The organism is Streptomyces sp. NPDC088910, assembly GCF_044749865.1.
GTDB lineage: Bacteria > Actinomycetota > Actinomycetes > Streptomycetales > Streptomycetaceae > Actinacidiphila.
In genome coordinates, this window is sequence record NZ_JBIVIV010000010.1 from 283,491 (window position 1) to 338,556 (window position 55,066).

General features: G+C 72.5%; 55 protein-coding genes, 1 pseudogene and 1 riboswitch (2 of these 57 only partly in view). Of the genes and pseudogenes, 37 read left to right on the forward strand and 19 right to left on the reverse strand.

Annotation, left to right across the window (positions count from 1 at the left end; all coding sequences use genetic code 11):
- Both ACIP4Z_RS23745 and ACIP4Z_RS23750 read right to left on the reverse strand, forming a co-directional pair.
- Positions 1 to 467 carry the beginning of a MurT ligase domain-containing protein gene (locus ACIP4Z_RS23745; RefSeq protein ID WP_355341129.1) on the reverse strand. It extends 772 nt beyond the left edge of the window, so the window shows 467 of its 1,239 coding nt (coding positions 1-467); its start codon is at positions 465 to 467; its stop codon lies off the left edge, out of view.
- A gap of 253 nt (positions 468 to 720) precedes the next feature.
- Positions 721 to 1,365, reverse strand: coding sequence for a TetR family transcriptional regulator (locus ACIP4Z_RS23750; protein WP_188282467.1), 645 nt, complete (start codon positions 1,363 to 1,365; stop codon positions 721 to 723).
- Positions 1,366 to 1,514: 149 nt separating this feature from the next.
- Here ACIP4Z_RS23750 and ACIP4Z_RS23755 point away from each other — a divergent pair, with 149 nt between their 5' ends.
- Complete coding sequence (locus ACIP4Z_RS23755) at positions 1,515 to 2,747, forward strand: acyl-CoA dehydrogenase family protein (RefSeq protein WP_355341126.1); 1,233 nt, start codon at positions 1,515 to 1,517, stop codon at positions 2,745 to 2,747.
- Positions 2,748 to 2,889: 142 nt separating this feature from the next.
- Positions 2,890 to 3,714 (forward strand): hypothetical protein, encoded by an 825-nt coding sequence (locus ACIP4Z_RS23760; RefSeq protein WP_401311183.1) that lies wholly within the window; start codon positions 2,890 to 2,892, stop codon positions 3,712 to 3,714.
- Positions 3,715 to 3,743: 29 nt separating this feature from the next.
- Here ACIP4Z_RS23760 and ACIP4Z_RS23765 read toward each other — a convergent pair whose 3' ends face one another.
- On the reverse strand, positions 3,744 to 3,911 hold the full coding sequence (locus ACIP4Z_RS23765; protein ID WP_355341375.1) for a hypothetical protein: 168 nt from the start codon (positions 3,909 to 3,911) through the stop codon (positions 3,744 to 3,746).
- A 183-nt stretch (positions 3,912 to 4,094) separates the two neighbouring features.
- On the opposite strand from ACIP4Z_RS23765, the gene ACIP4Z_RS23770 reads away from it, so the two are divergent.
- Together ACIP4Z_RS23770 and ACIP4Z_RS23775 are read left to right on the forward strand one after the other, a co-directional pair.
- Entirely contained in the window at positions 4,095 to 4,223 is a 129-nt protein-coding gene (locus ACIP4Z_RS23770) for a hypothetical protein (RefSeq protein ID WP_262928374.1), read from the forward strand.
- 94 nt (positions 4,224 to 4,317) lie between these two features.
- Positions 4,318 to 4,968, forward strand: a complete 651-nt coding sequence (locus ACIP4Z_RS23775) for a winged helix-turn-helix domain-containing protein (RefSeq protein WP_355341119.1) — start codon at positions 4,318 to 4,320, stop codon at positions 4,966 to 4,968.
- Here the strand turns inward: ACIP4Z_RS23775 and ACIP4Z_RS23780 are convergent.
- Positions 4,952 to 5,416: a universal stress protein gene (locus ACIP4Z_RS23780; RefSeq protein ID WP_355341116.1), complete on the reverse strand. Its 465-nt coding sequence runs from the start codon at positions 5,414 to 5,416 to the stop codon at positions 4,952 to 4,954. The two genes, ACIP4Z_RS23775 and ACIP4Z_RS23780, sit on opposite strands and share 17 nt — an antisense overlap.
- Before the next feature lie 228 nt (positions 5,417 to 5,644).
- Between ACIP4Z_RS23780 and ACIP4Z_RS23785 the strand changes: the two genes are divergently transcribed.
- A complete protein-coding gene (locus ACIP4Z_RS23785) occupies positions 5,645 to 6,187 on the forward strand; it encodes an SRPBCC family protein (RefSeq protein ID WP_401311188.1) in 543 nt (180 codons plus the stop codon).
- 220 nt (positions 6,188 to 6,407) lie between these two features.
- The gene (locus ACIP4Z_RS23790) at positions 6,408 to 6,968 is read left to right on the forward strand and encodes a GNAT family N-acetyltransferase (protein ID WP_401311191.1); all 561 of its coding nucleotides are present in this window, start codon (positions 6,408 to 6,410) and stop codon (positions 6,966 to 6,968) included.
- Positions 6,969 to 7,012: 44 nt separating this feature from the next.
- On the opposite strand, the gene ACIP4Z_RS23795 is transcribed toward ACIP4Z_RS23790, so the two are convergent.
- Positions 7,013 to 7,315, reverse strand: a complete 303-nt coding sequence (locus ACIP4Z_RS23795; protein ID WP_355341107.1) for a hypothetical protein — start codon at positions 7,313 to 7,315, stop codon at positions 7,013 to 7,015.
- 100 nt (positions 7,316 to 7,415) lie between these two features.
- Here ACIP4Z_RS23795 and ACIP4Z_RS23800 point away from each other — a divergent pair, with 100 nt between their 5' ends.
- The 4 genes from ACIP4Z_RS23800 to ACIP4Z_RS23815 all read left to right on the forward strand — a co-directional run bounded on the left by ACIP4Z_RS23800 (position 7,416) and on the right by ACIP4Z_RS23815 (position 11,058).
- Positions 7,416 to 8,138, forward strand: a complete 723-nt coding sequence (locus ACIP4Z_RS23800; RefSeq protein WP_401311299.1) for a L,D-transpeptidase — start codon at positions 7,416 to 7,418, stop codon at positions 8,136 to 8,138.
- Positions 8,139 to 8,222: 84 nt separating this feature from the next.
- Entirely contained in the window at positions 8,223 to 9,371 is a 1,149-nt protein-coding gene (locus ACIP4Z_RS23805) for a hypothetical protein (protein WP_355341104.1), read from the forward strand.
- 392 nt (positions 9,372 to 9,763) lie between these two features.
- A complete protein-coding gene (locus ACIP4Z_RS23810; protein WP_355341101.1) occupies positions 9,764 to 10,402 on the forward strand; it encodes a flavin reductase family protein in 639 nt (212 codons plus the stop codon).
- A gap of 155 nt (positions 10,403 to 10,557) precedes the next feature.
- Positions 10,558 to 11,058 (forward strand): cupin domain-containing protein, encoded by a 501-nt coding sequence (locus ACIP4Z_RS23815; RefSeq protein ID WP_355341098.1) that lies wholly within the window; start codon positions 10,558 to 10,560, stop codon positions 11,056 to 11,058.
- A gap of 122 nt (positions 11,059 to 11,180) precedes the next feature.
- Here the strand turns inward: ACIP4Z_RS23815 and sigJ are convergent, their stop codons facing one another.
- Entirely contained in the window at positions 11,181 to 12,260 is a 1,080-nt protein-coding gene (gene sigJ / locus ACIP4Z_RS23820) for an RNA polymerase sigma factor SigJ (RefSeq protein WP_401311195.1), read from the reverse strand.
- Positions 12,261 to 12,591: 331 nt separating this feature from the next.
- On the opposite strand from sigJ, the gene ACIP4Z_RS23825 reads away from it, so the two are divergent.
- From ACIP4Z_RS23825 to tpg, 13 genes are all read left to right on the forward strand, one after another.
- On the forward strand, positions 12,592 to 13,224 hold the full coding sequence (locus tag ACIP4Z_RS23825) for a hemerythrin domain-containing protein (RefSeq protein WP_355341092.1): 633 nt from the start codon (positions 12,592 to 12,594) through the stop codon (positions 13,222 to 13,224).
- Positions 13,225 to 13,445: 221 nt separating this feature from the next.
- Positions 13,446 to 14,606: a beta-ketoacyl synthase N-terminal-like domain-containing protein gene (locus ACIP4Z_RS23830; RefSeq protein ID WP_401311199.1), complete on the forward strand. Its 1,161-nt coding sequence runs from the start codon at positions 13,446 to 13,448 to the stop codon at positions 14,604 to 14,606.
- A gap of 131 nt (positions 14,607 to 14,737) precedes the next feature.
- A complete protein-coding gene (locus tag ACIP4Z_RS23835) occupies positions 14,738 to 16,369 on the forward strand; it encodes a tryptophan 7-halogenase (RefSeq protein ID WP_391118013.1) in 1,632 nt (543 codons plus the stop codon).
- Between the two features lie 246 nt (positions 16,370 to 16,615).
- The gene (locus ACIP4Z_RS23840; RefSeq protein WP_401311302.1) at positions 16,616 to 18,118 is read left to right on the forward strand and encodes an FAD-dependent monooxygenase; all 1,503 of its coding nucleotides are present in this window, start codon (positions 16,616 to 16,618) and stop codon (positions 18,116 to 18,118) included.
- A 107-nt stretch (positions 18,119 to 18,225) separates the two neighbouring features.
- Positions 18,226 to 19,569: an MFS transporter gene (locus tag ACIP4Z_RS23845; RefSeq protein WP_401311202.1), complete on the forward strand. Its 1,344-nt coding sequence runs from the start codon at positions 18,226 to 18,228 to the stop codon at positions 19,567 to 19,569.
- A gap of 257 nt (positions 19,570 to 19,826) precedes the next feature.
- Complete coding sequence (locus tag ACIP4Z_RS23850; RefSeq protein ID WP_355341083.1) at positions 19,827 to 20,252, forward strand: acyl carrier protein; 426 nt, start codon at positions 19,827 to 19,829, stop codon at positions 20,250 to 20,252.
- An 8-nt stretch (positions 20,253 to 20,260) separates the two neighbouring features.
- Complete coding sequence (locus ACIP4Z_RS23855; RefSeq protein ID WP_391161958.1) at positions 20,261 to 21,106, forward strand: 4'-phosphopantetheinyl transferase superfamily protein; 846 nt, start codon at positions 20,261 to 20,263, stop codon at positions 21,104 to 21,106.
- A 35-nt stretch (positions 21,107 to 21,141) separates the two neighbouring features.
- The gene (locus ACIP4Z_RS23860; RefSeq protein WP_355341348.1) at positions 21,142 to 22,713 is read left to right on the forward strand and encodes an acyl-CoA carboxylase subunit beta; all 1,572 of its coding nucleotides are present in this window, start codon (positions 21,142 to 21,144) and stop codon (positions 22,711 to 22,713) included.
- Positions 22,714 to 22,811: 98 nt separating this feature from the next.
- Positions 22,812 to 23,186, forward strand: coding sequence for an acyl-CoA carboxylase epsilon subunit (locus ACIP4Z_RS23865; protein WP_391045086.1), 375 nt, complete (start codon positions 22,812 to 22,814; stop codon positions 23,184 to 23,186).
- Between the two features lie 256 nt (positions 23,187 to 23,442).
- Positions 23,443 to 24,084 (forward strand): DUF6629 family protein, encoded by a 642-nt coding sequence (locus ACIP4Z_RS23870; protein WP_401311207.1) that lies wholly within the window; start codon positions 23,443 to 23,445, stop codon positions 24,082 to 24,084.
- 27 nt (positions 24,085 to 24,111) lie between these two features.
- Positions 24,112 to 25,020 (forward strand): preprotein translocase subunit SecD, encoded by a 909-nt coding sequence (gene secD / locus ACIP4Z_RS23875; RefSeq protein WP_401311210.1) that lies wholly within the window; start codon positions 24,112 to 24,114, stop codon positions 25,018 to 25,020.
- A gap of 93 nt (positions 25,021 to 25,113) precedes the next feature.
- Complete coding sequence (tap, locus tag ACIP4Z_RS23880; RefSeq protein WP_401311213.1) at positions 25,114 to 27,279, forward strand: telomere-associated protein Tap; 2,166 nt, start codon at positions 25,114 to 25,116, stop codon at positions 27,277 to 27,279.
- Positions 27,280 to 27,288: 9 nt separating this feature from the next.
- Positions 27,289 to 27,846, forward strand: coding sequence for a telomere-protecting terminal protein Tpg (gene tpg / locus ACIP4Z_RS23885; RefSeq protein ID WP_355341067.1), 558 nt, complete (start codon positions 27,289 to 27,291; stop codon positions 27,844 to 27,846).
- A 241-nt stretch (positions 27,847 to 28,087) separates the two neighbouring features.
- On the opposite strand, the gene ACIP4Z_RS23890 is transcribed toward tpg, so the two are convergent.
- Together ACIP4Z_RS23890 and glsA are read right to left on the reverse strand one after the other, a co-directional pair.
- The gene (locus ACIP4Z_RS23890; RefSeq protein WP_401311217.1) at positions 28,088 to 29,182 is read right to left on the reverse strand and encodes a chemotaxis protein; all 1,095 of its coding nucleotides are present in this window, start codon (positions 29,180 to 29,182) and stop codon (positions 28,088 to 28,090) included.
- A gap of 61 nt (positions 29,183 to 29,243) precedes the next feature.
- Complete coding sequence (gene glsA / locus ACIP4Z_RS23895) at positions 29,244 to 30,626, reverse strand: glutaminase A (RefSeq protein WP_355341061.1); 1,383 nt, start codon at positions 30,624 to 30,626, stop codon at positions 29,244 to 29,246.
- Positions 30,627 to 30,844: 218 nt separating this feature from the next.
- Here glsA and ACIP4Z_RS23900 point away from each other — a divergent pair, with 218 nt between their 5' ends.
- The 6 genes from ACIP4Z_RS23900 (at position 30,845) to ACIP4Z_RS23925 (ending at position 36,330) form a co-directional block, all read left to right on the forward strand.
- Positions 30,845 to 31,510 carry a hypothetical protein gene (locus ACIP4Z_RS23900; protein WP_391045067.1) on the forward strand — a complete coding sequence of 222 codons (666 nt, stop codon included), beginning with the start codon at positions 30,845 to 30,847 and terminating at the stop codon, positions 31,508 to 31,510.
- A gap of 115 nt (positions 31,511 to 31,625) precedes the next feature.
- Positions 31,626 to 32,633: a DUF4129 domain-containing protein gene (locus ACIP4Z_RS23905; protein ID WP_401311221.1), complete on the forward strand. Its 1,008-nt coding sequence runs from the start codon at positions 31,626 to 31,628 to the stop codon at positions 32,631 to 32,633.
- Positions 32,630 to 33,148 carry a hypothetical protein gene (locus ACIP4Z_RS23910; protein WP_401311224.1) on the forward strand — a complete coding sequence of 173 codons (519 nt, stop codon included), beginning with the start codon at positions 32,630 to 32,632 and terminating at the stop codon, positions 33,146 to 33,148. Before ACIP4Z_RS23905 ends, ACIP4Z_RS23910 begins: the two co-directional genes overlap by 4 nt.
- Before the next feature lie 127 nt (positions 33,149 to 33,275).
- A complete protein-coding gene (locus ACIP4Z_RS23915; RefSeq protein ID WP_391045062.1) occupies positions 33,276 to 34,298 on the forward strand; it encodes an AAA family ATPase in 1,023 nt (340 codons plus the stop codon).
- Positions 34,295 to 35,644 carry a DUF58 domain-containing protein gene (locus tag ACIP4Z_RS23920; RefSeq protein WP_401311227.1) on the forward strand — a complete coding sequence of 450 codons (1,350 nt, stop codon included), beginning with the start codon at positions 34,295 to 34,297 and terminating at the stop codon, positions 35,642 to 35,644. The genes ACIP4Z_RS23915 and ACIP4Z_RS23920 overlap by 4 nt, the downstream gene beginning before the upstream one ends.
- A gap of 131 nt (positions 35,645 to 35,775) precedes the next feature.
- Positions 35,776 to 36,330 (forward strand): hypothetical protein, encoded by a 555-nt coding sequence (locus ACIP4Z_RS23925; protein ID WP_401311230.1) that lies wholly within the window; start codon positions 35,776 to 35,778, stop codon positions 36,328 to 36,330.
- Positions 36,331 to 36,382: 52 nt separating this feature from the next.
- On the opposite strand, the gene ACIP4Z_RS23930 is transcribed toward ACIP4Z_RS23925, so the two are convergent.
- A complete protein-coding gene (locus tag ACIP4Z_RS23930) occupies positions 36,383 to 36,760 on the reverse strand; it encodes a DUF1801 domain-containing protein (protein WP_355341037.1) in 378 nt (125 codons plus the stop codon).
- A gap of 326 nt (positions 36,761 to 37,086) precedes the next feature.
- Between ACIP4Z_RS23930 and ACIP4Z_RS23935 the strand changes: the two genes are divergently transcribed.
- Positions 37,087 to 39,633, forward strand: a complete 2,547-nt coding sequence (locus tag ACIP4Z_RS23935) for a glycoside hydrolase family 2 protein (RefSeq protein WP_401311233.1) — start codon at positions 37,087 to 37,089, stop codon at positions 39,631 to 39,633.
- Positions 39,554 to 39,958: pseudogene (locus tag ACIP4Z_RS23940) on the forward strand (substrate-binding domain-containing protein); the annotation flags it as partial. The gene ACIP4Z_RS23935 and the pseudogene ACIP4Z_RS23940, both read left to right, overlap by 80 nt.
- Before the next feature lie 37 nt (positions 39,959 to 39,995).
- Here ACIP4Z_RS23940 and ACIP4Z_RS23945 read toward each other — a convergent pair.
- Genes ACIP4Z_RS23945 through ACIP4Z_RS23955 form a run of 3 tightly spaced genes read right to left on the reverse strand, consistent with a single transcriptional unit; the run spans position 39,996 to position 43,092 of the window.
- On the reverse strand, positions 39,996 to 40,892 hold the full coding sequence (locus ACIP4Z_RS23945) for a carbohydrate ABC transporter permease (RefSeq protein ID WP_355341031.1): 897 nt from the start codon (positions 40,890 to 40,892) through the stop codon (positions 39,996 to 39,998).
- Positions 40,889 to 41,794, reverse strand: coding sequence for a carbohydrate ABC transporter permease (locus ACIP4Z_RS23950; RefSeq protein WP_401311236.1), 906 nt, complete (start codon positions 41,792 to 41,794; stop codon positions 40,889 to 40,891). The genes ACIP4Z_RS23945 and ACIP4Z_RS23950 overlap by 4 nt, the downstream gene beginning before the upstream one ends.
- Positions 41,761 to 43,092 (reverse strand): ABC transporter substrate-binding protein, encoded by a 1,332-nt coding sequence (locus ACIP4Z_RS23955; RefSeq protein WP_401311239.1) that lies wholly within the window; start codon positions 43,090 to 43,092, stop codon positions 41,761 to 41,763. Before ACIP4Z_RS23955 ends, ACIP4Z_RS23950 begins: the two co-directional genes overlap by 34 nt.
- 353 nt (positions 43,093 to 43,445) lie before the next feature.
- Between ACIP4Z_RS23955 and ACIP4Z_RS23960 the strand changes: the two genes are divergently transcribed.
- Positions 43,446 to 44,255 (forward strand): putative protein N(5)-glutamine methyltransferase, encoded by an 810-nt coding sequence (locus ACIP4Z_RS23960; protein ID WP_401311242.1) that lies wholly within the window; start codon positions 43,446 to 43,448, stop codon positions 44,253 to 44,255.
- A 31-nt stretch (positions 44,256 to 44,286) separates the two neighbouring features.
- On the opposite strand, the gene ACIP4Z_RS23965 is transcribed toward ACIP4Z_RS23960, so the two are convergent.
- The 4 genes from ACIP4Z_RS23965 to ACIP4Z_RS23980 form a co-directional block, all read right to left on the reverse strand.
- Entirely contained in the window at positions 44,287 to 45,429 is a 1,143-nt protein-coding gene (locus ACIP4Z_RS23965) for a HoxN/HupN/NixA family nickel/cobalt transporter (RefSeq protein ID WP_401311245.1), read from the reverse strand.
- A gap of 103 nt (positions 45,430 to 45,532) precedes the next feature.
- Positions 45,533 to 46,351, reverse strand: coding sequence for a (2Fe-2S)-binding protein (locus tag ACIP4Z_RS23970; protein ID WP_401311248.1), 819 nt, complete (start codon positions 46,349 to 46,351; stop codon positions 45,533 to 45,535).
- Between the two features lie 4 nt (positions 46,352 to 46,355).
- On the reverse strand, positions 46,356 to 47,219 hold the full coding sequence (locus ACIP4Z_RS23975; RefSeq protein ID WP_391161940.1) for a CbtA family protein: 864 nt from the start codon (positions 47,217 to 47,219) through the stop codon (positions 46,356 to 46,358).
- A 42-nt stretch (positions 47,220 to 47,261) separates the two neighbouring features.
- The gene (locus ACIP4Z_RS23980; protein ID WP_188281174.1) at positions 47,262 to 47,411 is read right to left on the reverse strand and encodes a CbtB-domain containing protein; all 150 of its coding nucleotides are present in this window, start codon (positions 47,409 to 47,411) and stop codon (positions 47,262 to 47,264) included.
- A 102-nt stretch (positions 47,412 to 47,513) separates the two neighbouring features.
- Positions 47,514 to 47,662, reverse strand: a riboswitch (cobalamin riboswitch).
- A gap of 55 nt (positions 47,663 to 47,717) precedes the next feature.
- Between ACIP4Z_RS23980 and cobF the strand changes: the two genes are divergently transcribed.
- Positions 47,718 to 48,491, forward strand: coding sequence for a precorrin-6A synthase (deacetylating) (gene cobF, locus ACIP4Z_RS23985; RefSeq protein ID WP_401311252.1), 774 nt, complete (start codon positions 47,718 to 47,720; stop codon positions 48,489 to 48,491).
- Entirely contained in the window at positions 48,488 to 49,315 is an 828-nt protein-coding gene (locus ACIP4Z_RS23990; RefSeq protein ID WP_401311255.1) for a cobalt-precorrin-6A reductase, read from the forward strand. Before cobF ends, ACIP4Z_RS23990 begins: the two co-directional genes overlap by 4 nt.
- Here ACIP4Z_RS23990 and ACIP4Z_RS23995 read toward each other — a convergent pair.
- Complete coding sequence (locus tag ACIP4Z_RS23995) at positions 49,224 to 49,643, reverse strand: MerR family transcriptional regulator (protein WP_401311258.1); 420 nt, start codon at positions 49,641 to 49,643, stop codon at positions 49,224 to 49,226. The two genes, ACIP4Z_RS23990 and ACIP4Z_RS23995, sit on opposite strands and share 92 nt — an antisense overlap.
- A 165-nt stretch (positions 49,644 to 49,808) precedes the next feature.
- Here ACIP4Z_RS23995 and ACIP4Z_RS24000 point away from each other — a divergent pair, with 165 nt between their 5' ends.
- A complete protein-coding gene (locus ACIP4Z_RS24000; RefSeq protein WP_355341004.1) occupies positions 49,809 to 50,882 on the forward strand; it encodes an alkene reductase in 1,074 nt (357 codons plus the stop codon).
- Positions 50,883 to 50,894: 12 nt separating this feature from the next.
- On the opposite strand, the gene ACIP4Z_RS24005 is transcribed toward ACIP4Z_RS24000, so the two are convergent.
- Positions 50,895 to 51,788 carry an NAD(P)H-binding protein gene (locus ACIP4Z_RS24005; protein ID WP_401311261.1) on the reverse strand — a complete coding sequence of 298 codons (894 nt, stop codon included), beginning with the start codon at positions 51,786 to 51,788 and terminating at the stop codon, positions 50,895 to 50,897.
- Between the two features lie 81 nt (positions 51,789 to 51,869).
- Here ACIP4Z_RS24005 and ACIP4Z_RS24010 point away from each other — a divergent pair, with 81 nt between their 5' ends.
- Positions 51,870 to 52,523: a TetR/AcrR family transcriptional regulator gene (locus ACIP4Z_RS24010; protein ID WP_401311264.1), complete on the forward strand. Its 654-nt coding sequence runs from the start codon at positions 51,870 to 51,872 to the stop codon at positions 52,521 to 52,523.
- Positions 52,524 to 52,555: 32 nt separating this feature from the next.
- Here the strand turns inward: ACIP4Z_RS24010 and ACIP4Z_RS24015 are convergent, their stop codons facing one another.
- Positions 52,556 to 52,966 (reverse strand): Fur family transcriptional regulator, encoded by a 411-nt coding sequence (locus tag ACIP4Z_RS24015; protein WP_188281148.1) that lies wholly within the window; start codon positions 52,964 to 52,966, stop codon positions 52,556 to 52,558.
- Positions 52,967 to 53,357: 391 nt separating this feature from the next.
- Between ACIP4Z_RS24015 and katG the strand changes: the two genes are divergently transcribed.
- On the forward strand, positions 53,358 to 55,066 hold the 5' portion of the coding sequence (gene katG / locus ACIP4Z_RS24020; protein ID WP_401311267.1) for a catalase/peroxidase HPI. Its footprint extends 520 nt past the window's final position; 1,709 of the gene's 2,229 nt are visible here — the first part of the coding sequence; it begins with the start codon at positions 53,358 to 53,360; its stop codon lies off the right edge, out of view.

Genomic DNA, 55,066 nt, shown 5'->3' on the forward strand with positions numbered 1-55,066 from the left:
CGCCACTTCTCGGCCAGCATGCGGGTCTCGGCCGCGCGGTCGAGCTGGTCGCGGGAGAGGTTGAGCAGCGCGATGGCCTTGGGGGCGACGTCGCGGGCGACGCCCGCCAGGTACTTCTCGTCGACCTCGATCACGCCGAAGCGCGCCTCGGAGCCGCCCGCCAGCGCGGAGGTGATCCCCGCGGGCATGTTCGCGCCGAGCGCGTTGGAGACGACGGGGCCGCCCGCGCGCAGCGCCTCGGCCAGCAGCCGGGTGGTGGTGGTCTTGCCGTTGGTCGCCGACACCAGGATCACGTCGAGGTGCCGGGCGAGCCTGGCCAGCAGGTCGGGGTCGAATCTCAGCGCCACCTTGCCGCCGATCACCGAGCCGCTGCCACGGCCTGCCGCACGCGACACGCCCGCCGCCACCTTGCCCGCCGTCACGGCCAGTTTCGCCCGCGGCGACAGCGGCTCCGAGTTGCCTGCCATCGTCTCTCTTCCTCCTCGACTGCGACCGGCCCCGCTGCCCCGTGGCGGCTGGTTGTACGCCTCCGAGCGCCACTTGGGCGGCCGACAAGGTTCGGTCCCGGCTCAGCCTATCGACTCCGGGCCCCCGGACCGCACCGCGCCGCCCCGGTCGGACCGTGCGCCGAACTCCACGCGCACCGGGGGCATCCGCGCCACCGGCGCTGTCTGTGGGGACGGGTGCGGCCCGCTCGCGGTTCCTGATCCGCCGACCGCGTCACAGCCCCGGGCTGCCCGCCCGGTCGCCGGCCGCCGCGAGGCGGCCCCACAGCAGGTCGGCCAGGTGCCTGACCAGCAGGTCGCGGGAGAACGGCCGCTCGCCGAGCCACCAGTCGCCCGCCGCGTACATCATGCCGACGATGCCGTGTCCCCAGGCGCGGGCGAGCTGCTCCGAGTCGGGGCCGAGGTCGAGGCGTTCGGCGATCACCTCGGCCAGGTCCTCGCCCATGCGGCGCAGCAGCGGTACGGAGTGCCGTCCGGCGTCCAGTCCCTTGTCGCCGTCGGCGGGCGCCTCGGCCGGGTGCATCAGGAAGCGGTAGACCTGCGGGTGGGCCTCGATGGCGGACAGATACGCGTGCAAGGTGGCCTCGACGCGGTCCCTGCGGTCGCCGGGGGAGTCCAGCGCGGCCCGCAGGGTGGCCAGCAGCGCGTCGGTGTGCCGCTTGGCCAGCGCCCGGTACAGGCCGCTCTTGTCGCCGAAGTGCCGGTAGAGGATCGGCTTGGTGATGCCCGCCTCGGCGGCGATGGCGTTCATGGACGCCTCGGGCCCGTCCCGCAGGACGACGCGGTCGGCCGCTTCGAGCAGCTCCGCCCGGCGCCGTTCCGTGGCCGTCCGCTGGTCCTGCCGCTGGCCGGTGTCCACCCGCGCCTCCCCAATTGTTCGATTGCTGGTGGTCAGCGCAACGTAACACCCCGCCAGCCGCCCCCCGCGCGCGGCGGAATGAGTTGACATGGCCTACCGGTCGGTAACAGACTGCTGTTACCGCTAGTAACTGGCACGTGGAGGGGAAGATGGGCGACTTCACGCTCGAACTCAATGACGACCAGCAGTCCGTGCGCGACTGGATCCACGGCTTCGCCGCCGACGTGATGCGCCCGGCCGCCGCCGAATGGGACGAGCGCGAGGAGACCCCGTGGCCCATCATCCAGGAGGCCGCCAAGATCGGACTGTACTCGCTGGACTTCTACGCCCAGCAGTTCTTCGACCCCACGGGCCTGGGCATCCCGCTCACCATGGAAGAGCTGTTCTGGGGTGACGCGGGCATCGCCCTGTCCATCGTCGGCACCGGACTCGCCGCCGTCGGCGTCCTCGCCAACGGCACCGAGGAGCAGATCGGCACCTGGGTCCCGCAGATGTACGGCGACGCCGACGACGTCAAGCTCGCCGCCTTCTGCTCCTCCGAGCCCGACGCGGGCTCCGACGTCTCCGCGATGCGCACCCGCGCCGTCTACGACGAGGCCACCGGCGAGTGGGTGCTCAACGGCACCAAGACCTGGGCCACCAACGGCGGTATAGCCAACGTCCACGTCGTCGTCGCCGTGGTCGACCCGGAGCTGGGCACCAAGGGCCACGCCTCCTTCATCGTGCCCCCCGGCACCCCTGGCCTGTCCCAGGGGCAGAAGTTCAAGAAGCACGGCATCCGCGCCTCGCACACCGCCGAGGTCGTCCTGGAGGACGTACGGATTCCCGGCGACTGCCTGCTCGGCGGCAAGGACAAGCTCGACGAGCGGCTGGCACGGGCCCGCGAACGGGCCAAGTCGGCCCATGGCGGCGAGCGGGTGAAGAACGCGGCGATGGCCACCTTCGAGGCATCCCGCCCGGCGGTCGGCGCCATGGCCGTCGGCACGGCGCGCGCCGCGTACGAATACGCCCTCGAATACGCCACCGGCCGCGAGCAGTTCGGCCGCCCGATCATCGACAACCAGGGCGTCGCCTTCCAGCTCGCCGACATGCGCACCCAGATCGACGCCGCCCGCCTCCTGGTCTGGCGCGCCTCCTGGATGGCGACGGCGGGCAAGCCCTTCACCTCCGCCGAGGGCTCGATGTCCAAGCTCTTCGCCAGCGAGACCGCCAAGAAGGTCACCGCCCAGGCCATCCAGATCCTCGGCGGCAACGGCTACACCCGCGAGTACCCGGTGGAGCGCATGCACCGCGACAGCGCGATCTACACGATCTTCGAGGGCACCAGCGAGATCCAGCGTCTGGTCATCGCCCGCACGCTGTCCGGGATGCCGCTGCGCTGAGGCGGCGCGACGGCACAGGGCTCAGGGGCGGACGCCGGGGGTGTCCGCCCCTGACGCATGTCCCGGCGGCCACCCCCTCGTTGGGCAGGGTGTACATCATCCGATACGCGCCGATTTCCGGCGCAAGCCCCGGGGAGGGCCGATGGCCGACCCGCAGTGGAAACGACTCATCGAACACGTCATGGCGGTCCCGGAACGCGTCTACGAGCACTGGAGCGGCGCCGACGGCTGGGACAACGACACCGAATTCGGCAAGGAGTACGGAGAGAACCGCGTCTCCTGGTGCGTGATCTTCGACTGGGACATGTACCACGACGTCGGTCTCGACCAGGCCGTCCCGAAGACCGACAACGTGACCGCGTTCAGCACATGGGCCCGAAGCAAGGGCGCCTGGTCCGCGTACCCGAGCATCGGCGCCTGGGTGAATCTGGACGGCGGCGGGCACACCGAGATCGTCACCGGCTTCGACGAGCGCTACGTCCACACCAAGGGCGGCAACAGCGTGAAGGCCGGGGCCACCGACCGGGGCCAGGGCAACGGCGTGTGGTCGCACCGTGAACTGCGTCACGCCCAGCGCGTCACCGGCTACTTCGCGCCGCGCTTCCCCGACGGGATCTGCCCGCCGACCGCGGACCCCGCCGACCCGCGCGGCGGCACGGCGGTCGCCTCCTACCGAGTGCGCCCGACCGCCACCACGCACCCGGCGCCCGCGTTCCCCGGCCGTGAGTACTTCGTCCTCGGCGCGGTCAGCGACCACACCCTGCTGCTCCAGACCTGGCTGCAACGCGGCAACTGGGGCCCGCCGTACAAGGTCGGCCCGTCCCGCACCATGACCGCGCTCGACCTGACCAAGGTCAAGGCCCTCCAACGGCACTACGTCGCCGCGCTCGGCCCGGCGGACGGCGCCGTCGGGCCGCTGACCTGGCTGTACGCCTACGAGGTCGCGTACGGCCTGCGCGCGAGATGACCGCCGCCGCCCGGCGCGGCCCCGCGTGACTAGTCCCCGTCGTTGCGGTAACCGCGCAGCAGGAACCAGGCGAGGAACACCACACCGACCACCGAGACGACGATGATGCTGCGCATCACCGGACCGGGGCCGGGCGAATTCGACATCGCGAACGTCGTGACGTCGTGGAACGCGCCGAGATCCATGTGGGTATGCATGGGGGTACTCCTTATGGTCCGGCTGCCCAGGGTAGACCCGCGCCCCGAGCCGTCCGCGCTCCGGGTCGGCCCGCGCGCCGACCCGGAGCGCGCGCCCAGGTCAGTGGCCGGAATGCGGGCAAAGCGGCACCAGTGTGTCCGGGCGGTCACCGCACGCGCACGTCGTCTGGTTCAATAGGACACATGGCCAGCACTACTGACTCCGGGACAGGTCGCGACGACCTCGAACCCTTCTGGCCGTCCCGGCAGGAGCACCACTTCGACCGCTGGTGTTGCCGCGCGACCCCCGCGCGGACCCGCGTCCTGAGCTGACCCCGCCGCACCGGCCTCCGAGCCGCTGCCCGCAGCCACCGGTCCCCGCGCAATACGGCGTCCTGACGACCCCATCGCGCGAAAGAGCCGAATCATGTCGAACCTGCCGAACGTCCACTCCCTTTCCACGCTGCCCGCCCGACCGGGCGGCGCGCCCTCCTCCGGCGGCGCTCCGGCCGTCAACCGGCAGCGACTGCGCGCCGTACGCCCCGACGAGGTGCCGCCCGCACCGGACTTCCTGCCGCCCGGCGCCACCTGGCTGCCCGCGCCGGGGCATGTGCTGCCCACCATCCCCGGCGGCGCCCCGATGGTCGGTTACCTGGTGCTCGTCCCGGCCGAGCAGGTCCCGACCGCCGTCCCCGCCCCGGCCCCCGAGTTCCGCACCGGCCGGGCGGAGACCTCCGACCCGCTGTCCCAGGTGCCGATCAGCATCGACGACGAGCGCCGCACCGCCGCGGTCGACGGTCGCCAACTTGACCTGACCTACCTGGAGTTCGAACTGCTCGCGCACCTCGTCGCGCACCCGCACCGGGTGCACTCGCGCGACCAGCTCGTGACCACGGTCTGGGGATACGGGCATGTCGGCGACGGCCGCACGGTCGACGTCCACGTCGCCCGGCTGCGCCGCAAGCTCGGCGCGGAGCACCGCGCCAGCATCGTGACGGTGCGCCGGGTCGGCTACAAGTACGCCCCCGCCGCGCCGGTATCGACCGCGGGCGCGACCGCGGCTACGGCACGACCGTGACCGGCCACCGTCCGGCTTTCACGAGCCGGACGGCGACCGAGCCGACGAACCGGTGCCCGGCGCGCTCCGAGGCGCCCACCACGACCGCGTCCGCGGTGAGCTGTTCCGCGGCCGTGGTCAGGCCGTTGTAGGGGTCGCCGCGGAAGGTGTGGAACTCCCATCGCACCGTGAACGTCCCCTGCAACCGCTCGACGGAGTCGCGGATCTCCGCCATGAGCTGCTCGGCGATCCCGGTGTCGACCTCCGACACCGGGACCCCGAGGGCGGCGCCGGTCGGCATGTACGGCTGCACGTAGACCAGGGCGAGCAGCGCGTGCTGCCGCCGCGCGAGCCCCGCCGCGTACGCGGCGGCCCGCCACGACGTGTCGGAGCCGTCCAGTCCGGCGAGGATGACCTTCGGTCCGTCCGTGCCGCGCTCGAAGTGCGCCGGCAGCTTCTGCTCTTCCACGCGCGCCAGGCTATCGGCCTCCGGCCTGCGGTTTCATCCCCCGGCACGCAGCGTTCTCACTCCAATGGGCGCATTGCCACGACATGTGCACCTTTGCGGGGCACGCTGTGCGAGAGGAGTGAAACAGGCGGCGGTACCGCGCCGGAGCCGCGCACCCCACGGGTCGGTCGGCGTACCCGCGACGGCTCGCCGCCCACGCCGCTACCGGGGAGGTTTGTGATGCCGAGCGTGTCCACGAACGTGTTCGTGTCGAGGCCGACCACGGAGGTCTTCGACTTCCTCGCCGACGCCCGCAATCTCGCCCTGTGGAGCTCGGGGGTGGCCTTCGTCGACTCGGCGCCCGTCCCGCCGGGTGTGAACGCGGAGTACCGCTACCGCTACCCCGGACGGCGCAGACCGCACCGGCTGGTCTGCGCCGCCTTCGAACCGGGCCGCCGGATAGTCTTCCGCGGCCAGCGCATGTGGTGCCCGCTGGGCACCCAGGTGCCCGTGTACGGCTTCGAGCTCGCCCCGCACGCCGACGGCACGCTGGTGCGGCTGTCGGTCACCAGCTCGCTGCGCGCGGCTCTCGTCCTGCTCGCCCCGGTCGTGGCCATGGCCTGGCGCCGTGACCTGCCCGCGGACGCCAGGAAATTCTGCGATCTGCTCGGCGGCTCCCGCGCTCCGGCCGCCCCGCTGCACGCTCCCGTGTCCGCCCCCGCGGTCGCCTCGGCCCCCGAGGACCCGGCGCGGTCCACGTCCGCGCCGAGTGGCTTTGACTTCGCTCATTGAGTGTTAAACTAATAATGTGAAGACGTTCGCACACGTTCTTCACCCTTTACTGCCCCGGCCTGGTCCCCCCGTCCCGGCCGGGGCTCCTCCATGTCCGGACCCGCTCCGGACCCGCTCCGGGCCCGCCCCGAACCCGCTCCGGGCTCGTTCCTGCCTGTGCCCGGCCCGCGCCGGCCCGCCTCGGGGGCCGACTGTCAGACCCTCGTCGTACGGTGCGGACATGAACGACGCACATGAGCCGCGAATTCGCATCGAGCCCTGGTCGGCGGACGACCTGTGGCTGCTCCGCAGGACGAACACACCCGAGATGACCGAGTACCTCGGCGGACCGGAGACCGAGGAGCAACTGCTCTCCCGGCACCAGCGCTACCAGGACATCGAGAAGACCGGCGGCAGGATGTACCGCGTGGTGCTCGTCCCGGACGGCGAGGTCGCCGGTTCCATCGGCTTCTGGGAACAGACGTGGCGGGGCGGGAAGGTCTACGAGACCGGCTGGGCGATCCTCCCGGAGTTCCAGGGCCGGGGCCTGGCGGCGGACGCCGCCCGCGCGGTGACCGAGGCGGCCAGAGCCGCCGGTGCCCACCGCCACCTGCACGCCTTCCCCAAGGTCAGCCACCCGGCGTCGAACGCCGTCTGCCGCAAGGCCGGATTCACGTTGCTGGGCGAGGCCGACTTCGAGTACCCCAAGGGCAACCCGATCACGTGCCACGACTGGGTGATCGACCTGACGCCGGACGCCCCTGAGGCTGACCCGGCCGGAACTCCCACGGCGACCGGCTGACGGTCGCAGGGCGTTCGCGGGGCGCCGCGGGACGCCGCGGGCCGTCAGGAACCGGCGGCCCGCAGTTGGGGCACGATCTGCTGCCGTACGTAACCGCGCACGTCCTGGCCGCGCAGGCCACCACGAATCACCGTCACCGAGTGCGCGGCGGCGGCCTTCCGCAGCCGACGCGCGGCCAGCGGGCCCACACCGCCGCCGATCACCAGCGCCGTCACACCGCCCGCGCCGATCAGGGAGACGGCGTCGCGCGCGCCGGTGACGCCACGCGCGTCGAAACCCTCCTCGCGAAGGACCGTGGTCGCGGAGCTGACAATGCTCTCCATACGGCCGATTACCACAACGGTCATGCTTAGCTGCTGCCCATCCACACCCCGCACACACCCGGCTGGCGCTCATCCGCCACCACCGCACCGAGGAGACCCCGTGCGCCCACTGACCCCGACCACCCTGGTCACCGCCGCAGCCCTCGCCACCACGCTCGCGGTCGGCGGCACCGGCGCCGGTCCCGCTCCCGGCTCGGGTACGGCGCAGCCCCGGCCCGTGGCGAACCTCCCGCAGATCATGAAGGACACCGGCGGCGGCACCCAGCTCATCACCGCGAGCGCCCCCACCCTCGGCTCCACCAGCGGCACCCTCACCTGGTGGGAGAAACAGAGCGGCGGCTGGAAGGTTGTCGGGACCGCGCCCGCCCGCTTCGGCGCCCACGGCCTGGCCGACGGCGCGACCCGCACCCAGAACACCAGCACCACGCCCACCGGCCTCTACGGCCTGCCGCTCGCCTTCGGCAACGCCGCCGCGCCCGCGGGCACCGCCCTGCCGTACCGCGCGGTCACCCCGACCGCCTGGTGGTGCGAGGACACCCAGTCGACCTCCTACAACCGCTGGGTCGACCCGCTGCCGAAGGACTGCCGGGGCACCGAGTCCGAGCGCCTGGCCGACTATCCCGGGCAGTACGCGCACGCCGTCCTGATCGACTTCAACTACGCCAAGCCGGTCAAGGGCCGCGGCGCCGGCATCTTCCTGCACGTCAACGGCAGTGGCGCGACGGCCGGTTGCGTCTCGGTACCCGCCGACGCGATGAGCCGGATCCTCGCGTGGCTGCGGCCCGCGGCGCAGCCGCACATCGCCATCGGCACCGTGGACGGCGGCACGGCATTGACCGGTTACTGAACCCCCTGGCGCGCTGTTGGGTGACGCTACCGCCCCGTACCGTAGGGCACAGGCGCAACACCAGTGACGCGAAGGGGAATTGCCGTGTCGTTCGCAGAGGACCGGTCGCAGGCCGTGGAAGACGTCGTCCACGCGTGGACGCACGGCACCGACTGCCTGTTACGCGAGGCCGACGGCGGCTCGGGGGAGACGGTCGGGACGGAGACCGGGCCCAGGATGCTCTCGCACGCGGAAGCCGTGCAGATCGTCCACGCCCAGCTCGTCCTGATCGCCCTCGGAGCCGACCTCGGCCGCCTCCAGACGACCGCGAGGACCTGCTACCGCACCGCGGTCGACACGCGGCTCGAACGGCCGGAGGACGCCCGCGCCTATGCCAGGGCCGCCGATCTGTGCGAGCGCGCCGCCCGGCTGGTGGTCGACGCGGGAGCCGCGGGCGACGACCGGGCCAGGCGCCGCCTGCTCGCCGTCGCCGAGCACGACACCGCCGTGGCGACCGGAGCCGTGGACCCCGAGGTCGCCGACCGCGCCCGCCGCGTCCTGGAGTCCGCGCTCAGCGAGGCCGAGAACAGGGCCGCCCGCGATACCGCGCCCCAGCAGCGCGGCCCGCGCTATCCCGGCCCGACCTACGACGAGACCACCGGACGGCACCGCGTCGGCGTCGGCGCGACCGGCGAGCCCGCCTACTGGCAGCTCAACACCCCCGGCTCCGGCATGGAGAGCGGCCTGATCTGCGGCGCGCCCGGCAGCGGCAAGAGCAGCTTCCTGCTGATGGTGCTCTACGAGGCCGCGCGCCGCGAGGAGTTCACGCTGTGGCTGGCCGACCCCGGCGGGCGGCACGACACCCCGGCGCCGATCGCCGAGGCCGCCGCCCGTACCGCCGCCACCCGCGAGCAGACCGTGGACCTGCTGCGCGACGCGGTGGCGGTGATCGCCGACCGCGCCCGCCACCACGGCCCGGTCCCCGACCCCACCGACACCTGGCAGGGCATCGTGCTCGCCGTCGAGGACTGCCGACTCGTCTTCGCCGACGACCTGGAGGCCACCCGGCTCGCCGAGCGTGTCGTCGCCGTCGGCGGCCGGTTCGGCGTGGCGCTGGTCGTGACCGCGCCCGACGCCGACCTCGCGTCCTTCGGCGGGAGCCTCGCGTTGCGCGCCGGGCTCGCCAGGACCAACTGCTTCCCGCTCGGTCCCGGCGGACGGCAGATGCTCACCGCGCTCGGCCGCGCGGTCTGACGGCCAACCGCCTCCGGCCGGACGTCGGTCGGCGGGCCGCCCTCGGCCGGCTCTCGCCCGCCGACCGCCGGATCTGACACTCCTCTGACACGCGCCTGGCCCTTTCCGGAAGGTCGGGCGGTGCATCTGTGGTTCCTGACCGAGACCTGAAGCCGGGGATCTTGTGACGGACCGGCGGACCGAAGAACCTGGTAGTCAGGATCCGGTGCGGTGTCGGCGAAAGCCCCCGGCGCGGTCCTTTCTCTCGGAATCTCTACGAATCTTCACGAATCTCGCGGATTCTCCCTGATTCTCTTTGGTTCTCTCCGAACGACCATGACGACCGTCCCCTGACGTCCGGGTGCGGCCCCTGAATCGTGTTGTCGGGCTCTGTGGTGTGGGAGGTGTGGACGATGGCAGGTGCGATGTCGTCGAACGCGGTGGCGGCCGGGACCGTCGCCGGAAATACGGTGGCGCCGCCGGAGGAACGGGTGGGCGAACCGGCCCCGTTGAGCAGACTGATGTCACTGCACCAGGCGCACCCGGTGGACGGCCGGTCACTGCGGACGGTGTGCGGGATGTTCGTGACCGGCGTGACGGTGATCACCAGCGGCGAGGACGGCAACGCCGAGGGCACCACGGTGAACTCGTTCACCTCGGTCTCCCTCGACCCGCCGCTGGTGCTGTTCTGCCTGCACAACGAGTCCCGACTGCGGTCCGTCGTGCGGGAGTCGGGGAAATTCGTCGTCAACTTCCTCCAGGGGCAGCAGGAGGGCGTGGCCCGCGCCTTCGCGGGCAAGGGCACCGCGGAGATCCACGACGTGGCCAACCACCCGTCGGTGACGGGCGTTCCGGTGCTCAGCGAGGCGCTGGCGTTCCTGTCCTGCCACCTGGTCGAGGAGTTCGACGGCGGCGACCACACGATCTTCCTCGGCCGCGTGGTCGAGTTGGGCGTGCCCCGGCAGCACCAGGAGCCGCTGGTCTTCTTCCGCGGCTGGCTCGGCGCGCTGGAGGAGGAACTGCGCGGCGTGCACCCCATCATCGACGGCTGACCGCCCGCCCGTTCCCTGTCTCCTTGGCACGGCGGTGCGTCGCACGGCGGTATTTCGCGACGCTCCGCGGTCTTCCGCGTGGATCCGAGGTGATCCGCGCTGTTCGTGTTCCTGACGTTTCTGCGAGTTCCCGAATTCGACCGGTGGAGGGTGTGATGGGCGTGGATTCCGGCAAGGTCGTCCGACTGGAGGACGTCGTACCGATCACATACGGCGGAGGCGAGGAGACCCGCTTCCTGCTGCGCGGCTCGGACACCAGCGGCCGTTCCTCGTTCTACGAGGTCCGGATGCCCGCGGGGGAGGGCTCGGTGTGGCATGTGCACCATGACACCGACGAGTCCTTCTACGTCCTCGAGGGCGAATTCGAGGTCAAGGTCGGCGAGGAGATCCACAAGGCGCCCGCCGGGACGATGGTGCACGGCCCGCGCGGCGTGTGGCACTCCTTCTTCAACGTGGGCGAGACCACGGGACTCATGCTCTGCACGATGACGCCCGGCGGCATCGAGCTGTTCTTCGAGGAGCTGAGCGAGGTGCTGACCCGCCCCGAGCGGCCCGACTGGGACACGATCAAGGCGGTCGGCGAGCGGCACGGCATCACCGCCGCCCGGCCGCAGGGCGGACCGCACGGCGGCCCGCCGGTCAGCGCGCCGCAATAATCCGTACCGTCGCGCACCGTCCTCGCGACGGGGGTCGGGAGCCGCCGGGTGACCGGCGCCCTGCGCGCCGTCGGGTGACGGGGGGCGGCCGGTCCGGGGGATTCACCCGGCGGCTCCCGGGCCTAGGGGGTGTCCGCGCGCCGTCCGGCCTCCCGGGGGCGCGCGTCCTCCTGCTCGGGGTCCAGCTCCGGCTCGGGCACCGTGTCCGGCGCGAGCCGCGGCGCGCCCGTCGGCTCACCGCTCTCGTCGAGCCGGACCCGGGAGAGCTTGTCGGGGTTGGTGACCAGGTAGATGTCGGTGATCTGGTCGTTGCTCGGGTTGAGGTCCATGACCATGACCGCGTACGGCGAGTCGCCGGAGAAGACGACGGCCGACGGGTCGCCGTTGACCTGCTGGTAGCGGATGTCCAGCGACTCGGGCAGCCGGCTGGTGGCGTAGCCGTTGAGGAAGCGGGCGACCTTGTCCCGGCCGTTGACCGGCCGGAGCGCGGAGCGGACCTTGCCGCCGCCGTCGGTCCACATCGTCACGTCCGGCGCGAGCAGGCTCATCAGCTCGGCGATGTCACCGCCGAGCGCGGCGGCCACGAACCGCTCGGTGACCTGCTGCTGGAGGTGCGGATCGGCCTGGTACCGGGGCCGCCTGGCCTGGACGTGCTCGCGCGCCCGGTGCGCGAGCTGCCGGATCGCGGACGGGCTGCGTCCCAGGATCTCGGCGATCTCCGTGTGCGCGTAGCCGAACACCTCGTGCAGGACGAAGACCGCCCGCTCCAGCGGCGTCAGCGTCTCCAGCACCACGAGCAGCGCCATGGACACCGACTCGGTGCGCAGCGCGGACTCCGCGGCGTCCACGGCCTGCGCGCCCTGCGGGCTGTCGAGGGCGTCGGGCGTACGGGTCAGCAGCGGCTCGGGCAGCCAGGGGCCGATGTACGTCTCGCGGCGACGGCTGATCGTCGCCTGCCGGGCGAGCGCCTGGTTGACCGCGATCCGCACCAGGTAGGCGCGCGGGTTGTCGATCTCCTCGGCGTCCGGCTGGCGGACCCGGCGGGCCCAGGCCAGCCAGGTCTCCTGGAGGACGTCCTCGGTGTCGGAGACACTGCCGAGCAGGTTGTAGACCACCGAGAACAGGAGTTCCCGATGGCCGACGAACACCTCGGTCGCGCGGTCACCAGCAGCCGAGGGGAGCTGAGCCGGAGTGTCGGACACGATGTGAGCCTCCCGTGATGCGTTTCACCTATGAGGTACCGCGGACCCGAAAGCGTGACACTCGCGCCGCGAAATGTGACGCGCGTCTCTTTCACCTGCGATATTCCGGCGCGCCCCACCGATCTCCATGAGTGCTGGAATGATCACACGGTGCCACGATGTCACATCGACCGTGGCCCGAAGCTCTTTATCCGCGGGGCCGGACACGGTCTGGCGGTGGCCCGGACGCCGGGCCCGGAGGGGAGCCTCCGGACCGTCGAGGCTCCGAGCGGTCACCCCGATCCCCGGGGGGCCGATAACGACATTCGTACGAAGAAAGTGGTGGGCCGTCGTGGCCGAGTCGAAAGACCCGAACGTGGACATCGATTTCACCGTCATGTATGCGACGCACAAGGCGTTCCGACGCGACCTGCGCCGGCTGGCGACCGCGGTGGCCGCCGGTCAGGCGACGGCGCCGCAGGTGCGCGCGGGGTGGGACAACTTCAATCACCAGCTCCACAACCACCACTCGGTCGAGGACCGGGCGCTGTGGCCGCAGGTGGAGGCCAAGATCGCCGACCGTCCCGACGATCAGCGGCTGATGAAGGAAATGGAAGAGGAGCACGCCGAGCTGGGCCCGCGCATCGAGGCGGTGGACACCGCGATCAAGGGCGGCGGGGGCGACCTGGCCGCGCTGATCGAGGACCTTTACCAGGTGATGGACGGCCACTTCACGCACGAGGAGGAGGCCGCGCTGCCGCTGATCCAGGACGTGCTGTCGCCCGCCGAATGGCGGACCTTCGGGCTCGCCAACGCCAAGAACCTCGGCATCAGCGGCGTCAGCGTCTACATCCCCTGGGTCATCGACGACGCGACGCCGGACGACCAGAAGCGGTTCCTCGGGTCCTTCCCGCCGCCGCTGCGCGTCGTCAACAAGCTGATCTGGCAGCGCGGTTACGCGAAGAAGGAGCTGTTCAAGGTCTGACCGGACCCGGGCACCGACGACCGGGCGCCTGAACGGCCGGAATCGGCGGGCACCGCGCCACCGGGCGCGGTGTCCATGCTCGGGCGCGGTGTCCATGCTCGGGCACTGCGGAAAGGCGTGGCCATGGACAGCACGGCGATCGTGGAGCGGGCCCGACCGGCCCCGCCCGCCCGCCGCACCGGGCGGGTGCCCGGCGCGGCCGAGCTGCTGCGGAGGGTGCCGTGACCGGCGCTGTGGTGGTGACAGGTCTGGGCATCGTCTCGCCCGCGGGACTGGGCGCCCGCGACTACTGGGCGCAGGCGTGCGGGAGCGGGCACGGCGCCGGACGGCACGGCGAGGCCCGTACGGCGGGCGAACCCGCCTGGCAGACCGCCGCCCTCCTCGACCCCGCTCCGGGCGACCAACTGTGGGGCAGGCCCGCGCCGCAGGCCGACCGGATGGCCCGGCTCGCGCTGGCCGCAGCGGACTGGGCGCTGGCCGACGCGGGCATCCGCCCGCAGGACCTGCCCGACTTCGGCCCCGACGCGGTGACGGCCGTCACCGCCGCGGCTGCCGCCGCCGCGGCTCCCGGCGGGCGGTACGGCGAGGGCCGCGGGCCCGGCTTCGGCGCCCGCTTCCGGGCCGGCACCGGCACCGGCGGACCGCGCGGCCAGGCCGGGCGGCAGAGCGGCGCGTACCGCTCCTTCGCCTGGTTCTACGCCGTCAGCAGCGGCCAGATCTCGATCAGGGACGGCATGAAGGGCCTGGACGCCGTGGCACACGCCCGGCGGCAGATCAGGCAGGGCGGACGGCTCATCGTCTCCGGCGGTGTGGACGCGCCGGTCTGCCCCGCCACCTGGAGCGCGCACACCCCGCCGCCCGCCGCCCGGCCCGGCGGCGGAGCGCTGCTGGTACTGGAGACCGCGCACGCGGCCCTGGCCCGCGGCGCCAAGATCTACGGCGAGGTCGCCGGATACGGCGCGACCTTCGACCCCGACCCTAGCGGCGGACGCGAACCGGGCCTGCGGCGCGCGGTGGAACTGGCCCTGTGCGACGCGGGAGCCGTCCCAGGCGAGGTGGACGCGGTGTTCGTCCCCGGCCTCGACGCGGCCGAATCGGCCGCCGTCACCGCGGTGTTCGGCGTGCACGCCGTACCCGTCACCGCGCCCCGCACCATGACCGGGCGCCGCTACCCGGGCACGGCCGCGCCGCTGGACCTGGCGGCAGCCCTGCTCGCCATGGAGGAGGGCCTGATCCCGCCGACCGCGGACGATCTGCCGTCCCCCGGCTACGACCTCAATCTGGTCCTGTCGCCGCGCACCGCGGAACTGCGCACCACGCTGGTGGTGGCCCGCGGCCACGGCGGCTTCAACTCCGCCGTCGTGCTGCGCACCCTGGACTGACCGCACCGCCCCGCGACAGCGCGGCGAGCAGCAGCACCGCACCGACCCCGTGACGTCCCCTCTCCCGTACCGGGAGCCGGGGACGTTTTCGCGTGCCCCGACACATTCCTACCCGGGAGGGACGAAGCAGCATGAACACAACCGCCCAACAGGCCCAGTCCAATGAGAAGTTCGATGTGGCGATCCTCGGCGCGGGAATGGCCGGCGGTCTGCTGGGCTCGGTGCTGGCCCGCAACGGGGTGAAGGTCCTGCTCATCGACGCGGGCGTGCACCCGCGCTTCGCGGTGGGGGAGTCCACCATCCCGTACACCTCGTCGATGACCCGGATCATCGCCGAGCGCTACCAGGTGCCCGAGATCGAGCCGCTGGCCAGCTTCAAGGGCATCCAGGAGAAGATCGCCCCGTCGTGCGGGCGCAAGCAGAACTTCGGCTTCGTCTACCACGTCGAAGGGCAGCCGCAGGACCCCGAACAGATCAACCAGCTCGTGGTGCCCGAGTGGCAGCGCACCGAGACGCACCTGTTCCGGCAGGACGTGGACGCCTATCTGTTCAACCTCGCCGTGAAGTACGGCGCGGTGCCCAAGGTCGCCACGAAGATCGCCGACATCGAGGTGTTCCCCGAGCACGGCGTGCTGCTGAGGTCCGACAAGGGCGAGGAATTCCACGCCAGTTACCTCATCGACGGCAGCGGCTTCCGGTCGCCGGTCGCGGAGAAGTTCGGGCTGCGCGAGACCCCGACCCGCGCCAGGGCGCACTCGCGCTCGCTGTTCACGCACATGGTCGGCGTCACACCCTTCGACGACGCGAAGGCGGCCCGCTCGCACAAGCAGCCCAGCCCCTGGCACAACGGCACCCTGCACCACGTCTTCGACGGCGGCTGGCTCTGGGTGATCCCGTTCGACAACCACGACGGCGCCCTCAACCCGCTGTGCAGCGTGGGCCTGCAACTGGACGAGCGCAAATTCCCCGCCGAGCCCGGCGTCTCCGCGCAGGAGCAGTTCGACCAGTTCCTGGAGCGGTACCCCGAGATCGCCGAGCAGTTCACCGACGCCACCGCCGTACGCCCGTGGGTGGCCACCGGCCGGCTCCAGTACTCCGCGACGCAGACCGTCGGCGAGCGCTACTGTCTGACCGCGCACGCCGCCGGATTCATCGACGCGCTGTACTCGCGCGGCCTGACCAACACCCTCGAGGTCGTCAACGCCCTCGCCTGGCGGCTGATCGAGGCGTCCAAGGACGGCGACTGGTCCGTCGAGCGCTTCGCGTATGTCGACAGCCTCCAGCAGGGCCTGTTCGACATCCACGACGACCTCGTCTACTGCTCCTTCGTCGGCTTCCGCGACTACGACCTGTGGAACGCGGTCATCCGGGTGTGGGAGTCGACCAGCATCCTGCCGACGGTCACCATCGACCGGGCGTATCGCACCTTCATGGCCGACCCCGAGCGCGACGAGCAGGTCTTCCGCGACCTGGAGAAGCGCGATGTGCCCGGACTCCCGGCCCCGGTCGGCCAGGACATATCGGAGCTGCTCGGCTTCACCCGCTCCATCTGCCAGCAGGTCGAGGCGGGCACGCTGGAGGCCAAGGCCGGCGCGGCCCAGCTCTTCGAGCGGCTGCGGACGTCGGAATTCCTGCCCGCCCCCTTCGAGTTGGGCTCGCCCGACAACAGGTGCTTCGAGGCCACCCCGGCGGTGATCCAGAGCGCCGTCGAATGGGCCGGTACGGACGCGCCCGCGCACATCGCGCAGCTCTTCGCGCGCTGAGCCCCCGCCGTACCCAGGTCGTCGAGCGCCGCCGTACGCAGGGCACCCCGCCGTACGCATCGCAGACGCACCGCACCCGCGACAGCGCCGCCGGACGCCTCCTGACGGGCCGTCCGGCGGCGCGTCCCTGCCCGTGGCCCCGTTCGCCGGAGGCAACTTCCTTTCAGACAGGAGTCAGACGTGGACGAGAAGGTGGACGAGAAGGTGCACGAGAGGGACAGCACGGACGCGGGCGGAGCCGCTGCCCTGGACACCGATGTGATCATCGTGGGGGCGGGGCCCACCGGGCTGATGCTCGCCGGTGAACTGCTGCTGGGCGGCGCCCGGGTGATCGTCGTGGAACGCCTGGACGAACCCACCGGGCAGTCGCGCGGCCTGGGCTTCACCGCCCGCGCCATGGAGGTGTTCGACCAGCGCGGGCTGTTGCCCGCCTTCGGCGGCCCCGACGGCACCCTGGAGATCTCCCCGGTCGGCCACTTCGGCGGCCTGGTCTTCGACTACACGGTGCTGGAGGGCGCGCACTTCGGCGCCCGCGGCATCCCGCAGTCGCTCACCGAGTCCGTGCTGGAGGCGTGGGCCGTGGGCCTGGGCGCCGACATCCGCCGCGGCTGGGAATTCCTCGAAGTCGCCGACAGGGAAGGGGCGGTGACCCTCACCGCGGGGACCGCGGACGGCGTACGCCACCTGCGCGCCTCGTACCTGGTCGGCTGCGACGGCGGAAAGAGCGCGGTCCGCAAGGCCGTCGGCTTCGACTTCCCCGGCACCGACCCGACCCGCGGCATGTACCTCGCCGACGTGGTCGGCTGCGGGCTGCGCCCGCGATTCCTCGGCGAGCGGCTGCCCGGCGGCATGATCATGGCCGCGCCGCTGGGCGAGAACGTCGACCGGGTCATCGTGGTCGAGAACGGCACCCCGCCGCCGGACCGCACCGAGGAGCCGACCTTCGCCGAAGTGGCAGGTGCCTGGCAGCGGATCACGGGCGAGGACATCAGCGCCGGTACCGCCGACTGGGTCGGCTCGTTCACCGACGCCAACCGGCTGGTCACCGAATACCGGCGCGGGCGCGTGCTGTTGGCGGGCGACGCCGCCCACATCCACCTGCCCGCGGGCGGCCAGGGCCTGAGCACCGGCGTGCAGGACGCGGCCAACCTCGGCTGGAAGCTGGCCGCGGTCGTCACCGGCTGGGCGCCCGAGGGTCTGCTCGACACCTACCACGCCGAGCGGCACCGGGTCGGTGAGCGGCTGATGATGAACACCGCCACCCAGGGCATGGTCTACGTCGGCGGTCCCGAAATGGACCCGATCCGCGAGATGTTCGCCGAGCTGATCGAGTACGACGAGGTCAAGCGGCACCTCGCGGGCACCGTCAGCGGTCTCGACATCCGCTACGACTTCGGCGCGAAGGACGACGACCACCCGCTGACCGGACGCCGGTTGACCCCGCTGAAGGTCGACACCGACGGCGGCGGCACCGACACCACGGAACTGCTGCACACCGCGCAGGGCGTGCTCGTCGACCTCGCCGACGCGGCGGCCGTGCGCGCGGTCGCCGCGCCCTGGAAGAGCCGCGTCCTGACCGTCAGCGGCACGGTCGCCGAGCCCGAGGGGCTGTCCGCACGGGAGTTGGCGGGGGCCACCGCGGTGCTGCTCCGGCCCGACGGACATGTCGCCTGGGTCTCGACGGGCGGTGAGGACGGCCTGGCCGAGGCGCTCCAGCGGTGGTTCGGCGCGCCCGAGACGGGCGCGTGAGTTCCAGCCTCCGACCGGAGGGCGCCGACCGTTCGAGGGCCGGCGCCCTCCGCCAACCGAAGGGCGGGGCACGGCGGTCCGCGGGCGGGCCCTTCCGGTCGCTGGCCGTGCGCAACTTCCGGCTCTTCGCGCTCGGCCAGGTCGTCTCGGCGGCCGGCACCTGGATGATGGTGGTCGCGCAGGACTGGGCGGTCCTCTCGCTCACCGACAACTCACCCACCGCGCTCGGCCTGGTGACGGCCCTTCAGTTCACCCCGGTCCTGCTCCTCGCGCTGTACGGCGGGCGGCTCGCCGACCGCCACGACAAGCGCGCGCTGCTCGTCGCCGCCAACCTGGTCTGCGGTGTGCTCGCCGCCCTGCTCGCGCCCCTGATGCTCACCGGGACGCTGCGGCTGTGGCATCTGTATCTGTTCGCCCTCGGCCTCGGCACCGCGAGCGCCGTGGAGATCCCCACCCGCATGTCGTTCGTGCGCGAGATGGTCGGCCCCGAACTGCTGCCCAACGCCTCGGCGTTGAGCGCGGCGTACTTCAACGTCGCACGGGTGGCGGGGCCCGCGTTCGGCGGCCTGCTCGTCGGCTGGCTCGGCACCGGACCCGTCGTCCTGCTCAACGCCGTCAGCTATCTGGCCACGGTCGTCGCGCTGCGGATGATGCGGCCCGCCGAACTGCACCGCGGGCCGCCGGGCGCAGCCCGCGCCCGCGTGATCGACGGCCTGCGCTACACCGCGAGCCGCCCCGACCTGCTGCTGCCGCTCGCCCTGGTCGCCGTCATCGGCCTGGCCGGGTTCAACTTCCAGCTCACGCTGCCGCTGGTGGCCAAGACGGTCTTCCACACCTCCGCGGCCTCCTTCGGACTGCTCACCACGGCGCTGGCGGCCGGATCACTGCTGGCGGCGCTGGTCACCACCTCGCGTACGACCCGGCCGAGCGGACGGCTGGTGACCGGCTCCGCGCTGGCCTTCGGCGCGGCCGAGACCGCGGCGGGCTGGGCGCCGAACTACCTGAGCGAGCTGCTGCTGCTCGCGGTCACCGGCTTCACCACGCTCTACTTCGCCCAGGCGGCCAACCACCGCATCCAGCTCGGCGCCGACCCCGCGTTCAGCGGGCGGGTGCTGGCCATCTACGCGCTCATCCTCCAGGGGACCACCCCGCTGGGCGCGCTGGCGGTCGGCTGGCTCACCGAGCACTGGGGCGCCAGATCAGGACTCTACGCGGGTGGCATCGTCTCGCTGGCCGCGGCGGCGGTCGCCATGCTGCTTGACCGGCCCCGTCCGGGCCGAGGGGACGACGGCGACCGGGCGGACGACGGCGACCGGGCGGACGGCGGGGACCGGGTGGACGGCGGGGACCGGGCGGAGCGCGAGGGCGACGGTGATCGGGAGGCCGGGCGCGCGCGGGAGACCGGCAGCCGGTCGCCCGAGACCCCGGCCGTCCCGACGACCGGCGCGTGACGCCGGCGCGCACGGTGCCCCGAGGCACCCGAACCCCCGCCCGTACGCGCCCCGTCCGTACCGCGCCCGTCCCCACGAGGGCCGCGGGCCCGGTCCCGGACGACCCCCGCGGGCCGACGCTCCGCCACCGCGCGGAGCGACCCGTGCCCCGCGGAGCCGTCCGCGCGGCACGTTCTCGAACCTGCCGGTGAACCGCCGCGCCACAGCGCAACGGCGGCGCCGGTCCGTGCACTACCGATGGAAGGCGGTATGCCGTGATGGAACAGACGGTCCCCCTGCACCTGAGGGGGCTTCCCGACCCGCACGTCCTGCGTGCCGCGGGCATCGACGTGCGGACCAGGATCATCGAGCGTTACATCTGCCGTCAGTTGGAGCCGTATCTTCATGTGCCCCCGGCCCACCGGATCAGCACCGACCGGTCGCTGCGCAGCCAGGGCGTCGACTCGATCACCGCGCTGGCGCTGCGCCGCAGGCTCGTCTCGGCGCTGGGCGTCGACGTCCCCGCCGCGGACCTGCTGCGGGACGACTCGGTCACCGAGGTGGCGGCGCTGCTGGCCGGGCTGGTGACCCCCGTACCGCAGAGCGTCCCGCAGACGGCCCCGGTCGGCGCCGTCGCCGGGGCCGTCTTCGACACCCCGGCGGAGAGGCCGCGGCTCACCGCAGCGGCGCGCACCGCGCGGTGAGCGGCGCGGTGGACCGTACGGGGGCCGCCACCGCACCGGCTCTGACCGTCGCGCCGGGCGACCTGCACATCTGGGTGCTGCCCCGGCCCTGGACGCACACCGACCCGGCGCCGCTGCCGGTCGGGGAACTGGACGACGACGAACGCGAGCGCGCCGCGGGCCTGCTGCGTACGGGCGACCGGGTGCGCTACCTCTCCGCCCACGTCGCCCTGCGCCGCCTGCTGTCGGCCTACACCGGCCTCCCGCCGCGGGCGCTGCGGCTCGGCCGGGACCGCTGCCCCTGCTGCGGCGGCCCGCACGGCCGCCCGGTGCTGCTCGACCGCCCGCGCGGTCCCGTGCCCGACTGGCCGCACTTCTCGCTGTCGCACAGCCACCAGGTCGCGGTCGTCGCCCTCGCGGGCGCCACCGTCGGCGTGGACGTGCAGCGGGTGCCGCCGGCCAACGCCGTACGGCTGTGCCTGCCCGACCTGCACCCCGCGGAACAGGCGGAGTTGGCCGCTGTGCCCGGCCGCAGGAGGCCCGCGGCCTTCGCCCGGCTGTGGACCCGCAAGGAGGCGTATCTCAAGGGCCTCGGCACCGGTCTGCGCCGCGACCTGGCCGCCGACTACCTCGGGACGGCGGCGGGCCGGCGCGGCGGCCCGCACCGCCCGTCCGGATGGTCCGTCACCGATGTGCCGGGACCGCCGGGCCACGCCACGGCGGCGGCCGTCCGCACCCCGCACCACTACCGCACCGTCGTCCGCACACTGACCGCCGACTGCCTCCACGCCGAGGACGCCACGGAGCTGATCGCCGATTCCCGCACGCGGGTGCACCGCGTGCCGCAGGCCGCCGTCCGGCGGCCACAGGAGTGATCGACATGAACCCGAGCAAGGGAGGGTGGAGCGCCATGCCCAACGCGGAGTCTCCCGCCGAGGTCCCCGACCGGTTGCAGGAACTGAGCGACCTCAAGGAGCTGGCCCGCCAGGGCCCCGACCCCACGGCGACAGAACGCCAGCACGCCAAGGGCAAGCTGACCGCGAGGGAGCGGATCGACCTGCTCCTGGACAAGGGCAGCTTCACCGAGGTCGAGGCGCTGCGGCGGCACCGGGCCAGCGGCTTCGGCCTGGAGGGCAAGCGCCCGCACACCGACGGCGTGGTCACCGGCTGGGGCACGGTCGAGGGCCGGACGGTCTTCGTCTACGCCCACGACTTCCGGATGTTCGGCGGCGCGCTCGGCGAGGCGCACGCCGAGAAGATCCACAAGATCATGGACATGGCCATCGCGGCCGGCGCCCCGCTGGTCTCGCTCAACGACGGCGCGGGCGCCCGTATCCAGGAAGGCGTCTCCGCGCTCGCCGGTTACGGCGGCATCTTCCAGCGCAACACCAAGGCGTCGGGCGTGATCCCGCAGATCAGCGTGATGCTCGGCCCGTGCGCCGGGGGCGCCGCGTACTCCCCGGCCCTGACCGACTTCATCTTCGCCGTCCGCGGCATCTCGCAGATGTTCATCACCGGGCCCGACGTCGTGCAGGCCGTCACCGGCGAGGAGGTGACCCAGGACGCGCTCGGCGGCGCCGACGTGCACGCCAGCGTCTCCGGCGTCGCCCACTTCGCCTACGACGACGTGCACACCTGCCTCGCCGAGGTCCGCTACCTGCTGTCGCTGCTGCCGTCCAACAACCGCGAACTGCCCCCGGCCAGCCCCGGACAGGACCCGGTGGACCGGCCGGGCGACGCGCTGCTGGAGATCGTGCCGACCGACGGCAACCGCAGCTACGACATCAGGGACGTCATCGAGGAACTGGTCGACGACGGCGACTCGATGGAGGTGCACGCCGCCTGGGCGCCCAACATCGTCTGCGCGCTGGCCCGGCTCGACGGGCAGACCGTCGGCATCGTCGCCAACCAGCCGTCGGCGATGGCCGGGGTGCTGGACATCAAGGCGTCGGAGAAGGCCGCGCGCTTCGTGCAGTTCTGCGACGCCTTCAACATCCCGATCGTCACCCTGGTCGACGTCCCCGGCTTCCTGCCCGGCGTCGACCAGGAACACGACGGCATCATCCGGCGCGGCGCCAAACTGCTGTACGCCTACTGCAACGCGTCGGTGCCGCGGATCTCGGTGGTGCTGCGCAAGGCGTACGGCGGCGCGTACATCGTCATGGACTCGCAGTCGATCGGCGCCGACATCGCGCTGGCCTGGCCCAGCAACGAGATCGCCGTCATGGGCGCGGAGGGCGCGGCCAACGTCGTCTTCCGCCGCGAGATCGCCGCCGCCGAGGACCCCGAGGCGATGCGGATCCAGAAGATCGAGGAGTACCGCAGGGAACTCGTGCATCCCTACTACGCGGCCGAACGCGGCCTGGTGGACGACGTCATCGACCCGCGCGACACGCGGTCGGTGCTGATCCGGTCGCTGTCCATGCTGCGGACGAAGGACGCGGACCTGCCGCGCCGCAAGCACGGCAACCCGCCGCAGTAGCCCGCCGTACTCCGCACAGCCCTTGACGGTGCATCAGCGCAGCCGCCCGCAACTCGTGCATTCCGTCCGGCAGTTCCGAGACCGAAGGGGACACCCCCATGCCCGCCGCCATCACCGCTCCCACCCCCGCCGCACCGCACCTGGTGCGGGTCGGCACGCTGACCATCCCGGCGCAGCCGGGACCGCCCGCGCTGGAGACGATCAACGCCGCGCCCGCCGTGGTGCCGCTCGCCGCACCCGAGGCGGCTCCGGCGCCGACGACGCTGGTACGTGTCGAGCGCGGCACCGCGACACCCGAGGAGATCGCCGCGGTCACCGCCGTGCTGCTCGCCCGCGCCGCCACCGTTCGCGCGGCGGCCGACGCCGACCACGCGACGGCCGCCCGCCGCCGGGGCGCCGCCCGCTGGCGCGCGCACGGCTTCACCGGCCCGCGCGCCTGGACCGCCGGGACCCGGGATCTGCTCGCGAGTTGAGCGCGGGCGGTCCCCTAGGAGTACCTGAGCGCCCGATGCACCGAGCACCGAGCACCGAGCACTGAGCACTGAGCACCATCAACGGCCCCACGCGCTTCGGCGCGTGGGGCCGTTTTTCGTCGTCTCACCCGAGACTCCCGCCGGAGGCGATTTCCCCCGGCCGCGCGGCGGGGTCCCGCGGCCGGAAGAGGGCAGGCGTCGTAGCGTGACGGGGACGTACAACGGATCATCGGACCGCACGACGCGAGGGGACCTCATGTGCTGGAGCGCCACGGCCGATCTGGCGGCGGGCTCGGTGATCTGCGCCCTGGGCGTGACCTGCGTCGCGCGCGTACGCCGGGCCCGGGACCTGCCGCTGGCGGCGCTGCCGCTGGTGCTCGGCGCCCATCAGCTCATCGAGGCCGCGGTCTGGCACCGCGGCGGCGGCACCGGGCCCGCCACCCTCGCGTGGGCGATCATCGCGCTGCCGCTGCTGGCCGTCTATGTGCCGCTCGCCGTGCTGACCGCCGCGCCGCCGGGCGGGCGGCTGCGGCTGGCCGTACCGGTGCTGGCCGGACTCGCCACCGCCGTCGTGCTCGTCGCCTGCCTGATCGACCGGGCGCCCGTCGCCGACATCCGCGGCCACACCGTCGGCTACGCGGTGGACGTGCCCGCCGTACCGCTGGTCATCGCCGGATATCTGGTGGCCACCGTCGGCTCCCTGCTGCTCAGCGCGGACCGGATGCTGCGGCTGCTCGGCGTCCTCACCGGGGTGGGGGCCGCGGTCTGCGCGGCGGTGTGGCGGACCGAATTCGTCTCCACCTGGTGCGCCTTCGCCGCCGTCGTCTCCGTCGTCCTCCTGCTGTGGGTACGGCGGCCGTCGACGGGGCCGGCGCCGACCGCGCCCGTACTGTCGTAGCGGCTGATCACACGTCAGACTGGGCGGATGCGTCCTCACCGTACCGTGTCCACGGTCGCCCTCACCGTCGTCCTGATCACGCTCGGCCCGGCTCTCGCCGCCTGCTCGTCGGGCTCGCCGTCCCCCGGCTCGCCCGGCGCCGCCCGTTCCGGCCCTTCCGACACCGGCGCCGTCGATCCCGACGCGGTCGACCCCGACAGCGGTGTGAAGCCGTCGGAGTCGACCGCCTCGGGCCGCACCGTCGCCACGTACACCGCCGCCTCGGCGATGAGCGCGGACCAACTCCAGGAGACGGTGCGTCGGCTCAAGGAACGCGCCGCCGCCTTCGGACTGACCGGCACCCGTATCGAACAGCGCGGCAACGTCATCACCGCCGACGCGCCCGGCGACAGCGGCGACCGGCTGCGGCAGTTGGCGGCGACCGCCGAGCTGGCCTTCCGGGCGGTCAAGGGCGATCACGCGGAGGGGTCCGCCGAGATTCGGCAGCGCTTCGACGCCCTCACCTGCCCGGTCACCGGCACGCCCCCGCTGTCCAGGCCCGAGGAGCCGACCCCGGCCTGCGACGCCAAGACCGGCCAGAAGTACCTGCTCGGCCCGGTCGCGCTCGACGGCGAGGACGTCAAGAGCGCCAAGTCCGCGTACGAACCGAACTCCGGCCAGTGGATGGTGAATCTGAACTTCACCGAGCGGGGCGCGAAGACATTCGGCACGGTCACCGCGGCGCTGGCCCAGGAAACGCCGCCCGCCAATCAGTTCGCGATCCTGCTCGACGACGACCTGCTGTCCGCACCGGCCGTCCAGCAGGCCATCACCGACGGCGCGGCGCAGATCTTCGGCGACTTCGACCGGCAGCGCGCGGAGGACCTGGCCGCCCTGATCGGCAGCGGCGCGCTGCCGGTACGGCTCACGGTGAGCGGGGTGACGCGGCAGCCGTAGCCGGTCGCCGCGCCGGCATGATCGCCGGACACTGTGTGTCCGGCGTGTGTTCGGGTGTGTGTTTGGCTAGGGTGACGGTCGGAGGTGGTCCGGTTGTCGAATGAGCAGGGCGAGCTGTTCGCTTCGGTCGACGCGCTGCTCGAACAGGTGGCCGCGCAGGACTCGCTGCCGGAACCCGCCGAGCGCAAGCGGCTGCGTGAGGCGGCCGGGATCAGCCAGGACCAGATCGCGAAGACGCTCAAGGTGCGGCGCGAGACGGTCACCGCGTGGGAGTCCGGCCGCGCCGAGCCGAGGTCGCCGAAGCGGGCGGCGTACGTACGGCTGCTGGACGGTCTCGCTGCGCTGCATCCGGCGCCGCCGGTCGTCCCGGCTCCTGAGCCGGCCCCGCAACCTGTGCCCGTACCTGTGCCCGTACCGGAGCCCGCGCCGGTCGCCGTGGTGGCGCCGCCAACTCCCCGTTCCGCGGCCCCCGTTGACCCCGCACCCGAACCAGCAGCCGCCCCCGCGCGCCAGCCCGCCCCGCCGCCGCGCCGCCCCGCCCCCGCCCGCCGCCCCCAGGCCCCCGCCTCCGTCCGTGCCCCCGAGCCCGGTGCCGATCCGCGGTTCGCCAACGGACCGCTGGCCGTCGTGGACGGCGACGGCAGCGCGTACTGCGTCGGCGGCCTCGTCCTGGAATGCCCGGCGGACGACATTCCGTCGCTCGTGCAGTGGGCCCTCACCGACGCACGCCTCGGCGCGGCCCGGCTGCACCGCTCGGGCAAGGACGCCGACCCGCTGGTCGTCCTCACCGAGTCCGCCACCACGCGCTTCGGCCTCCCCGCGGAACTGGCCGACCGGCGCGGGCTGCGGCTGCCCGAGGACCACGAGGCCGTACGCCGCGTCGCCCGCGCGGGATGGCAGCTCACCCGGCGCGGCTTCGGCCCCTGGGCACGCGTCTACCGGCCCGCGCAGGCCGGACAGCGCCAGTGCGTACAGCTCGCGATCCTGCCCTGGGGCGCGCTGGACAGCCGGTCGTGGGGGAACGTGGACCAGGCGCCGCCCGCCGAAGTGGCCCGCATCCTCGGCACGTACGCCACCCGCGTGATCACCCCGCGCGGCTCGACCGCCGTCTGCGGCCTCGAACTGATGACGAGCCTGCGCCCGCCGACCAGGGCCGTACGGGACGAGACGAGCGGCGCGTGGGTGTCGGGGAAGGTGGCCGGCGCGCTCGGCGCCGCCGTCGACCCCGCGCCGCCCGAGGCCCCCGACGAGCACCCCGTGGCGGCCCGGCTCCATCCGCGCGGCCACCGGCGCACACCGGACCAGGTGCTGGACGAGGAGGCGTACGACTGGATCCGCGACCCGCAGCTCCTCGGTGACGACGAGTGCGCCAGGCCGTACGCGGTCGGCATCGACGTCAACATGGCCTTCGCCGCCGCCGCGAACCGCCTCACCGTCGGCCTCGGCGCCCCCGTCCACCGCACCGCCCCCGGCTTCGACAAGGCGCTGCCCGGCTGCTGGCTCGTCGACCTCTCCGGCATCGAACTCGACCCCCGGCTGCCGAGCCCCTTCACCCCCCAGGGCACCCGCCCCGAGGGACCCGCCTGGTACGCCACCCCGACCGTCGCCTACGCCGTCGAACTTGGCCACGACGTCAAGCCCGTCGAGGCGTACGTACGGCCGGAGACCGGCGCGTATCTGGACGCCTGGTACACCCGGCTGCGGGACGCCTACCTCGCCACGATGGGGCAGCTCGGCGTCACCGCGGGGATGGACGAGGCGGACTTCCTGGCCGCGATGGCCGTCCACAAGGACACCGATCCGGGCCTGGCCGCCGTGCTGTCCGCCGTCAAGGCGACCGTCAAGGGCGGCATCGGCAAGCTCCGCGAGCGCCCGCAGGGCGCGGGCTACCGGCCGGGGGAGCGGTGGTCCGCGCTGGACCGCCCCACCTGGCGGCCCGACATCCGCGCGGCCGTGATCTCCTCCGCGCGGGTCAACATGCACCGCAAAATGCGGAAGTTCGCCGCCGTCGGGCTCTACCCGCTCGCCGTGCTGTCCGACTGCGCCGTCTACGCCTCGGACGGACCCTCGCCGCTGGACTTCCTGCCGCGCGCGCCGGAGGGCAAGCCGCTGCCCGGCGGATTCCGGCTCGGCGTCAGTCCCGGCATGGTCAAGCACGAAGGCACCCAGGACCTGATGTGGGCGGTCGAACTCCTCGACCAGGGCCACAACCCGGCCCGCCACATCAAGGGCACCGACGCCGCCGTCGACGGAGAGTAGGACCACAGCGTGGGCATCATCGGCGACAGCCTCGACAAGGCGACGGCCAACACCCAGACCCGGCCGATCCCCAAGTCCGCGCAGGCCCAGATGCGCTTCCTGGTCAAATACGCCAAGGGCTCCACCCGCGCCGTCGCCCAGCGCCTCGGCGTCACCCAGCGCACCGTCGAGCGCTACCTGAAGGGCACGCTCAAGCGGCCGCGGCGCGAACTCGCCGACCGCCTCGCCGCCGCCGTCCGGCAGGACTGGCAGCCCCGTGTCAAACAGCGCGCCCAGCGCCGCGCCGCCACCTCCGACGGCCTCGTCATCGAGACCCGCGCCCGCTTCGGCTTCACCGCCGCCCCCGGCTCCACCGACGACGGCCGCATGCGCCGGATCACCCAGCACCTCCCGCCCGCCTACGCCGCCCGGCTCTTCGAAGCCCAGTCCTCCGGCGCCACCGAACAGCAGCTCCAGGCCATCGCCGCCGAGGGCCTCCAGGAGGTCTACTTCAAGGACAGCGGCCGCCGCGCGGACGGGCTGCTGGTCGAGTTCACCGACATCGACTACGTGGAAATAGACTTCTGACGGAGGCGCTCGTACGGGCGGACCGCACGCACACGGTGACGCCGACCTGGCGGACACCGCGCTGCGCGCCGCGGAGGCCAAGGCGCGCGAGCGCGGCGCCGCCGTGCGGTTCCTGCACCACGACGCACGGCGGCTGCCGGAGCTGGGGGAGCGGGCAAGAGGCGAGGCCCGACGCGCAAGAGACCGGGCACGAGACCGCGTATGAGGCGAGGCCCGAGGCGGAGAAAGGCCGTGCGGGCCGTCAGTAGCGCAGCACGGCCGCGATGTGGTGGGAGCCGTTGAGCATCGCGTCGGGGACGAAGTGCACGCGGGCACCGGTGTCGAGGGCCTGTTCGGCGATCTCGTCGACGATGTCCTCACGGGCGCCCGGGGTTTCTGGCGTGGCGGGGACGAGGTGGTCGGCGTCGTCGCGGACGGTGGTGCGGTAGTCGTCCTCGATGACGACGACGGCGGCGCGGCCCTCGACGACGGACTGCCAGACCTCGTCCACGCCCGCGGCGAAGGTACGGCGGCCACGGGCGGCGTCGAGTTCCGCGAGGACATCCGAGACGTCCTGGTCGGCGCGCTCGCGGACGGCGGGCAGCACGGCCTGCCGGACGGCTTCGGCGGGGCCCTTGGACAGACCGCCCTGGAGGACCCGGATGGCCTCCTTGGCATCGGGGCTGACCTCGTCCAGGACGGCGAGGGCCTCGGCCTCCGCGACGACGTAGAGGGGCCGCGGCTCGGCCGTGAGCACCGTACCGACGGCGTCGGCGACCTCGCGCAGATAGCGGCGGGTCTCCTCGTCGTTGAAGGTGCTGGGCCGGTCCCCGATGCGCTCCTCGCGCTCGATGTCGGTGTCGGGAAGCGACCGGGTCTTCGGGAAACCGCTCGCGGTGTGCTCGGTCAGCCGCTCCCGGCCGCCGCCCCACAAAGTGGCGTGGTCGGCGGAGACCGCCAGCACCCAGTACGGCTGGTCGGCCGCCTGCGCGGCGATGAGATTACGGGTCAGGAACGTCTGCGCGAGCAGCACCCGCTCCGGCACCGAACGGTCCAGCGACCACACCTGGTGCTCACCGGGCGCCGCGAAGATCGCCAGACCGTCCTCGGCGTGCACCAGGTCCACCTCGGACAGCGCCTTGTCCAGCTGCTCGACCACATCGATCCGGTCGGCCCTGGACACCTCGGGGTCGGACTCCACCTCGTCCTTGGCCCGCGCGATGAGATTGCGCAGGCGTACGGCGTCCTGTGCGTTGTCCGGCTCCCGGCGGTGCGTCGGCATCAGCACGGAGACGGCGGGGTAGTGGCGCGGACGGCGCAGGTCGGCGAGGGTGGCGGGGCTGAGAGGCGAGTGCATGGCAGGCCCTTCCGGCGAAGTCCCCCCGGACATGAAATCCCTTTGTCTCTTTATGGATATCTCACTGGGGCAGTGGCCGCAGCTCGTACAGCAGTGCGTCCTCCGCCCACGCCAGCGCGTCCTCCACGCTGTCGTGCCGTACCGCGACACCGCCCCAGTGCTGGTCCGGCGCGCCGACCAGGGCGACCTGGTGCCCCGCCGCCGAGATCCGCTCGAAGGCGTTGCCGAGCATCAACCCGGCCACCGGATTGACGTGCGTCACGCGCTCCATGTCGACCACCACCCAGCCGGGCACCAGCGGCACGGCGCTTGCCAGCGCGTGCAGCAGCCGCTCCGCCGCGGGGAAGTCCACCTCGCCGCGCGCGGCCACCAGCACCACCCGGTCGCCGTCCCGGTCCAGCAGGTCGCGGTCGGCCGTCACCCGCTCCCGCCCGGAGGAGACCCGGGTCCCCGTACCGCCGCTGCCGCCCGTGCCGACCCGCGTCACGGTGTCCGCGCCCGGCACCGGGTGGTGCATCAGATGCATGCCGAACCGCCGCGACAGCTCCCGCAGCGCGACCACCCCGCGGATCGTACTGCCGGTACGGTCCAGCGGCGGGCTGTAGCAGGCGATGCCGAACCGGGCCGGGCTGGCCGCCGCGAGCCCGCCGGACACCCCGCTCTTGGCGGGCAGCCCCACTCGCACCAGCCAGTCACCGGCCGCGTCGTACATCCCGCAGGTCGCCATCACCGACAGCACCTCGACGGCCACCTGCTCGGCCACCACCCGCTCGCGCGTCACCGGATTGACCCCGCCGTTGGCGAGCGTCCCCGCCATCACGGCCAGATCGACGGTGTTCACCAGCACCGAGCACTGCCGGAAGTACACCTCGGCCGCCTCCACCGGATCGGTGCGCAGCGAACCGGCCGCGTGCATGAGATACGCCAGCGCCCGGTTGCGGTCGCCGGTGGCCGCCTCCGAGCGGTAGACGTCCTCGTCCACGGTGAGCCGCCGCCCGGCGAAGGCGCTCAGCGCGTCGAGGATGCGCGCGGACCGTTCGCCCGGCGAGGCGGCCGGTACGAGATTGGTCGTCGCGATGGCCCCCGCGTTGATCATGGGGTTGGCGGGGCGGCCGGTGCCGTGCTCCAGGCTGATCGCGTTGAAGGCGTCGCCGCTCGGCTCGTTGCCCACCCAGCGGGTCATCTCGTCGAGGCCCAGCTCGGACAGGGCCAGCGCGTGCACGAACGGCTTGGACACCGACTGCACGGTGAACTCGGTACGTGACCTGCCCGCCTCGTAACGGTGGCCGCCCATGCTCACCAGTGCGATGCCGAAGTCGTCCGGGTCGGCCAGCGCGAGCTGCGGGATGTACGACGCCACCTCGCCGTCCCGCAGCGGCAGCAGCCGCCGGTGCACCTCGGCCAAGCCCTCGCTGACCACGTCGAACGCCACCGGATCGGTCATGGCCTCATGCTCGGCCCGCCCCGCCGACCCCGCAAACGCGCAAGGCCCGCGGCGGGCACCCCCTCGCAGGGCCGGTGCGGACACCCCACCGCCGGGCCCGGCGCGTCACCCGTACGGCACCGCGCACGCTGCGCGCCGCCGGGGCACCCCGCACGGTGGAGGGGCGGCCGGAGCGTGTGCCCGGCCGGTGACCAGCGCAGAAGCCGGAGGGGAAGCCCGTGAGCCGACGTCGTACCGAGGGGACCCGCGCAGGAGAAACCGGTGACGGACGGGCCCGTACGGCCCGCTCGCGCCGCCTGCGCTCACTGACCGCGGCGGCGCTGGTGGCCATGGCGGCCGGCGGCCTGGCGCTGGTGTCGGCCTGCGACAACTCCTCCGGCAACAGCTCGACCGGAGCGACGACGCCCGGCGGCCCGCCCAGCACCGGGAACTTCTCCGGCACCCTGCCCTCACCGCTGGACTCCCTCGCCTCCGCCGCCCAGCAGACCGCCTCCGCCGCGCAGTCCTCCGCGAAGGCCGCCGCCTCCAGCTTCGAGGCGTCGGTGGAAGCGGGCGCGGGCAGCGCCGCGGCCGAGGCGAAGTCGGAGCTGGCCAAGGTCGACGGGCAGGGCAACGCCGTCAAGGACGTCCAGCTCACCGGCTTCCCCAAGGCCAGGACCGGCGGCCTCAACGCCGTCCTGGTCAGCATCACCAACACCACCGACACGAAGGCGTCCTTCGCCGTCAAGGTCGAATTCGCCGACTCCGACGGCGCCGTCGTGGACTCCACGGTCGTCGGCGCCCGCGACGTCGAGCCCGGCAAACACGCCCAGCCGGTTGCCTTCAGCACGAAGGACGCCGACAAGACGCTCTTCCCGCGCGTGGCCCAGGCCCAGCGCTACTGAAGGACGCCCCGGCCCGCTCCCGCCCCCCCCGTCAGCGCGTCCGCCCCGGCGGGGGGCCTGCTGACAGCCCTGGACTCGTGTGCGAAGCTGCCTTCCGCGACAAGGGGAGGTGGCGGTGGGACGGGCGGGGAACGGGGGAGGGCCGCGGACGAGCGCCGGGGCACGGGCGGCGCTCGGCGTCCTGGTGATCGCGGGTCTGGCGCTCAGCGCCCTGGTGCTGCGGCCCGAGGGCAAGGCGTTCGGCAAGGGCGGCGGACCGCTCGGCGGCAATGTGTTCGTGGTGGCGCTCGGCCTCGCGTGGTTCATCGGCGCGCTGATGCTCCACAACCGCTATGTGCTCCAGGTCGGTGACGACGCCGAGTCCGACCCACTGCGGCAGCGGCTCGCGGACGTGGTCCGCGCCGCACTGCTGGGCGCCGCCTTCGTCGTCCCACTGCTGATCTTCGTCATGCACCGGTTCCACGCGTCCGGCCGTACCTCAGGCGGCGGCAAGGACCGCAAATGGCGAGACGCCACCGCGCCGACCCCCAGCGCCCCCACATCGCCACGTCCGCTCAAGAGGCACCAGGACAACCACGGCTTCCCCTCCTGGCTGACACACGTCCTGATCGGCATCGGCATCGGACTGCTGGTGCTGGCCGTCGTCCTCGCCGCCGTGCTGCTCTGGCGCTATCTGCGGTCGGGCGAGGCGGAGCGGCAGGACGGCCCCGGGTACGACCAGGCCGACGACGAGGACGAAGTGCTCGCCGAGGCCGTGGAGTCCGGGCGCCGGGCGCTGCGGGACGACGCCGACGCGCGCGCCGCCGTCATCGCCTGCTACGCCGCCATGGAACGGTCCCTCGCCGCCTCCGGCATCGCCCGCCGCGCCTCCGACAGCCCGCAGGACCTGCTCGAACGGGCCGTCACGGCAGGCCGGTTGGCCGGCCCGAGCGCGGCGGCGCTCACCGCGCTCTTCCGTGAGGCGCGCTACTCCACCCACCCCATGGACGACGGCCACCGGGACCGCGCCGCGCGGGCACTCACCGAGATCGCCGCCCAACTCGCCCCGGACGAGGCCGCGTCGGGCGACGGCGGCGGTCCCGGGGAGCGGACCACCGAAGCAGCCGCGGAGGCCGCACAGTGAAAGAACACCTCCGGCGGGCGGCGGGCCCGCCCGGCTCCGTACGCCACTCGCTGACCCTGCTCGGCTGCCTCGTCGTCGCCGCCGAAGTGCTGCTCGCGCTCACCGACGGCCTCGTCGCCGCGGCCACCGGCCTCGCCCTGATCACCGTCGTCGCGCTGGGCGTGGCCCGGTACGTCGGCGGCGCGGGCGCGCAGGACAGCGGATACCGCAAGTCCGTACGGCTGCTCGGCGGTCGCGCCCCGGCGCTCGGCGAATGGCCGCGGGTCGTCCGCAAGGCGCTCGGCCCCGAAGGCGCCCTGCACTTCCACTCCACGCTCCGCCCGCAGCTGCAGCGGCTCTTCGCGGCCCGGCTCGCCGAGCGGCACGGGGTGCTGCTGCGCAAGAGCCCCGACCGGGCCCGCGCGATCGTCGGTCCCGACCTGTGGCCGTGGATCGACCCGACGACCGGCCCGCCGCAGCCGGCGATTCCCGAAGCCGTACTGCGGTCGCTGCTCGACCGGCTGGAGACGCTGTGACCGTGCCCGTATTCCGCGCATGCGCCGTGCGCCGCCCCGTGCCCGTATTCCGCGCGTGCGCCGTGCGCCGCCCCGCCCCCGTACCCCGTTTCACGACGCTCCACGACCAGGCAAGGTGAGGACCGCAGTGACCAGCTCCGAGCGCATATCCGACCACGACGCCGACGCCCTGAGCCCGCGGCGGGCGGGTGAGAGGGCCGCCGAGGTGCTCGCCGAGATCCGCACCGCCGTGGTCGGCAAGCCGGAACCGCTGGAGCTGGTCATGCTCGGCGTGCTCGCGGGCGGCCACGTCCTCATCGAGGACCTGCCGGGACTCGGCAAGACGCTGCTGGCCAGATCCTTCGCCACCACCCTCGGACTGGAATTCCGCCGCATCCAGTTCACCCCCGACCTGCTGCCCTCCGACGTCACCGGCGCGCCCTTCTACGACCAGCACAGCGGCGAGATGGTCTTCAGGCCCGGCCCCGTCTTCACGCACCTGCTGCTCGCCGACGAGATCAACCGCACCCCGCCCAAGACCCAGGCCGCCCTGCTGGAGGCGATGGCCGAGTCCCAGGTGTCGATCGACGGCAGCACCCGCCAACTGCCCGACCCGTTCGTGGTGATCGCGACCGCCAACCCCATCGAGTACGAGGGCACGTACACCCTCCCCGAGGCGCAGCTCGACCGGTTCCTGCTGCGGGTGCGGATGGGCTATCTGTCGGCGCCGCAGGAGACCGACATGCTGCGGTCCAGGATCGACAGGGCCGCGCCCGAGGCGAAGCTGCGCACCCTCAGCGGACCGTCGGAAGTGCTCGCGATGCGCGCGGCGGTGGAGCGGGTCGAGGTCGAGGACGACCTGCTGGAGTACATCGTGGCGCTGGTCGGCGCGACCCGCGACCACGCGCACATCCAGGTCGGCGCGTCACCGCGCGGCGGCCTCGCGCTGGTCCAACTCGCCCGCGCCCGCGCCGTGCTCGACGGCCGGGACTACGTCACCCCCGAGGACGTGAAGTGGGTGGCGGTCCCGGCGCTCGCCCACCGCGTCACGCTCCGCCCCGAGCTGTGGGTCCGGCAGATCAACGCCGACGACGTGATCCGGGAGATCGTGCAGTCCGTACCCGCCCCGCAGACCCTGCCGCTGGCGGCCCGTGACGCCGTCGCGTCATGACCGACCCCCACGCGGCCGTCGCCCGCGCGCTCGGCGGTGCCCAGCCTCCGCCCGGCGAGCGGCGGGCCGTGCCCGCGGAGCCACCGCCGCCGCCGCCGACCGGCTGGCGCGCGGGCGAACGCGCCCTGCGGTACGGCACGGTGACCGCGGTCGCCGTCGCCGCCGCCCTGCTCACCGGACGGCCGTGGCTGCTCGCGCTGGCCGCCGGCCCGCTGGTGCTGCTCGCGCTCTCACTCCCGTACGGCACGCGCACGGCGCGGATGGACGTCACGGTCGACGTCGAACCGCGGCGGCTGTTCGAGGACGAGACCGTCACCGCCAGGATCACCGTCGCGTACGACGGCGACCGCGGGCGGCTCGACCCCGGCGTCACGCTGGGGCCCGGTGTGCGGCTCGACCATCTCACCGTGGGCAGCTCGCGCGTGGAACTGCGGCTGACCGCCGAGCGGTGGGGCCGCTGGACGCTCGGTACCGTCGACCTCGACCTCTACGACGCGGGCGGCACCGCCCGCCGCACGGTCCGCGCGGACCTCGGCGAGGTGCGGGTGTTCCCCGTGCCGTCCCGCGCCGGGATGACGCCCATCCCGGTCCGCCTCCCGCAGCGGCTCGGCGAGCACACCGCGGCGCAGCGCGGTGAGGGCGTCGAGGTCACCGGCGTGCACCCGTACATCCGCGGCGAGCGGCAGCGGCGGATCAACTGGCCCGCCACGACCCGCCGCGGCTCCCTGCAACTCCAGCAGTTCGCCGCGGAGCGCGCCGCCGACACCGTCGTCATGCTCGACGGACTCGGCGACGTCCTCGACCCGGTCACCGGCACGTCCTCGCTGGACGAGACCTTCCGCGCGGCGGCCGGACTGGCCCGCGCCTATCTGCGCACCCACGACCGGGTCGGCGTCGTCTCGGTGGGCGGCACGACCCGCTGGCTCCAGCCGGGCAGCGGGGACGGCTACTTCTACCGGATCGTCGAGAGCGTCCTCGAAGTCCGCAAGGACATCTCCTACCGCACCGAGGGCGTGAGCAACCTCCCGCCGCCCGCGCTGCCCGAAGGCGCGATCGTGTACGTCTTCACGCCGCTCGCCGACCAGCGGATCCTCGACGTGCTGCATCGCGTGGCGGCGCGGGCCCTCGCCCTGGTGGTGATCGAGATCGCCACCGCGGACCCGTACATCGAACCCGGCGACGTCAACGCGGAGCTGGGCCTGCGGCTGTGGCGGTCCGAGCGGGACGCGACGCGCTTCGCGCTGAAGGAGCGCGGCATCGCGGTGGTCACCCACGAGCGCGGCGAGACCCTCGATCTGGCCCTGGCGCCGCTGGTGCGCACACGTATCCACGGAGGCAGGCGATGAGCGGTACGGCGGAGCGGCCGGGCGCGGCCCCGGCACCCTCGCCCCTGACGCCCGCGGCACCTTCGGCTCCCGCCCTGACGCCCGCGGCCCCGGCCCCCTCGGCCGATGCGCCCGCAGCGCCTTCTGCACCTTTGGCCCCCGCCCGGGCGGCCCGCCGCATCCGGCTCCCCGCCCAACTGCCCGCCCGCTGTCTGGCCGTGGCGCTCGCGCTCGCGGCATGCGACGCGCCGGAGGCCGTACGCCACTCGCTCGGCGCACAGGTGGCGCTGCTCGTGGTGGCCGGGGTCGCCTGGTGGGCGGCGCCGATGGTGGACGAGCGGCCGGTGCGCAATTCGATGCGCTGGGCGAAGATCGCCGCCCGCCGCCGTTCCACCGTCCTCGCCGTGGGGTCGGTGGTGGCCGCGGCGGTCACCGAACCGCCGACCTGGCTGGCCGCCTGCGTCGTGGGCCTCTTCCTGGCGTATCTGCTGATCACCGACGACTGGACGCGGGGCGCGACCGCGCCGCGCGCCGCCCGCGGCCCGGCCCCTGCCCTGACCGCGGCGGCGGCCGTCGCCCTGACCTTCGTCTGCGCGACGGTGCCGGTGGCCGGTACCGACTGGGCACGGCTGCCCGCCGCGCTGGCCCTGGCGGCGACGGTCGGCTGCGTCGCCCTGGCCGTGCGCGGCCGGCGCGGCCCGCGCTGACCGCCGCCTCCTCGCGCGGTGCGGCCTCGCCGCGTGCCGCGGCCTCCCGCGCTCAGGCCGACTCCGCCGCGGCCAGCGCGCGGGCCTGGGCGAGCCACCGCGTGAACAGTTCGGCGTCCACGTCGTCCAGAGCGCGCAGCTTGACCGAGGCCATGGCCCGCGCGCCCGGCTCCAGCCGCCCGCTGGCGTCCTCGACCTGCTGGCCCTGCCAGAGCCCGAAGGTCACATAGGAGCCGTACGCCTTGAGCAGGCAGACCGGTGCGACGCCCGGCGCTCCGCCCAGGCTCCACACCGGGTGGCCGTGCCACATGGCGCCGGGCGCGTCCGGCAGCGCGGCCTCGATGATCTCCCGCGCCTTCGTGCCGACTTCGCGCAGCGGCTCCTCCAGGGCGGCGAGGTAGTCGGTGACGGTGGTGGTGGACGTGGCCATGCGGATCACTCCCGAGGATCGGATACGGCTTGTGCGGGGTTGACCGGCGCGGCGTCCGAAACTCATCGCCTCCGGCGGAGGTTTTTTCACCGCCACGGTCCGCCGGGTCCCGCACCGGCCCGGACAGGCTCCGGGCCGGCCCTGTATCGGTTCAGCAAAACCCCTGACATCAAGGGAACACCCCGCTTCCCATCAGCACTTGTGGTGCTTTACCGTTTAATGGACAGCCGGTCGGCGGGGTCGCTAGGTTGGGCGCCGCGGGCCACGGGGCCGACAACCGGCCGGAAACCGCCCGGCGGCAAGGCAACAGCAGGCAAGGAGCAGGGATGAAGGACGTCACGCCGATCGCCGACGGCTGGAGGCTGCGCCTTCCCGAGTCCGGGTCGGCAGCCGGAGGCGGAGCCGGAGGGGACGCCGCGCCCGCGCTCGGGTCCGGCACCGTACCCGCCCAGGTACCCGGCTGCGTGCACACCGACCTGATGGCCGCCGGGCTGCTGAAGGACCCGTTCCTGGACCGGAACGAGACCGCGGCGGCGTGGGTGGGACGCGCGGACTGGACGTACGAGACAGTGCTGCCGCCGCGTGCCACCGGGCACGAGCGCACCGACCTGGTCTTCGACGGCCTGGACACGGCGGCCGAGATCCGCCTCGGTGACACCGTCCTCGGCGCCACGCGCAACATGCACCGCGGTTACCGGTACGACGTCACCGAGCGGTACGGACCGGCGGGCGAGACCGCGCTGACCGTCGCCTTCACCTCCGCCTACACCGAGGCGGAACGGGTCCGCGCGCTGGTCGGCGACCGGCCCAACTCGTACCCCGAGCCCTTCCAGTACATCCGCAAGATGGCCTGCTCCTTCGGCTGGGACTGGGGTCCGACACTGGTCACCGCCGGGATCTGGAAGCCCGCGCGGCTCGAACACTGGTCGACCGCGCGGCTGTCGGGCGTCACCCCGCTGGTCACGGTGGCCGACGGCACCGGACGGGTCGAGGCCCGGCTGGAGATCGAGCGCACCGCGTCCGGCCTGAACCGTCCGCTGACCGTCCGCCTGCGGGTGGGGGAGACGCGGGTCGAGGCCGACGTGCCCGCGGGCGCCGACCGGTGCACCGTCACCGCCGAGGTGCCCGGCCCCGAGCTGTGGTGGCCGCACGGCTACGGCGCCCAGCCGCTGTACGACTGCGAGGTCACCCTCGTCGACGCCGGGACCGAGGGCACCGACGGCGAAGGCGGCGTCGCGCTCGACCACTGGCAGCGTCGCATCGGCTTCCGCACCGTCACCCTCGACACCGCCCCCGACGAGAAGGGCACCCCCTTCACCCTGCTGGTCAACGGCGAGCCGATATTCGCCCGCGGGGTCAACTGGATCCCGGACGACGTCTTCCCGACCCGGATCACCCCCGACCGCTACCGCCGCAGGCTCCAGCAGGCCAAGGACGCGGGCGTCGACCTGATCCGCGTCTGGGGCGGCGGGATCTACGAGAGCGACGACTTCTACGACGCCTGCGACGAGGCCGGGCTGCTGGTCTGGCAGGACTTCCTGTTCGCCTGCGCCGCCTACTCCGAGGAGCAGCCGCTGCGTTCGGAGGTGGAGGCCGAGGCGCGGGAGAACGTGGCCCGGCTCGCCCCGCACGCCAGCCTCGTGCTGTGGAACGGCAACAACGAGAATCTGTGGGGCTTCCGCGACTGGGACTGGGAGCAGGATCTGGCGGGCGCGTCCTGGGGCGAGGGCTACTACCTGGGCCTGCTGCCCCGCGTGGTCGCCGAGACCGACCCCACCCGGCCCTACTGGGCGGGCAGCCCCTGGTCCGGCTCCTGGAACCACCACCCCAACGACCCGGCGCACGGCACCGCCCACTCCTGGGAGGTGTGGAACCGCCGGGACTGGACCGGCTACCTGGAGGACGTGCCGCGTTTCGTCGCCGAATTCGGCTGGCAGGCGCCGCCCGCGTACGCCACGCTGCGCCGGGCGCTGACCGACGACCCGCTCACCCCGGACTCGCCCGGCATGCTGCACCACCAGAAGGCCGCCGACGGCAACGGCAAGCTGGACCGCGGCCTGGCCCACCACTTCCCGGCCCCCGCCGACTTCGACACCTGGCACTACCTGACGCAGGTCAACCAGGTCCGCGCCATCGCGTGCGGCATCGAGCACTGGCGCTCGCACTGGCCTGCCTGCGCGGGCACCGTCGTCTGGCAGCTCAACGACTGCTGGCCGGTGACCTCGTGGGCCGCGATCGACGGCGACGAGCGCGAGAAGCCGCTTTACCACGAGCTGAAGCGGCTCTACGCGGACCGGCTGCTCACCGTCCAGGAGCGCGCCGACGGCCTGATCGCGGCCCTGGTCAACCAGAGCGCGCGGGACTGGTCGGGCACGGCGGTCCTGCGCAGGGTCGCGGTGGACGGCGCCGTACTCGCCGAAGCCCGGCTGCCGTTCACCGCGACGGCCCGCACGGTCGCCGAGATCGCCGTACCGCGCGACCTCGTACCGCCGGGCGACAGCACCAAGGAACTGCTGACCGTCGAGGCCGAAGGACCCGGCGGCGGCGAGGACGTCCGCGCCCTGTGGTTCCCGGCCAGGGACAAGGACTTCGCCTACCCCGCGCCCCGCTGGGACCTGGAGCTGGCCACCTCTGACGGCGGCGCCACCGAAGTGACCGTCACCGCCCGGACGCTCCTGCGCGATCTGCTGCTCCAGGCCGACCGGCTCGACCCCGCGGCCCACGCCGACCGGGGCCTGGTCACCCTGCTGCCCGGCGAGCGCGTCACGATCACCGTACGCGGCTGGGACCGGCCGGAGCCCGGAGCCGCCGCCGCGGCGCTGTACTGCGTCAACTCCGCGGTCCAGCGCACGGATCCGGGCGACGAGCGGTGAGCCCTCCGGCCGGGAGCCGGGACGCCGCCCCACCGCGATCCTCTACGACAACGACCTGATGGCCGTCGCCGGTCTGTCGGTGGCCGCCGAGATGGGCCTCGCCGTCCCCCGTGACGTCTCGCTGCTCGCCTGGGACGACTCGCAGCTGTGCCAGCTCACCCCGCCGAAGCTGTCGGCGATGAGCCATGACGTCTTCGGCTTCGGCGCCGAGGTGGCCCGGCGGCTGCTGACCGTGCTGAAGGGCGGCACACCCGGGACGGGACCGGTGGCCACCCCGGTACTGACCCCGCGCGAGAGCACCGCCCCGCCCGCCCGTACGACCTGACCGGCGAGCGCCGGTCCGCTTCGCTCCCGCTGCGTCCCTACTTCGTCGCGCCCCTGGTGAATCCGTTGTAGATGAACCGCTGGAGGAACAGGAAGATCACCAGCGTCGGCACGATCACCAGGATCGCGCCCGCCGAGATGTCCTCCCAATGCGCGCCGTAGGGCCCCTTGAAGCGGAACAGCGACGTCGAGATGGTCCCCAGACTCTCCGACGGCATGTACAGGAAGGGGATGTAGAAGTCGTTGTAGACCGTGATCCCCTTGATGATCACCACCGTGGCGATGGCCGGTTTGAGCAGCGGCAGGATGATCCGCCAGTAGATCGTGAAGGTGTTCGCGCCGTCGATCCTGGCCGCCTCGTCCAGCGAGACCGGAATGCTCCGGATGAACTGGAGGAAGATGTAGATCGACACGATGTCCGTGCCCATGTACAGCACGATCGGTGCCCAACGGCTGTCGTACATGCCGAAGTTGTTCACGATCTTGAAGGTCGCCACCTGTGTCGTCACGCTCGGCACCAGCGAGCCGATCAGGAACAGCGCGATCACCAGCCGCCGCAGCCGGAAGTGGAACCGGTCGATCGCGTACGCCGCCATCGAGCCGATCAGCACCGTGCCCGCGATCGAGAAGACCAGGATGAAGGCGGTGTTCCCGAACGCGCGCAGCATCTTCCCGGCCCGGAAGGCCGTCACATAATTGTGGTAGTTCAGCCAGTTGTGCGGCAGGGACAGCGCCCCGCCGTCCGCCGTCATCTCCTGCGACGTCTTGAGCGAGGTCAGGAACACCGCGACCAGCGGCAGCAGCACCACCGCGGAGGCCAGCACGAGCGAGAGGTACACCAGCGCTCTGACCAGCACCCTGCGGGTGCGGGCGGGCCGGTCGACGGTCTCCGGCGGCGGGGCCTGCGCCGTGTCGCGGACGAGCAGCGAGGTCATACGAGATCGTTCCTCTCGTCGGGCACCACGACGCGCTGCAACCAGGTCACCAGCAAGATGATCACCAGCAGGGCGACGGCCGCCGCCGAGGCCAGCCCCATCTTGTTGAACTCGAAGGCCAGCTTCACCGTCTGGATCACGAAGGTCTGAGTGCCCGCCGCGCCGCCGGTCATGATGTACGGGATCTCGAACGCCGACAGCGAGCCGGAGATCGCCAGGATCGCGCTCAGACTCAGCACCGGTTTGATGCCCGGCGCGATGATGTGCCGGAACTGCTGCCAGCGGTTGGCGCCGTCCAGTTCCGACGCCTCGTACAGCTCACCGGGGATCGACTGGATCGCGCCGAGGAACAGCACGAAGTTCAGGCCCATGAAGCGCCACACCGACACCGCGGACAGCGAGGTGTTCGCCGTCCGCCCGCTGCCCAGCCAGAAGTGGTGCCCGTGCACCCCGAAGGCGCTCAGCACGGTGTCGAGGGTGCCGTGCGGCTGGAAGAAGTACAGGAAGACGAAGCCGATCGCGACCCCGTTGAGCAGGTAGGGGAAGAACAGCAGGCCCTTGAAGAGATTCCGGAACCGCAGGTCGAAGCTGAGCACGGTCGCGAAGTACAGCGCCAGCGCGATCTGCGCCACCGACGCCACCAGGTAGTAGACGCTGACGAAGAAGACCTGGAACAGCTCGGGTCTGGTGAACAGCTCCACGTAGTTCTTGGTCCCGACGTAGTTCCGGTCGGGGCTGACCCCGTCCCAGTCGGTGAAGCTGTCCCTGATCATGGTGCCGACCGGCAGGTAGGTGAACGTGATCAGCAGAGCGAGCGGCACCGCCAGGTACAGCCACGGCGTCACGGTCCGCCAGGCCCGGGCGCGCGTCACAGGGCGGCGGCCTTCTGCGCGTTCGCCCACTTCTTGGCGAGGCCGGCGAAGATGCCGGGGAGATCACCCCCCGCGGCGCCGCGCGCCACGTCGATCAGGTGCTGGCGGTACTCGGGCTTGTCGGTCATGCCGATCTCGGACTGGTTGTCGATCCTGGTGACCTTGGCGCTCTGCGCCTGCGACATCTCCACGAACCGCACACCGGCGTCCTGGAACGGCTTGAGGGCCGACGGCAGCGGTCCGCCCTTGAGCGTGGGGACGGCCTGATTGGTCTGCACGTAGCCGGACTTGTCGGTGAACCAGTCGATCCAGGCGCGGGCCGCCGCCTTGTTCTTGGAGTGGACGTTCACCGCCTCCTGGTAGTCGGGCGCCACCGGGGTGCAGAAGGTGCCGTTCTTCTGGGAGGGGAAGGGCATGTAGCCGATCTCGGACGGGTCGCGCCCGGCCTTCTTCGCCGCGTCCTGCATCTGCACGATGGACCACGAGCCCAGCCACATGGTGGCGATCTTGCCGGTGGCCAGCAGATTCTTGCTGTTCTCCCAGTTGGTGGTGGTCGGGTCCTGCTCGGAGAGCTTGTCGTGCACGATGGTGTAGAGCAGCGTGTCGCCGACGTTCAGGTCGGTGCCCGCGCGCCAGGGGTCCGGGTCGGTGGCGGGCTCGTCGGCCGCCTTGGCGTCGCAGGTGGCCGCGCCCTGCACCGAGGTCCAGGCGGTCAGCGGCCAGCCGTCCTTGTAGTTGGTGTAGTACGGCGTCGCGGAGGTCTTGGCCTTGACGGCCTTGAGGTCGGCGAGGAAGGCGTCGGGAGTGGTCGGCCAGCCGGTGACCCCGGCCTGCCGCCAGACGGCCTTGTTGTAGACGAAGCCCGCCGCGTTCGCGAAGTTCGCGATGCCGTAGACCTTGCCGCCGACCGTGGCCTTGCCGGTGAAGGTGTACTTCTTTCCCAACTCCTCGGCGCTGCCCAGCGAGGCGAAGAACTTCGGGTAGTCGTCGGTCTTGATGGCCGCCGGGATCATCAGCACATCGCCGTAGTTCGAGGTGTTCATCCGGATCTTCACCTCGCCCTCGTAGTCCGTGATCCCCTCGAAGGTCACCCGCACCTTCGGGTAGAGCTTGCTGAACGCGGCGGCGTACTTCTTCATCGTGCCGTCCTGCACGAGGTCGGTCCGCTGGGTGAGGACCTTGATGTCACCCGACACCGCCGACGGGTCGGCGGGCACGGTGGCGGTACCGCCCTTGGACGTCGAGCCCCCGCCACCGCAACCCGCGGCGAGCAGCGCCATGGTCGCCAGCAGCGACCCGGCGAGTGCCTTGCCCTTCATGTGCACCATCTCCGTCTCCACAGCGCGGTACTTAAGCGATTCAGTGGCGGAACGACCGCACTATTGCATTGGGTTGTGGGCCGGTAAAGGGACTGATTCAGCGCTGATGCTTAACCGTTACATTGCGGTTCAGCGCGCCGCCGTCCGAGGGCGCGGGTTCGGGGCGACGGGCGCGGCGCGCCGTGGGGTAGGGTCGATGCCGTCAGCGGCGGGCCAGGACCCGCCACAGCAGTGGAGATCAGCCGAGGAGGTGGGACCGATTACCGGTATCGCAGGCCGGGTGCTCCCGCCGTACGGCCGAGCGGTCTCTCCGACGTAGGTGAGGCCGGGGGAGTGCCCGTGGGCTTCCCGAAAGGCTCTACATGTCGGACTTCACCGCACCGTCGCCCGAATCCACCGTCGTCGCCGCGCTCAGGGCGGCGGGCTGCGTCTTCGCCGAGGACGAGGCGCGGCTGCTCATCGCGGCGGCCGGGACCCCCGAAGAACTCACCGAGATGGTCGCGCGCCGCGCGGACGGTCTGCCGCTCGAACACGTCCTCGGCTGGGCCGAGTTCGCCGGACAGCGGTTCGCCGTGGACCCCGGCGTCTTCGTACCGCGCCGCCGTACCGAATTCCTCGTCCAGGTCGCGGCCGGGCTCGCCGCGCCCGGCGCCGTCGTCCTGGATCTGTGCTGCGGCTCGGGGGCCGTCGGCGTCGCCCTGGCCACCGCGCTCGGCGGCGGCGTCGAACTGCACGCCGCCGACCTCGACCCGGCCGCGGTGCGCTGCGCCCGCCGCAATGTGGCCCGCGTCGGCGGGCGGGTGTACGAGGGTGACCTCTTCGCGCCGCTCCCGGCCGACCTGCGCGGACGGGTCGGGCTGCTGGCCGCCAACGTCCCCTACGTACCGAGCGAAGAGGTCGGCCTGCTGCCGCCCGAGGCCCGCGACCACGAGGCCCTGATGGCGCTCGACGGAGGCGCCGACGGCCTCGACGTCATGCGCCGTGTCGCCGCGCGGGCCACCGACTGGCTCGCCCCCGGCGGTTCCCTGCTGGTCGAGTCGAGCGAGCGGCAGGCCCGGCGGGCGGTCGGCCTCTTCACCGCCGCCGGGCTCCGCGCGCACGTCACCGACTCGGACGAGCTGTACGCGACCGTCGTCGTCGGCACCCGCCCGCCGCTCGGGGCGGGCGGCTAGGGCCCGCCCCGAGCGGCGGGCGGGCCGTCGGTCAGTCGGCCTGCTGGTCGGCGGTGCGCAGGCCCGCCGACCACTTCTCCTCGATGTTGCCGAACCGCCAGACGGCGAAGGCGACGGCCCAGGTGGCGAAGAACAGGCCCACGATGACGTAGCCGACGATGTTGAGGTCGATCCCGCCGACCCAGTCCCAGAAGGCGCCGTGGAATCCCGCCTTGTCCGCGACCAGGCCGAGGAGTTCGACGGTGCCGATGATGAGGGCGACGGCGACGGACAGGCCGGTGATGGTCAGGTTGTAGTAGACCTTGCGGACCGGCTTGGAGAACGCCCACTCGTAGGCGAAGTTCATGAACGAGCCGTCGATGGTGTCCAGCAGCGACATGCCCGCGGCGAAGAGCACCGGCAGGCAGAGGATCGCGTACCAGGGCAGCCCGGACGCCGCGCCGGAGCCCGCGAGCACCAGCAGCGCGATCTCGGTGGCGGTGTCGAAGCCGAGGCCGAAGAGCAGGCCCAGCGGGTACATCTGCCACGGCTTGGTGATCGACTTCATGACCCGGCCCAGCAACCGGTTCATGAAACCGCGGTTGTTGAGCTGCTCCTCCAGCGCCGCCTCGTCGAAGTGGCCCTCGCGCATCTGCCGGAAGACCTTCCAGATCCCGGCCAGGATCACCAGGTTGATGAAGGCGATGACGTACAGGAAGGTGCCGGAGACGGTGGTGCCGATCCAGCCGGTGACGTTGTGGAGCTGGGAGTTGTCGTCCTCGACGGGATTGGCGAGCGCCTTGATGCCGAGCGAGAGCAGGAAGGCCAGGCCGAAGACGATGCTGGAGTGGCCCAGCGAGAACCAGAAGCCCACCGACAGGGGCCGCTTGCCCTCGCCCATCAGCTTGCGGGTGGTGTTGTCGATCGCCGCGATGTGGTCGGCGTCGAACGCGTGCCGCATGCCGAGGGTGTACGCGGTGACGCCGATGCCGATGCCGAAGGACTTGGTGCCGAGGCTGTAGTGCTCGGGGGCCACGATCGCCACCAGCGTGAACCAGCCGATGACGTGCAGGGCGAGGATGAAGGCGAACATGCCGCCGACCCTCGTCCACTCGGCGCGGGTCATCGAGCCGGCGATGCGGCGCCAGCGGGACCCTGGTGGTGCCGATGCGTCCGGAGACGTGGCGGTGGTCATTTCATCAGTCCTTTGTCGAAGCGGGCGAAGCCAAGCTAGACGCACCTCTGTCCTTGTTGCAAGGTACTGGCAATAAGGATGCCCACCCTGGCCTGCCCCAAGCTCAGCGGGGTGCCGGTACCACCGGCGCGAGGACGCAGTCGCCGCAGAGCCCGCCCGCGCCCCCCGGCGCGGCCCGGTAGATCAGGCAGCAACTGCGCCGGCGGAAAGGCGCGCCCGGTACGCCCGTACGCGCCCCCGTGCTCGTACCGCGCAGCGGCGGCCGGTCCAGCAGCAGGGCGGCCAGCGACCGTACGCGCCCGGCGTCGGCGGGGCGCGCCGCGGCGAGCATCCCGGCGGCGCCGTTCAGCGCGGAGGCGCTGTTGCCCCACAGGATGTGCGGGGACACCTTGAAGGGCGCGAAGGCGTCGGCCAGTTCGCGCACCGGCCCGTCGAGCAGATGGCGGGCGAGGGCGGCGGCCAGGGCCTCCCCTCCCGCGGGCGCGCCGGGAGCCGTGTCCTGGCCGGTTTCCTGAGCCGTGTGCGGCAGCGACAGCGGGAAGGGGCCGCCCAGGACCGGCTGCCAGCGCAGATCGGCGAGCCGCAGGCCCGGCGCGACCTCGCCGCGCAGGACCGCGAGGGCCAGCGTCGGCGACAGCACCCGGGCGACCAGGCCGAGGTGGGCCACGGACGCGGCGACCCGCGGTTCCACGGCCTCCGCCTCCCGGCCGCCCGCCGCCGCGAGATACCGCCTGACGCCCGCCACCCGGTCGCCGAGCGCGGGTCCGCCGTCGGCCAGCTCGGCCATCGACCGCCAGGGGGCGCCGGTATCGGAACCGGCGCGGTGCCCCTCGGCGGCGAAGAACGGGCCGAGGGCCGCGAGATCCGCCGTCCGGGACGCCTCGGCGGGTGGCTCGGACGGCGGCGGCGCGTCGTCGTTCATCGGTTCACGCGCTGACCGGGTCCGTCCTGCCGGTCTGCGCGGCGGGGGCGGTGCGCGAGGCGAGCACCCGCTCGGCCAACGGGCCGAAGGCCAGCCCGATCACCGTCCACAGCAGGAGCTGCGCGGCCACCGAGTAGAAGCGGAAGGAGAACAGCACATCGGCGGGGAATCCCGGATAGACGATCCGGCCCTTGTCGTCGGTGAGCGGCAGCGGCGTCTCCGTCGCGTGGTTGCCGAAATTCTCCTTGTTGTACGCCAGGTGGCCCAGTTGCGGCAGCAGCGCCATCACCACGCCGATCGCGACGACGAAGGCGGCACCGGCGAGCAGGGTCGCGTTCCAGTTCCCGAACCGGGCCTGGAGCCTTCTGCCGAGCAGTGCCGCGCCGACCAGGAAGGCCAGCGAACACACGACCATCACCAGATAGAGCCCGGTGCGGTCCTTGATGGTGTCCTCGTGCCCGATGGCGGGCGGATTCGCCGGGTACTTGAGGAACGGCACCAGGTAGATGCCGAGGAATCCGCCGCCCGCGACCAGCAGCGCGAGATTGCGCGCCCGCAGATTGCCGACGCGTCCCAGGCAGACCGCGTAGGCGACCGCGAAGAGCGCGCCCATGGCCATGCCGAAGAAGATCATGCCGACGCCGATGCCCACGTCCGCCTGGACGGTGCGGCTGAACAACTCGTGTCCCGCGTGCTCCATCGGCAGCCCGGCGGCTTTGTCGAGCGCGGCCTGCGCGTCGTCCCTGCCGCTCTCGTAGTCGATCGCTTTACTGATGTCCGGCTCCGCGAAGATCCGCGCGAAGAGGAATGCGAGCAGCCCTGCGACTGCGCCGACGACTATGCCGCGCAGGATGAGTTTCTTTTCCATGTCGAATTGTCCGTCTGTTCTGTCGGCTCCGTCGGCGCGAACTCAGTGGCAGGGGAAACCGAGGAAGTGCCGGGCGTCGTGGACGAACTCGTGGATGTGGGTGTCCTTGCCGAAGACGCTGACCGCGCCCTGGTCGACACCGATGAAGTAGTAGACGGCGAAAGCCAGGATCGCGGTGCCTACCAGCCACATCACGGCCTTCGAGACCGGCAGGACAACCGGTGTGGCGGTGGTGGTGGGAGCGGACACAGAGCTCACGGGTGGGCCTCCTTCAGGGATTCGGCGTCCCTCGATCGAATGGGGCGTTGTGACGGCGGAGTATCTGACTCACCGGCCACCTCCTCGATGACCGGCTACACAGTGGCGCGACCGTGCTGGATTTTCACCAGCTTCCTCACGCCATCACGTAATTGAGCGTAGGGGCTGTCGAACAGGCACGTCAATCGGGCCTGCGACGTTGTGACATACGCCCCTGACCGCTGTGCGAGACTCCGGACCGTGAAACAGATCTTCGTCATCGGTATCGGGGCGGGCGACCCGGACCAGCTCACCCTCCAGGCCGTGCGGGCGATCGGCCGCACCGAGGTGTTCTTCCTGCTCGACAAGGGCGAGGAGAAGGCCGATCTGGTCGCGCTGCGCGAGGAGATCCTGCGGCGGCACGCCGTACGGCCGCACCGCGTGGTCGTCGCGCGCGACCCGGAGCGCGACCGGGAACGGACAACTCCCGGCTACGCGAACGCGGTTGACGACTGGCGACGGCGCCGCGCCGACATCTACGAGCGGCTGATCGCCGGGGAACTGCCGGACGACGGCTGCGGGGCGTTCCTCGTCTGGGGCGATCCGGCCCTGTACGACAGCACGTTGGGCATTCTCGAAGAGGTGCACGGCCGGGGGAGCGCCGCGTTCGAGTGGACGGTCGTGCCCGGCGTCAGCAGCGTCTCGTCGCTGGCCGCCAAGCACCGCACGGGCCTCAACCAGGTCGGGCGGCCGGTGCAGATCACCACCGGGCGCAGGCTCGCCGACGGCGGGCTGCCGGACGGGGTGGACGACGTGGTGGTGATGCTGGACGCCCACCAGACCTTCGGGCGCTTCACCGGCCAGGGGCTGGAGATCTACTGGGGCGCGTATCTCGGCACGCCCGACGAGATCCTGCTGTCCGGACCGCTGGACGACGCCCTCGCGCAACGGATCAGCGACGTACGGGCGCGGGCCAGGGCGCGCAAGGGCTGGATCATGGACACCTATCTGCTGCGGCGCGGCGTCCCCAAGTGACCTCGCCCGGCGCGGAGTCGAGGCATGTGCTGATCCTCGGCGGTACGGGGGAGGCCCGGCGGCTCGCGGAGCTGCTCGCGGCCGAACCGGGGTTGGTGACGACGAGTTCGCTGGCCGGGCGGGTCGCGGAGCCCCGGCTGCCGGACGGCCGGGTCAGGATCGGCGGCTTCGGGGGAGCGGACGGGCTGGCCCGCTGGCTGCGCGAGGAACAGGTGGACGCGGTGGTCGACGCCACGCATCCCTTCGCCGCCGTCATCAGCGCCCACGCGGCCGAGGCGGCCCGCGCCGTACGCCTGCCGCTGCTCGTGCTGCGCCGGCCGGGCTGGGCGGCCGGTCCCGGCGACCGCTGGCACTGGGCCGACTCCGTCGCGGACGCGGCGGCCCTGCTGCCGGGCCTCGGGAGCCGTCCCTTCCTGACCACGGGGCGCGGCGACCTCGCGGCCTTCGCCGCGGCGTCCGCCACATTCCTGCTGGCACGCTCGGTCGACCCGCCGGACCCGCCGCTTCCCCCGCACGTCCATGTCCTGCTGGCCCGCGGCCCGTTCACGGTGGAGTCCGAACGGGCGCTGCTGCGCGAGCACCGGATCGACGTCCTGGTCACCAAGGACAGCGGCGGCGCAGCGACGGCCCCCAAACTCACGGCGGCCCGTGAGGCGGGCATCCCCGTCGTGATCGTCCGCCGCCCGCCCCCGCCGGAGTCCGTCCCCGTCGTCGCGACCCCCGCGGAGGCCGTCAGCCTGCTGCGTGCCCCACGCAGGACCTGGCCGCCTCCGTGGGGGTGGCCGTCCCCGCGAGGACCTGGTCACGGTGGGTCCGCGCCGTGACCATCAGGGCGTCGAGGGTGTCGCGGGTGCGGACGAGGTCGTCGATATGGGCCGAGAGGCGGTCGCGCTCCAGGGCCATCCGGTCGAGGGCGGCGTCGGAGTTCTCCTCGCTGGGGGAGTCGACGCAGGGGAGCAGTTCGGCGATGGTGCGGCTGGACAGGCCCGCCGCGTAGAGGCGCTGGATGAAGGCGACGCGCTCGACCTCCTCGTCCGTGTAGTGCCGCTGCCCGCTGCCGCTGCGCACGCTGGTGAGCAGCCCCTGCTCCTCGTAGTAGCGCACGGACCGCACGCTGACCCCGGCCCGCGCCGCGAGTTCCCCGATCCGCACGATGTCCTCCCGGCTGTTCCCACCGCCCGGGCGGTGGCTCCCGGGCGGGCTATGGTCTGCGTCACAGAGCTTGCCTCTGACGTCAATGTCAGGTTTTAGCGTAGCAGTCGCGTCCGGGCGACCGGGCGGTACGGAAGTGACGCGCTACGCATGAAGGAGCCCGACGTGACGAACCTCTTCACCAGCTACCGGCTCGGCGGTCTGACCCTGCCCAACCGGCTGGTCATGGCCCCGATGACCCGGGTCAGGGCCGCGGCGGGCGGGCTGGCGACACCGTCGATGGCGGCCTATTACGCCCAGCGGGCGACCGCCGGGCTGATCGTCAGCGAGGGCGTGCAGCCGAGCGCGATCGGGCAGTCCAACCCGGGCACGCCGGGACTGCACACCGACGAGCAGACCGCCGCGTGGCGCCCGGTGACCGACGCCGTGCACGCCAGCGGCGGCCGGATCTTCGCCCAGCTCATGCACGGCGGCCGGGTCTCGCACCCCGACACCATCGGGACGCTGCCGGTCGGGCCCTCGGCCGTCGCCGCCGTGGGAGAGGTGTTCACTCCGACCGGCCCGCAGCCCGCCCCGACGCCCCGCGCCCTGGAGACCGCCGAGATCCCCGAGCACGCGCGGTCGTACGGCGACGCCGCCCGCCGCGCGGTCGACGCCGGGTTCGACGGGGTGGAACTGCACGGCGCCAACGGCTATCTGATCTCGCAGTTCCTCTCGTCCAACGCCAACCTGCGCACCGACGGGTACGGCGGCTCGGTCGTGAACCGGATCCGCTTCGCCGTCGAGGCGGTCGCCGCCACCGTCGAGGCCGTCGGCGCGGACCGCACCGGCATCCGGCTCTCGCCGGGCGCCACCTTCTGGGGCGTTCGGGAGGACGACGTACCGGAGCTGTACGCGGCGCTGCTCACCGAACTGGCGGCGCTCTCACCGGCGTACGTCCACCTGGAGGCGACCGCCGACGAGGAGGTGCTGACCGCTCTGCGCCGGGCGTGGCCCGGCACCCTCATCATGAACCCCGTGCTGCCGATGGGCCCCAAGCAGACGGGCCGGGATGACGCCGACCACTGGCTCGCGCTGGGCGCCGACCTGATCAGCTTCGGCCGCGGCTTCATCGCCAACCCCGACCTGGTCGAGCGGCTGCGCGTCGGCCTGCCGCTGGCCCCCGTCGACGAGGCCACGTACTACCAGGGCGGCGACGCGGGCTATCTCACGTACTCCTCCCACCAGTACGCGGCCTGAGACCCTCGTCGGTCAGGCGGCCTCGACCGCGGGCCTGAGGACGTCCTCGCACCACTGCCGGAGCGTGGTGGGGGTGTCGACGGCGTGCTGCGGAGTGCGGGTGATCCCGTTGTCGAGGCCGCCGTCCTTGGCGATCGCCATGTCCAGCATGCCCTGGGCGATGGCCTCGGACATGCCCGCGCCGAGGAACCGCTCCTTGAACGGCCCCGCCGGGACCTGCTGGTAGCGGACCGGGAAGCCGAGGACGTCGGCGATCACGGCGGCCGTGTCATTCTGCGACAGGTCCTCGGGGCCGAGCAGCGGTACGTCCTCCCGGCCGCTCCACGAGGGGTCGAGCAGCAGGCGGGCGGCGACGGCGGCGATGTCGCGGGTGGCCACCGTGGGCATCGCGCGGTCGGGGGAGAGCGCGTTGAAGAACACGCCCTGCGCCTTGATCACTTGGGCCTGGCGGAGCAGATTGTCCATGAAGCTGGGCAGATTCAGGGACCGGAAGGCCGCGCCGGTCTCCGCGAGCCGGTCGTCCAGGGCCAGCGTGGCCGTCACATGCCCGGCCCGGTCCGCGTAGGCGGTGCCGCGGCCCAGGGAGCTGACGCTGACGACGTGCTTGACGCCGTAGGCGCGGATCGCCTCGACGGCGGGCCGGGCGAAGTCGGAGTACACCTCGTCTAGGGTGGCCGCGTGGGGGTTGGGCGGCGGCAGCCAGAACAGCGCGTCGGCGCCGTCGAGGGCGCGGGCCACGGCCTCGGGGTCGCCGTGCGAGCCCTGGACCACCTCCGCGCGCTCGCGGACGTCGGCGCTCAGCCGGGCGGGGTCGCGGACGACGACGCGGACCGGCTCGTCGGCGGCGAGAACGCGGTCGACCACCTGGTGTCCGATATTTCCGGTAGGTGCGGTGATGACGATCATGAGTTCACTCCAGCGGCATGGGAAAAGGTCGCTCGAACAAGTAAACTCTACCGTACCGTTTACTTTTGAGGATACAAGCCGATGACCGAAGAAGGCGGGCCGCGACAGCGCGGGGAGCAGCGACGGGGCGAGGAGTTGCGGCGCCACATCCTGTTCATGGCCAAGGACGTGTTTCTCGAGGCCGGGTACGAGCGCGCCTCGATGGACGCCGTCGCCGCCCGCGCCGGGACGTCCAAGCGGTCGCTGTACGCGCACTTCGAGAACAAGGAGAAGCTGTTCCTCGCCGTCCTCGGACTCGTCCGCGAGCTCTACCTCGGCAGGCTGCGGACGCCCGACGCGTACTCCGCGGACCCCGCGGAGGCCGTCACCCTGTTCTGCGGGCGGTTCCTTCAGCTCATGACCTGGGAGTCGCAGGTGCGCACCTGCCGGCTGAGCATCGCCGCCGCCGCGTGGCTGCCCGCCAGTTCGCGCGCGTACTTCGACGCCATGTTCGCCACCACCCACGAACGGCTGGCCGCGTATCTCGTCGAGCGCTACGGCATGGGACCCGAGGACGGCGCCGCCCTCGCCGAGGACCTGCTCGGCCGCACCGTGCTGCCGCGCGTCTTCCGCACCCTGCTCAACGTCGAGGACGCGACCACGGGCATGCCGGAGGACGACGCGCTCGCCGCGAGCGTCGACCTGCCCGCCATCCGCCGGGTGGTCGCGACGGCGCTGCCCGCCGCCGAGGACTGACGGCTACCGGCGTCCGCGCTGAGGCGCGGTCCTCACGCGCAGGACGGGCACACACCCCGGTAGGTGACCTCGAACGCCGAGACGGTGAAACCGAAGCGCTCCTCGGGCGGCAGGTCGGCCAGCGGGTCGCCGGTCGGGTGGACGTCCCGGATCGTGCCGCAGCGCGAGCACACCAGGTGCTGGTGGGCGTGGTGCGCGTTCGGGTCGTACCGCTTGGCGCGGCCGTCGGTGGAGACCTCGATGACCTCGCCGAGCGCGACCATCTCGCCCAGGGTGTTGTAGACGGTGGCCCGCGAGATCTCCGGCAGCCGCCCGGCCGCGCGGGCGTGCACCTCGTCGGCCGTCAGGTGGACGTGGTCGCCGTCGAGAACCTCGGCGACGACGCGGCGCTGGGAGGTCATCCGCCAGCCGCGTCCGCGCAGCCGCTCCAGCAGGTCACTCATGTCGGTTCACCTATTCAGGTTCGGCGGGATGCCCGAAGTTTACTCATGGGCGTCCGGAGTCTGATGGGATATGAGCTTGGCCCGCTTCTTGACTTGGACACAGTCCATCGTAGGATCGGTTCCGGCGATAGCCAAGGGACAGGAAGCCCCCAGCAGGGCAGGAGACGGAGACGTGACGGGACCACCGCCGTGAAGTCGCGCGGCGTCGGCCTGAGGGTGGGGACCGCCCGCGTCACGGCCACCGCCCGCCCGACCGTGTCCGATGACCCTGGCTCGTCGTTCGACTTGTCGCCCGACGAACCGCGGTCGTCTCCCGGGGCCGAGCGCCCCGACTGTTCCATTTCCGCGCAGTTCCTGAGCACCGTGATCCGCCTGGTCCGGAAGGATTCCCATGTCTGAGAACCATGATGCAATCGTCACTGACGCGAAGGCGGAGGGCGGGGGTGGCTGCCCGGTCGCGCACGGACGCGCGCCGCACCCGACTCAGGGCGGCGGAAACCGCCAGTGGTGGCCCGAGCGGCTCAATTTGAAGATCCTTGCCAAGAACCCCGCCGTGGCCAACCCGCTCGGCGAGGACTTCGACTACGCCGCGGCGTTCAAGACCCTCGACCTCGCGGCGGTCAAGCAGGACATCGCGCAGGTGCTGACCAGCTCCCAGGACTGGTGGCCCGCCGACTTCGGCAACTACGGCCCCTTCATGATCCGTATGGCGTGGCACAGCGCGGGCACGTACCGCATCAGCGACGGCCGCGGCGGCGGCGGCGCGGGCCAGCAGCGCTTCGCCCCGCTCAACAGTTGGCCGGACAACGCCAACCTGGACAAGGCCCGCCGTCTGCTGTGGCCGGTCAAGAAGAAGTACGGCCAGAGCCTGTCCTGGGCCGACCTGCTGATCCTCACCGGCAATGTCGCCCTGGAGCAGATGGGCTTCGAGACCTTCGGCTTCGGCGGCGGTCGCGCGGACGTCTGGGAGCCCGACGAGGACGTCTACTGGGGCCCCGAGACCACCTGGCTCGGCGACGAGCGCTACACGGGCGACCGCGAGCTGGAGAACCCGCTCGGCGCCGTCCAGATGGGCCTCATCTACGTCAACCCCGAGGGCCCCAACGGAACGCCCGACCCGCTGGCCGCGGCCCGCGACATCCGTGAGACCTTCCGCCGGATGGCGATGAACGACGAGGAGACCGTCGCGCTGATCGCGGGCGGCCACACCTTCGGCAAGACCCACGGCGCGGGCCCGGCCGACAGCGTCGGCGACGACCCCGAGGCCGCCTCCATCGAGCAGCAGGGCCTCGGCTGGAAGAACAGCTACGGCACCGGCAAGGGCGGCGACGCGATCACCAGCGGTCTCGAGGGGACCTGGACCAACACCCCGACCGCCTGGGACAACAGCTTCTTCGAGATCCTCTTCGGCTACGAGTGGGAGCTGTTCCAGAGCCCCGCGGGCGCCAACCAGTGGCGGCCGAAGGAGGGCGCGGGCGCCGGCACGGTACCGGACGCGCACGACGCGTCCAAGAGCCACGCCCCGACGATGCTCACCACCGACCTCGCGCTGCGGGTCGACCCGGCGTACGAGCAGATCTCGCGGCGCTTCTTGGAGAACCCCGCCGAGTTCGCGGACGCCTTCGCCCGCGCCTGGTACAAGCTGACCCACCGCGACATGGGCCCGGTCGTGCGCTACCTCGGTCCCGAGGTCCCCTCCGAGGTGCTGCTGTGGCAGGACCCGCTGCCCGCCGCCACCCACGAGCCGCTCGACGCCTCCGACCTCGCCGCCCTCAAGAGCCAGATCCTCGGCTCCGGGCTGTCGGTGGCCCAGCTCGTCTCCACCGCGTGGGCCTCGGCCTCGTCCTTCCGCGGCAGCGACAAGCGCGGCGGCGCCAACGGCGCGCGCGTCCGTCTCCAGCCGCAGATCGGCTGGGAGGTCAACGAGCCCGACCGGTTGGCGACCGTGCTGCGCACCCTGGAAGGTGTCCAGGAGTCCTTCAACGCCGCCCAGAGCGGCGGTAAGGGGATCTCCCTCGCCGACCTGATCGTGCTGGCCGGTGGCGTCGGGGTCGAGCAGGCCGCCAAGGCGGCCGGGTTCGACATTCAGGTGCCGTTCAC

What these genes read in the sequence shown, in the direction of transcription:
- secD (WP_401311210.1), top strand. Translation starts at nt 24,112, where the DNA reads ATGCGTCCTCACCGTACCGTGTCCACGGTCGCCCTCACCGTCGTCCTG.
- ACIP4Z_RS23790 (WP_401311191.1), top strand. Translation starts at nt 6,408, where the DNA reads ATGAACGACGCACATGAGCCGCGAATTCGCATCGAGCCCTGGTCGGCG.
- ACIP4Z_RS24010 (WP_401311264.1), top strand. Translation starts at nt 51,870, where the DNA reads ATGACCGAAGAAGGCGGGCCGCGACAGCGCGGGGAGCAGCGACGGGGC.
- ACIP4Z_RS24015 (WP_188281148.1), bottom strand. Translation starts at nt 52,966, where the DNA reads ATGAGTGACCTGCTGGAGCGGCTGCGCGGACGCGGCTGGCGGATGACC.
- ACIP4Z_RS23755 (WP_355341126.1), top strand. Translation starts at nt 1,515, where the DNA reads ATGGGCGACTTCACGCTCGAACTCAATGACGACCAGCAGTCCGTGCGC.
- ACIP4Z_RS23810 (WP_355341101.1), top strand. Translation starts at nt 9,764, where the DNA reads ATGGCAGGTGCGATGTCGTCGAACGCGGTGGCGGCCGGGACCGTCGCC.
- ACIP4Z_RS23865 (WP_391045086.1), top strand. Translation starts at nt 22,812, where the DNA reads ATGCCCGCCGCCATCACCGCTCCCACCCCCGCCGCACCGCACCTGGTG.
- ACIP4Z_RS23965 (WP_401311245.1), bottom strand. Translation starts at nt 45,429, where the DNA reads ATGACCACCGCCACGTCTCCGGACGCATCGGCACCACCAGGGTCCCGC.
- ACIP4Z_RS23955 (WP_401311239.1), bottom strand. Translation starts at nt 43,092, where the DNA reads ATGGTGCACATGAAGGGCAAGGCACTCGCCGGGTCGCTGCTGGCGACC.
- ACIP4Z_RS23980 (WP_188281174.1), bottom strand. Translation starts at nt 47,411, where the DNA reads ATGTGGCTGGTAGGCACCGCGATCCTGGCTTTCGCCGTCTACTACTTC.
- ACIP4Z_RS23775 (WP_355341119.1), top strand. Translation starts at nt 4,318, where the DNA reads ATGTCGAACCTGCCGAACGTCCACTCCCTTTCCACGCTGCCCGCCCGA.
- ACIP4Z_RS23890 (WP_401311217.1), bottom strand. Translation starts at nt 29,182, where the DNA reads ATGCACTCGCCTCTCAGCCCCGCCACCCTCGCCGACCTGCGCCGTCCG.
- ACIP4Z_RS24005 (WP_401311261.1), bottom strand. Translation starts at nt 51,788, where the DNA reads ATGATCGTCATCACCGCACCTACCGGAAATATCGGACACCAGGTGGTC.
- glsA (WP_355341061.1), bottom strand. Translation starts at nt 30,626, where the DNA reads ATGACCGATCCGGTGGCGTTCGACGTGGTCAGCGAGGGCTTGGCCGAG.
- ACIP4Z_RS23920 (WP_401311227.1), top strand. Translation starts at nt 34,295, where the DNA reads ATGACCGACCCCCACGCGGCCGTCGCCCGCGCGCTCGGCGGTGCCCAG.
- ACIP4Z_RS23960 (WP_401311242.1), top strand. Translation starts at nt 43,446, where the DNA reads ATGTCGGACTTCACCGCACCGTCGCCCGAATCCACCGTCGTCGCCGCG.
- ACIP4Z_RS23860 (WP_355341348.1), top strand. Translation starts at nt 21,142, where the DNA reads ATGCCCAACGCGGAGTCTCCCGCCGAGGTCCCCGACCGGTTGCAGGAA.
- ACIP4Z_RS23795 (WP_355341107.1), bottom strand. Translation starts at nt 7,315, where the DNA reads ATGACCGTTGTGGTAATCGGCCGTATGGAGAGCATTGTCAGCTCCGCG.
- ACIP4Z_RS23970 (WP_401311248.1), bottom strand. Translation starts at nt 46,351, where the DNA reads ATGAACGACGACGCGCCGCCGCCGTCCGAGCCACCCGCCGAGGCGTCC.
- ACIP4Z_RS23975 (WP_391161940.1), bottom strand. Translation starts at nt 47,219, where the DNA reads ATGGAAAAGAAACTCATCCTGCGCGGCATAGTCGTCGGCGCAGTCGCA.
- ACIP4Z_RS23945 (WP_355341031.1), bottom strand. Translation starts at nt 40,892, where the DNA reads ATGACCTCGCTGCTCGTCCGCGACACGGCGCAGGCCCCGCCGCCGGAG.
- ACIP4Z_RS23935 (WP_401311233.1), top strand. Translation starts at nt 37,087, where the DNA reads ATGAAGGACGTCACGCCGATCGCCGACGGCTGGAGGCTGCGCCTTCCC.
- ACIP4Z_RS23870 (WP_401311207.1), top strand. Translation starts at nt 23,443, where the DNA reads ATGTGCTGGAGCGCCACGGCCGATCTGGCGGCGGGCTCGGTGATCTGC.
- ACIP4Z_RS23835 (WP_391118013.1), top strand. Translation starts at nt 14,738, where the DNA reads ATGAACACAACCGCCCAACAGGCCCAGTCCAATGAGAAGTTCGATGTG.
- ACIP4Z_RS23770 (WP_262928374.1), top strand. Translation starts at nt 4,095, where the DNA reads ATGGCCAGCACTACTGACTCCGGGACAGGTCGCGACGACCTCGAACCC.
- ACIP4Z_RS23765 (WP_355341375.1), bottom strand. Translation starts at nt 3,911, where the DNA reads ATGCATACCCACATGGATCTCGGCGCGTTCCACGACGTCACGACGTTC.
- ACIP4Z_RS23815 (WP_355341098.1), top strand. Translation starts at nt 10,558, where the DNA reads ATGGGCGTGGATTCCGGCAAGGTCGTCCGACTGGAGGACGTCGTACCG.
- ACIP4Z_RS23930 (WP_355341037.1), bottom strand. Translation starts at nt 36,760, where the DNA reads ATGGCCACGTCCACCACCACCGTCACCGACTACCTCGCCGCCCTGGAG.
- ACIP4Z_RS23850 (WP_355341083.1), top strand. Translation starts at nt 19,827, where the DNA reads ATGGAACAGACGGTCCCCCTGCACCTGAGGGGGCTTCCCGACCCGCAC.
- ACIP4Z_RS23760 (WP_401311183.1), top strand. Translation starts at nt 2,890, where the DNA reads ATGGCCGACCCGCAGTGGAAACGACTCATCGAACACGTCATGGCGGTC.